Annotated in this window: 76 protein-coding genes, 2 tRNA genes and 2 other annotated features (2 of these 80 running past the window's edge); of the genes, 9 read left to right on the forward strand and 69 right to left on the reverse strand. The window is 49.0% G+C overall.

Going from position 1 to position 54,761, the window contains the following annotated elements; translation table 11 throughout:
* The 44 genes from CTH_RS13075 to rplJ all read right to left on the reverse strand — a co-directional run.
* A protein-coding gene (locus CTH_RS13075; protein WP_079906482.1) for a hypothetical protein crosses the window boundary here: on the reverse strand, positions 1–62 show its start. 667 nt of this gene lie to the left of the window's left edge; 62 of the gene's 729 nt are visible here — the first part of the coding sequence; it begins with the start codon at positions 60–62; its stop codon lies beyond the left edge, outside the window.
* 185 nt (positions 63–247) lie between these two features.
* On the reverse strand, positions 248–646 hold the full coding sequence (gene rpsI, locus CTH_RS13080) for a 30S ribosomal protein S9 (protein WP_078666706.1): 399 nt from the start codon (positions 644–646) through the stop codon (positions 248–250).
* A 21-nt stretch (positions 647–667) separates the two neighbouring features.
* A complete protein-coding gene (rplM, locus tag CTH_RS13085) occupies positions 668–1,102 on the reverse strand; it encodes a 50S ribosomal protein L13 (RefSeq protein WP_079906483.1) in 435 nt (144 codons plus the stop codon).
* Between the two features lie 114 nt (positions 1,103–1,216).
* Positions 1,217–1,960, reverse strand: coding sequence for a tRNA pseudouridine(38-40) synthase TruA (truA, locus tag CTH_RS13090; RefSeq protein WP_107754174.1), 744 nt, complete (start codon positions 1,958–1,960; stop codon positions 1,217–1,219).
* An 85-nt stretch (positions 1,961–2,045) separates the two neighbouring features.
* Positions 2,046–2,384: a 50S ribosomal protein L17 gene (gene rplQ / locus CTH_RS13095; RefSeq protein WP_078666504.1), complete on the reverse strand. Its 339-nt coding sequence runs from the start codon at positions 2,382–2,384 to the stop codon at positions 2,046–2,048.
* A gap of 19 nt (positions 2,385–2,403) precedes the next feature.
* Positions 2,404–3,348: a DNA-directed RNA polymerase subunit alpha gene (locus CTH_RS13100; protein ID WP_078666505.1), complete on the reverse strand. Its 945-nt coding sequence runs from the start codon at positions 3,346–3,348 to the stop codon at positions 2,404–2,406.
* Between the two features lie 56 nt (positions 3,349–3,404).
* Positions 3,405–4,031: a 30S ribosomal protein S4 gene (rpsD, locus tag CTH_RS13105; RefSeq protein ID WP_078666506.1), complete on the reverse strand. Its 627-nt coding sequence runs from the start codon at positions 4,029–4,031 to the stop codon at positions 3,405–3,407.
* A 16-nt stretch (positions 4,032–4,047) separates the two neighbouring features.
* Positions 4,048–4,437: a 30S ribosomal protein S11 gene (rpsK, locus tag CTH_RS13110; RefSeq protein WP_078666507.1), complete on the reverse strand. Its 390-nt coding sequence runs from the start codon at positions 4,435–4,437 to the stop codon at positions 4,048–4,050.
* 18 nt (positions 4,438–4,455) lie between these two features.
* Entirely contained in the window at positions 4,456–4,824 is a 369-nt protein-coding gene (gene rpsM, locus CTH_RS13115) for a 30S ribosomal protein S13 (protein WP_078666508.1), read from the reverse strand.
* 23 nt (positions 4,825–4,847) lie between these two features.
* Positions 4,848–4,961, reverse strand: a complete 114-nt coding sequence (gene rpmJ, locus CTH_RS13120) for a 50S ribosomal protein L36 (RefSeq protein WP_078666509.1) — start codon at positions 4,959–4,961, stop codon at positions 4,848–4,850.
* Positions 4,962–4,985: 24 nt separating this feature from the next.
* Positions 4,986–5,204: a translation initiation factor IF-1 gene (infA, locus tag CTH_RS13125; protein ID WP_078666510.1), complete on the reverse strand. Its 219-nt coding sequence runs from the start codon at positions 5,202–5,204 to the stop codon at positions 4,986–4,988.
* 29 nt (positions 5,205–5,233) lie between these two features.
* On the reverse strand, positions 5,234–5,518 hold the full coding sequence (locus tag CTH_RS13130; protein ID WP_078666511.1) for a KOW domain-containing RNA-binding protein: 285 nt from the start codon (positions 5,516–5,518) through the stop codon (positions 5,234–5,236).
* 27 nt (positions 5,519–5,545) lie between these two features.
* On the reverse strand, positions 5,546–6,256 hold the full coding sequence (map, locus tag CTH_RS13135) for a type I methionyl aminopeptidase (protein WP_078666534.1): 711 nt from the start codon (positions 6,254–6,256) through the stop codon (positions 5,546–5,548).
* Positions 6,257–6,333: 77 nt separating this feature from the next.
* A complete protein-coding gene (secY, locus tag CTH_RS13140) occupies positions 6,334–7,596 on the reverse strand; it encodes a preprotein translocase subunit SecY (RefSeq protein WP_078666512.1) in 1,263 nt (420 codons plus the stop codon).
* Position 7,597: 1 nt separating this feature from the next.
* The gene (rplO, locus tag CTH_RS13145) at positions 7,598–8,041 is read right to left on the reverse strand and encodes a 50S ribosomal protein L15 (RefSeq protein WP_079906486.1); all 444 of its coding nucleotides are present in this window, start codon (positions 8,039–8,041) and stop codon (positions 7,598–7,600) included.
* 18 nt (positions 8,042–8,059) lie between these two features.
* The gene (rpmD, locus tag CTH_RS13150) at positions 8,060–8,245 is read right to left on the reverse strand and encodes a 50S ribosomal protein L30 (protein WP_078666514.1); all 186 of its coding nucleotides are present in this window, start codon (positions 8,243–8,245) and stop codon (positions 8,060–8,062) included.
* Between the two features lie 11 nt (positions 8,246–8,256).
* Complete coding sequence (rpsE, locus tag CTH_RS13155) at positions 8,257–8,757, reverse strand: 30S ribosomal protein S5 (protein WP_278307655.1); 501 nt, start codon at positions 8,755–8,757, stop codon at positions 8,257–8,259.
* Between the two features lie 34 nt (positions 8,758–8,791).
* On the reverse strand, positions 8,792–9,160 hold the full coding sequence (gene rplR / locus CTH_RS13160) for a 50S ribosomal protein L18 (protein ID WP_078666516.1): 369 nt from the start codon (positions 9,158–9,160) through the stop codon (positions 8,792–8,794).
* Between the two features lie 43 nt (positions 9,161–9,203).
* Positions 9,204–9,755, reverse strand: a complete 552-nt coding sequence (rplF, locus tag CTH_RS13165) for a 50S ribosomal protein L6 (RefSeq protein WP_078666517.1) — start codon at positions 9,753–9,755, stop codon at positions 9,204–9,206.
* A gap of 18 nt (positions 9,756–9,773) precedes the next feature.
* The gene (gene rpsH, locus CTH_RS13170; protein WP_078666518.1) at positions 9,774–10,172 is read right to left on the reverse strand and encodes a 30S ribosomal protein S8; all 399 of its coding nucleotides are present in this window, start codon (positions 10,170–10,172) and stop codon (positions 9,774–9,776) included.
* 26 nt (positions 10,173–10,198) lie between these two features.
* The gene (locus CTH_RS13175) at positions 10,199–10,384 is read right to left on the reverse strand and encodes a type Z 30S ribosomal protein S14 (RefSeq protein WP_078666519.1); all 186 of its coding nucleotides are present in this window, start codon (positions 10,382–10,384) and stop codon (positions 10,199–10,201) included.
* Between the two features lie 12 nt (positions 10,385–10,396).
* A complete protein-coding gene (gene rplE / locus CTH_RS13180; RefSeq protein WP_078666520.1) occupies positions 10,397–10,942 on the reverse strand; it encodes a 50S ribosomal protein L5 in 546 nt (181 codons plus the stop codon).
* Between the two features lie 28 nt (positions 10,943–10,970).
* Positions 10,971–11,288, reverse strand: a complete 318-nt coding sequence (gene rplX / locus CTH_RS13185) for a 50S ribosomal protein L24 (RefSeq protein WP_078666521.1) — start codon at positions 11,286–11,288, stop codon at positions 10,971–10,973.
* Between the two features lie 12 nt (positions 11,289–11,300).
* Complete coding sequence (gene rplN / locus CTH_RS13190) at positions 11,301–11,669, reverse strand: 50S ribosomal protein L14 (protein WP_078666522.1); 369 nt, start codon at positions 11,667–11,669, stop codon at positions 11,301–11,303.
* A gap of 18 nt (positions 11,670–11,687) precedes the next feature.
* Positions 11,688–11,948: a 30S ribosomal protein S17 gene (rpsQ, locus tag CTH_RS13195; RefSeq protein ID WP_078666523.1), complete on the reverse strand. Its 261-nt coding sequence runs from the start codon at positions 11,946–11,948 to the stop codon at positions 11,688–11,690.
* Between the two features lie 18 nt (positions 11,949–11,966).
* Positions 11,967–12,170, reverse strand: coding sequence for a 50S ribosomal protein L29 (gene rpmC / locus CTH_RS13200; protein WP_078666524.1), 204 nt, complete (start codon positions 12,168–12,170; stop codon positions 11,967–11,969).
* The gene (rplP, locus tag CTH_RS13205; protein WP_078666525.1) at positions 12,160–12,594 is read right to left on the reverse strand and encodes a 50S ribosomal protein L16; all 435 of its coding nucleotides are present in this window, start codon (positions 12,592–12,594) and stop codon (positions 12,160–12,162) included. Before rplP ends, rpmC begins: the two co-directional genes overlap by 11 nt.
* Positions 12,594–13,271 (reverse strand): 30S ribosomal protein S3, encoded by a 678-nt coding sequence (rpsC, locus tag CTH_RS13210; RefSeq protein WP_078666526.1) that lies wholly within the window; start codon positions 13,269–13,271, stop codon positions 12,594–12,596. The genes rplP and rpsC overlap by 1 nt, the downstream gene beginning before the upstream one ends.
* A gap of 2 nt (positions 13,272–13,273) precedes the next feature.
* Entirely contained in the window at positions 13,274–13,615 is a 342-nt protein-coding gene (gene rplV / locus CTH_RS13215; protein WP_078666527.1) for a 50S ribosomal protein L22, read from the reverse strand.
* A gap of 21 nt (positions 13,616–13,636) precedes the next feature.
* On the reverse strand, positions 13,637–13,915 hold the full coding sequence (gene rpsS / locus CTH_RS13220) for a 30S ribosomal protein S19 (RefSeq protein ID WP_078666528.1): 279 nt from the start codon (positions 13,913–13,915) through the stop codon (positions 13,637–13,639).
* Positions 13,916–13,952: 37 nt separating this feature from the next.
* Positions 13,953–14,780: a 50S ribosomal protein L2 gene (gene rplB / locus CTH_RS13225; protein ID WP_078666529.1), complete on the reverse strand. Its 828-nt coding sequence runs from the start codon at positions 14,778–14,780 to the stop codon at positions 13,953–13,955.
* A gap of 26 nt (positions 14,781–14,806) precedes the next feature.
* Complete coding sequence (rplW, locus tag CTH_RS13230) at positions 14,807–15,094, reverse strand: 50S ribosomal protein L23 (RefSeq protein WP_079906489.1); 288 nt, start codon at positions 15,092–15,094, stop codon at positions 14,807–14,809.
* On the reverse strand, positions 15,094–15,714 hold the full coding sequence (gene rplD, locus CTH_RS13235) for a 50S ribosomal protein L4 (RefSeq protein WP_078666531.1): 621 nt from the start codon (positions 15,712–15,714) through the stop codon (positions 15,094–15,096). Before rplD ends, rplW begins: the two co-directional genes overlap by 1 nt.
* A gap of 30 nt (positions 15,715–15,744) precedes the next feature.
* Positions 15,745–16,371, reverse strand: a complete 627-nt coding sequence (gene rplC / locus CTH_RS13240; protein ID WP_078666532.1) for a 50S ribosomal protein L3 — start codon at positions 16,369–16,371, stop codon at positions 15,745–15,747.
* 56 nt (positions 16,372–16,427) lie between these two features.
* Complete coding sequence (rpsJ, locus tag CTH_RS13245) at positions 16,428–16,736, reverse strand: 30S ribosomal protein S10 (protein WP_078666533.1); 309 nt, start codon at positions 16,734–16,736, stop codon at positions 16,428–16,430.
* A gap of 240 nt (positions 16,737–16,976) precedes the next feature.
* Complete coding sequence (gene tuf, locus CTH_RS13250) at positions 16,977–18,179, reverse strand: elongation factor Tu (RefSeq protein WP_107754176.1); 1,203 nt, start codon at positions 18,177–18,179, stop codon at positions 16,977–16,979.
* Between the two features lie 94 nt (positions 18,180–18,273).
* Positions 18,274–20,349, reverse strand: a complete 2,076-nt coding sequence (gene fusA, locus CTH_RS13255) for an elongation factor G (RefSeq protein ID WP_078666624.1) — start codon at positions 20,347–20,349, stop codon at positions 18,274–18,276.
* A gap of 45 nt (positions 20,350–20,394) precedes the next feature.
* Positions 20,395–20,868 carry a 30S ribosomal protein S7 gene (rpsG, locus tag CTH_RS13260; RefSeq protein WP_078666623.1) on the reverse strand — a complete coding sequence of 158 codons (474 nt, stop codon included), beginning with the start codon at positions 20,866–20,868 and terminating at the stop codon, positions 20,395–20,397.
* Between the two features lie 56 nt (positions 20,869–20,924).
* Complete coding sequence (rpsL, locus tag CTH_RS13265; RefSeq protein WP_078666622.1) at positions 20,925–21,305, reverse strand: 30S ribosomal protein S12; 381 nt, start codon at positions 21,303–21,305, stop codon at positions 20,925–20,927.
* A gap of 98 nt (positions 21,306–21,403) precedes the next feature.
* The gene (locus tag CTH_RS13270; RefSeq protein ID WP_078666621.1) at positions 21,404–21,652 is read right to left on the reverse strand and encodes a L7Ae/L30e/S12e/Gadd45 family ribosomal protein; all 249 of its coding nucleotides are present in this window, start codon (positions 21,650–21,652) and stop codon (positions 21,404–21,406) included.
* A 48-nt stretch (positions 21,653–21,700) separates the two neighbouring features.
* Positions 21,701–25,147: a DNA-directed RNA polymerase subunit beta' gene (gene rpoC, locus CTH_RS13275; RefSeq protein ID WP_078666620.1), complete on the reverse strand. Its 3,447-nt coding sequence runs from the start codon at positions 25,145–25,147 to the stop codon at positions 21,701–21,703.
* Positions 25,148–25,164: 17 nt separating this feature from the next.
* Positions 25,165–28,563: a DNA-directed RNA polymerase subunit beta gene (gene rpoB, locus CTH_RS13280; RefSeq protein WP_078666619.1), complete on the reverse strand. Its 3,399-nt coding sequence runs from the start codon at positions 28,561–28,563 to the stop codon at positions 25,165–25,167.
* 138 nt (positions 28,564–28,701) lie between these two features.
* Entirely contained in the window at positions 28,702–29,082 is a 381-nt protein-coding gene (gene rplL / locus CTH_RS13285) for a 50S ribosomal protein L7/L12 (protein ID WP_078666686.1), read from the reverse strand.
* Positions 29,083–29,132: 50 nt separating this feature from the next.
* Positions 29,133–29,663 (reverse strand): 50S ribosomal protein L10, encoded by a 531-nt coding sequence (rplJ, locus tag CTH_RS13290; protein WP_107754178.1) that lies wholly within the window; start codon positions 29,661–29,663, stop codon positions 29,133–29,135.
* A gap of 43 nt (positions 29,664–29,706) precedes the next feature.
* Positions 29,707–29,858: a sequence feature (ribosomal protein L10 leader region), on the reverse strand.
* Positions 29,859–29,998: 140 nt separating this feature from the next.
* On the opposite strand from rplJ, the gene CTH_RS13295 reads away from it, so the two are divergent.
* Entirely contained in the window at positions 29,999–31,321 is a 1,323-nt protein-coding gene (locus CTH_RS13295; RefSeq protein WP_107752771.1) for an ISNCY family transposase, read from the forward strand.
* 241 nt (positions 31,322–31,562) lie between these two features.
* Here the strand turns inward: CTH_RS13295 and rplA are convergent, their stop codons facing one another.
* The 22 genes from rplA to CTH_RS13395 form a co-directional block, all read right to left on the reverse strand.
* On the reverse strand, positions 31,563–32,258 hold the full coding sequence (gene rplA / locus CTH_RS13300; RefSeq protein WP_078666688.1) for a 50S ribosomal protein L1: 696 nt from the start codon (positions 32,256–32,258) through the stop codon (positions 31,563–31,565).
* Between the two features lie 54 nt (positions 32,259–32,312).
* Entirely contained in the window at positions 32,313–32,741 is a 429-nt protein-coding gene (gene rplK, locus CTH_RS13305; protein ID WP_078666689.1) for a 50S ribosomal protein L11, read from the reverse strand.
* A gap of 31 nt (positions 32,742–32,772) precedes the next feature.
* Entirely contained in the window at positions 32,773–33,300 is a 528-nt protein-coding gene (gene nusG, locus CTH_RS13310) for a transcription termination/antitermination protein NusG (protein WP_078666690.1), read from the reverse strand.
* A 44-nt stretch (positions 33,301–33,344) separates the two neighbouring features.
* Entirely contained in the window at positions 33,345–33,590 is a 246-nt protein-coding gene (gene secE / locus CTH_RS13315; protein WP_078666691.1) for a preprotein translocase subunit SecE, read from the reverse strand.
* A gap of 40 nt (positions 33,591–33,630) precedes the next feature.
* Positions 33,631–33,780, reverse strand: coding sequence for a 50S ribosomal protein L33 (rpmG, locus tag CTH_RS13320; RefSeq protein WP_078666692.1), 150 nt, complete (start codon positions 33,778–33,780; stop codon positions 33,631–33,633).
* Positions 33,781–33,934: 154 nt separating this feature from the next.
* Positions 33,935–35,137: an elongation factor Tu gene (gene tuf, locus CTH_RS13325; RefSeq protein WP_107754181.1), complete on the reverse strand. Its 1,203-nt coding sequence runs from the start codon at positions 35,135–35,137 to the stop codon at positions 33,935–33,937.
* A 104-nt stretch (positions 35,138–35,241) separates the two neighbouring features.
* Positions 35,242–35,318: transfer RNA gene (locus CTH_RS13330), tRNA-Met, on the reverse strand.
* Positions 35,319–35,322: 4 nt separating this feature from the next.
* Positions 35,323–35,398: transfer RNA gene (locus tag CTH_RS13335), tRNA-Met, on the reverse strand.
* Positions 35,399–35,476: 78 nt separating this feature from the next.
* Positions 35,477–36,079 (reverse strand): RNA polymerase sporulation sigma factor SigH, encoded by a 603-nt coding sequence (gene sigH / locus CTH_RS13340; protein WP_432612293.1) that lies wholly within the window; start codon positions 36,077–36,079, stop codon positions 35,477–35,479.
* A gap of 125 nt (positions 36,080–36,204) precedes the next feature.
* Complete coding sequence (rlmB, locus tag CTH_RS13345; protein ID WP_078666710.1) at positions 36,205–36,945, reverse strand: 23S rRNA (guanosine(2251)-2'-O)-methyltransferase RlmB; 741 nt, start codon at positions 36,943–36,945, stop codon at positions 36,205–36,207.
* A gap of 255 nt (positions 36,946–37,200) precedes the next feature.
* Complete coding sequence (locus CTH_RS14460; protein ID WP_242979082.1) at positions 37,201–37,338, reverse strand: hypothetical protein; 138 nt, start codon at positions 37,336–37,338, stop codon at positions 37,201–37,203.
* On the reverse strand, positions 37,335–37,988 hold the full coding sequence (locus CTH_RS14465) for a hypothetical protein (RefSeq protein WP_242979083.1): 654 nt from the start codon (positions 37,986–37,988) through the stop codon (positions 37,335–37,337). The genes CTH_RS14460 and CTH_RS14465 overlap by 4 nt, the downstream gene beginning before the upstream one ends.
* Complete coding sequence (locus tag CTH_RS14470; protein WP_318262698.1) at positions 37,918–38,277, reverse strand: hypothetical protein; 360 nt, start codon at positions 38,275–38,277, stop codon at positions 37,918–37,920. The genes CTH_RS14465 and CTH_RS14470 overlap by 71 nt, the downstream gene beginning before the upstream one ends.
* A gap of 224 nt (positions 38,278–38,501) precedes the next feature.
* On the reverse strand, positions 38,502–39,254 hold the full coding sequence (gene thyX / locus CTH_RS13355; RefSeq protein ID WP_078666437.1) for an FAD-dependent thymidylate synthase: 753 nt from the start codon (positions 39,252–39,254) through the stop codon (positions 38,502–38,504).
* A 1-nt stretch (position 39,255) separates the two neighbouring features.
* Positions 39,256–39,633: a Mini-ribonuclease 3 gene (locus CTH_RS13360; RefSeq protein ID WP_242946656.1), complete on the reverse strand. Its 378-nt coding sequence runs from the start codon at positions 39,631–39,633 to the stop codon at positions 39,256–39,258.
* A gap of 2 nt (positions 39,634–39,635) precedes the next feature.
* Entirely contained in the window at positions 39,636–41,033 is a 1,398-nt protein-coding gene (gene cysS, locus CTH_RS13365; RefSeq protein WP_078666439.1) for a cysteine--tRNA ligase, read from the reverse strand.
* A complete protein-coding gene (gene cysE / locus CTH_RS13370) occupies positions 41,014–41,679 on the reverse strand; it encodes a serine O-acetyltransferase (protein ID WP_078666440.1) in 666 nt (221 codons plus the stop codon). Before cysE ends, cysS begins: the two co-directional genes overlap by 20 nt.
* A gap of 44 nt (positions 41,680–41,723) precedes the next feature.
* Positions 41,724–41,925: a binding site (T-box leader), on the reverse strand.
* Positions 41,926–41,957: 32 nt separating this feature from the next.
* Entirely contained in the window at positions 41,958–43,406 is a 1,449-nt protein-coding gene (gene gltX, locus CTH_RS13375; protein WP_078666441.1) for a glutamate--tRNA ligase, read from the reverse strand.
* Positions 43,407–43,443: 37 nt separating this feature from the next.
* The gene (ispF, locus tag CTH_RS13380; protein WP_078666456.1) at positions 43,444–43,911 is read right to left on the reverse strand and encodes a 2-C-methyl-D-erythritol 2,4-cyclodiphosphate synthase; all 468 of its coding nucleotides are present in this window, start codon (positions 43,909–43,911) and stop codon (positions 43,444–43,446) included.
* Positions 43,912–43,927: 16 nt separating this feature from the next.
* Positions 43,928–44,635, reverse strand: a complete 708-nt coding sequence (gene ispD, locus CTH_RS13385; RefSeq protein ID WP_107754183.1) for a 2-C-methyl-D-erythritol 4-phosphate cytidylyltransferase — start codon at positions 44,633–44,635, stop codon at positions 43,928–43,930.
* Positions 44,622–45,752 (reverse strand): PIN/TRAM domain-containing protein, encoded by a 1,131-nt coding sequence (locus CTH_RS13390; protein ID WP_078666443.1) that lies wholly within the window; start codon positions 45,750–45,752, stop codon positions 44,622–44,624. The genes ispD and CTH_RS13390 overlap by 14 nt, the downstream gene beginning before the upstream one ends.
* A gap of 66 nt (positions 45,753–45,818) precedes the next feature.
* A complete protein-coding gene (locus tag CTH_RS13395) occupies positions 45,819–46,295 on the reverse strand; it encodes a CarD family transcriptional regulator (protein WP_078666444.1) in 477 nt (158 codons plus the stop codon).
* Positions 46,296–46,502: 207 nt separating this feature from the next.
* On the opposite strand from CTH_RS13395, the gene CTH_RS13400 reads away from it, so the two are divergent.
* Positions 46,503–46,898 carry a nucleoside triphosphate pyrophosphohydrolase family protein gene (locus CTH_RS13400; protein ID WP_078666445.1) on the forward strand — a complete coding sequence of 132 codons (396 nt, stop codon included), beginning with the start codon at positions 46,503–46,505 and terminating at the stop codon, positions 46,896–46,898.
* Between the two features lie 42 nt (positions 46,899–46,940).
* Here CTH_RS13400 and disA read toward each other — a convergent pair whose 3' ends face one another.
* Both disA and radA read right to left on the reverse strand, forming a co-directional pair.
* Positions 46,941–48,002, reverse strand: a complete 1,062-nt coding sequence (gene disA, locus CTH_RS13405; RefSeq protein WP_078666446.1) for a DNA integrity scanning diadenylate cyclase DisA — start codon at positions 48,000–48,002, stop codon at positions 46,941–46,943.
* A complete protein-coding gene (gene radA, locus CTH_RS13410) occupies positions 47,999–49,357 on the reverse strand; it encodes a DNA repair protein RadA (RefSeq protein ID WP_078666447.1) in 1,359 nt (452 codons plus the stop codon). Before radA ends, disA begins: the two co-directional genes overlap by 4 nt.
* Positions 49,358–49,696: 339 nt before the next feature.
* On the opposite strand from radA, the gene CTH_RS13415 reads away from it, so the two are divergent.
* From CTH_RS13415 to CTH_RS13430, 4 genes are all read left to right on the forward strand, one after another.
* Positions 49,697–50,323, forward strand: a complete 627-nt coding sequence (locus CTH_RS13415; protein WP_107754185.1) for a SurA N-terminal domain-containing protein — start codon at positions 49,697–49,699, stop codon at positions 50,321–50,323.
* A gap of 133 nt (positions 50,324–50,456) precedes the next feature.
* Positions 50,457–50,726: a hypothetical protein gene (locus CTH_RS13420; RefSeq protein ID WP_078666449.1), complete on the forward strand. Its 270-nt coding sequence runs from the start codon at positions 50,457–50,459 to the stop codon at positions 50,724–50,726.
* A gap of 176 nt (positions 50,727–50,902) precedes the next feature.
* Positions 50,903–51,499, forward strand: coding sequence for a zinc metalloprotease (locus CTH_RS13425; protein ID WP_107754187.1), 597 nt, complete (start codon positions 50,903–50,905; stop codon positions 51,497–51,499).
* A 19-nt stretch (positions 51,500–51,518) separates the two neighbouring features.
* The gene (locus tag CTH_RS13430; RefSeq protein ID WP_107754189.1) at positions 51,519–52,055 is read left to right on the forward strand and encodes a hypothetical protein; all 537 of its coding nucleotides are present in this window, start codon (positions 51,519–51,521) and stop codon (positions 52,053–52,055) included.
* Between the two features lie 21 nt (positions 52,056–52,076).
* On the opposite strand, the gene CTH_RS13435 is transcribed toward CTH_RS13430, so the two are convergent.
* A complete protein-coding gene (locus tag CTH_RS13435) occupies positions 52,077–52,433 on the reverse strand; it encodes a hypothetical protein (RefSeq protein ID WP_318262699.1) in 357 nt (118 codons plus the stop codon).
* A gap of 392 nt (positions 52,434–52,825) precedes the next feature.
* Here CTH_RS13435 and CTH_RS13440 point away from each other — a divergent pair, with 392 nt between their 5' ends.
* The 3 genes from CTH_RS13440 to CTH_RS13450 form a co-directional block, all read left to right on the forward strand.
* Positions 52,826–53,422 carry a zinc metalloprotease gene (locus tag CTH_RS13440; RefSeq protein ID WP_107754193.1) on the forward strand — a complete coding sequence of 199 codons (597 nt, stop codon included), beginning with the start codon at positions 52,826–52,828 and terminating at the stop codon, positions 53,420–53,422.
* 19 nt (positions 53,423–53,441) lie between these two features.
* The gene (locus CTH_RS13445) at positions 53,442–53,978 is read left to right on the forward strand and encodes a hypothetical protein (RefSeq protein WP_079907460.1); all 537 of its coding nucleotides are present in this window, start codon (positions 53,442–53,444) and stop codon (positions 53,976–53,978) included.
* 372 nt (positions 53,979–54,350) lie between these two features.
* Positions 54,351–54,761: the 5' portion of a matrixin family metalloprotease gene (locus tag CTH_RS13450; RefSeq protein ID WP_107754195.1), read on the forward strand. 132 nt of this gene lie beyond the right edge of the window; only the first 411 of its 543 coding nucleotides appear in the window; it begins with the start codon at positions 54,351–54,353; the stop codon falls past the right edge of the window.

Below are 54,761 nucleotides of genomic sequence, written 5' to 3' on the forward strand. Positions count from 1 at the left end.
CGAATGTGGGCCTGACGGGGAAATACAACACTAAAACTCGTATTAATCAATTTATTTTTCACTTCACGGACCCCCAAAAATATTATTTTCCTCATGACACACATTTGCATTATACTCTTACAAGTATTATGTACAATCTTTTATTGCAATGCAATATCCTACGTAAACTTATGTACTTTCTAAAAAATCCCTGCGCCTAACCCGGAAAAACAGGTAGTCGCAGGGATTAGATTCAGACAATATGAAATTAACGCTTGGAGTATTGAGGAGCTTTGCGGGCCTTTTTCAAGCCATACTTGCGGCGCTCCTTCATGCGCGGGTCACGAGTGAGGAAACCAGCCCGCTTCAAAGCAGGCCGCAATTCTTCATCTGCTTTAGTCAGAGCACGAGCGATGCCATGACGCACAGCGCCAGCCTGGCCGGAAATCCCACCACCATGAACTTTAACCAGGACATCAAATTTGCCCAGAGTATTGGTGATTTCCAGAGGCTGCTTTACGATCATTTCCAGAGTCTTTTTCCCGAAATATTCACCCAGTTCCCGGTTATTAACCAGAATCCTGCCAGTGCCACCGGGAATCAGACGTACACGAGCAACGGCATTTTTCCGTCTTCCGGTACCCCAGTATTGAACTACTTGAGCCACTATTACTACCTCCTTCCTCTGTTACTCTTGACCTACCCACAGCTCAGGCTGTTGAGCCTGGTGGGGATGTTGACTGCCCCGATAGACGCGGAGCTTTTTCAACATTTTGTCACCCAGCCGGTTATGGGGCAGCATGCCTTTGACAGCCAGCTGCACAGCCAGTTCCGGTCTGGTCTGTAACAGAGTCCGGTAGTCAGTGGACTTAAATCCGCCCGGGTAACCGGAGTGACGCTGCCATTTTTTCTGATCCAGTTTTTTCCCGGTCAGGACTACCTTTTCGGCATTGATGATGATCACATGGTCACCGGTATCCACATGGGGAGTGTAAATGGGTTTATGCTTGCCCCGCAGCAACCTGGCAGCTTCAGAAGCCAGGCGGCCCAGGGGTTTTCCTGTCGCATCCAAGATGTACCACTTGCGCTGCACCTCTTGGGGTTTGGCCATATAGGTGGTCATGTTTTTCCCTCCTTGCATCCTGACAGAACTGCAAATCGTGGTATAAAAACCCTCCGGGGCAGGGGTATTCCATACCATGTCATAAAATCATTGTAATATGCAGAAGTTGTCATGTCAATAGTTAACTTCCAGTAAACACAGCCCCTGGGGGGGCGCCGTGGGCCCGGCCTGGTTACGGTCCCGGCTGGCAATGATTTGGGTAATAACCTCCGGGTTCAGTTTTCCTTTGCCAATTTCCACCAGAGTACCAGCAATGATGCGTACCATATTGTACAGAAAACCATTGCCGTTAATGGTGATAGTGAGTAAAGGACCATCCTGAGCCACTGCTACTTGATTAATCGTCCTAATCGTTGTCTTGCTGGTAGCTCCTGCTGCCCGAAAAGCGGCAAAATCATGGGTGCCGAGCAAAAGGCGAGCTGCCTCAGCCATCGCCTGGCTATCCAGCAAAACAGGAACATACCAGCTATAACGATGCCAGAAAGCTGAAGGTATCCGACTATTATAGATGGTATAACGGTAGGTTTTGTTTTTGGCCCAGAACTGGGCATGAAAAGCCGGTTCCACTTCCTCTGCCTGCTTGATAACAATATCAGGCGGCAACCCGCCAGAATTAAGAGCCAGAGGCACTTTATCCACGGGTATCGGCCAGCTGGTATGGAAGTTAACCACCTGGCCCCGGGCATGGACACCGGCATCAGTTCGGCTGGCGCCAATTACCGTGATGGCTTCACCAGTCCAGCGCTGTAATACTCTTTCCAGCTCACCCTGAATAGTAGGTAGCCCCACTGTTGCCTGACTTTGAAAGCCATGATAATTAGTGCCATCATATTCCAAGATCAATTTGAGGTTGCGCATAATTTAGCCCCTCAATTCATCAAAACAAGAAGTCAGGAGAGCAGCTGCCAGCGGCTGTTACCCATCCTGACCCTTGCTAACATACTTAGACCAGCTCGAGTATTACAACCTCAGCAGCATCACCGCGGCGATTGCCAACTTTTACAATGCGGGTATAGCCGCCCTGGCGCTCGGCATATTTGGGTCCAATTTCATCAAACAGCTTTTTTACTACGGTTTCATCCAGGATATATGCCAAAGCCTGACGGCGGGCTGCCAGGTCTCCCCGCTTGGCCAGGGTAACCATTTTTTCGGCAATGCTCCGTACTTCCTTGGCCTTAGGAGCAGTAGTCTCGATGCGCTCTTCCTTAAACAAGGAGGTTACCATGTTCCGTAACAGAGCACGCCGGTGGCCACTGTTCCGACCCAGCTTTCTGTATGCCATTTAAGTTTCCCTCCTCAGTCTACTCTTCGGATTTCTTCAAGGACAGGCCCAGTTCTTGCAACTTGTTAATGACCTCTTCCAAGGACTTTTTGCCCAGGTTGCGTACCTTCATCATATCTTCTTCGGTCCGGTTTACCAGTTCTTCAACGGTATTGATACCGGCCCGCTTCAGACAGTTATAGGAACGCACCGAAAGGTCCAGTTCCTCGATAGTCATTTCCAGAATCCGATCCTTGGCTTCTTCTTCCTTCTCGACCATGATCTTGACATCACCAATGGCATCTGTCAGACCAACGAAAAGGGAAAGATGCTCGGACAGAATTTTAGCGGCCCAGCTGAGGGCAGCATCGGGACGAATACTGCCATCAGTCCAAATTTCCATGGTCAGCTTATCATAGTCAGTAATCTGTCCGACCCGGGTGTTTTCAATCGCATATTTCACCCGCCGTACGGGAGTAAAGGCTGAGTCAACGGGAATAACCCCAATTTCATGGTCCGGCTTTTTGTTGCGGTCTGCAGAAACATAACCGCGGCCTTTAGCCACAGTGATTTCCATATAGATACGACCGTGATCTAAGGTAGCTATATGCAGATCGGGATTCAAAATCTCCACATCTGCATCAGCTTTGATGTCTCCGGCCTTGACTTCGCCCTCTCCTTCAGCTTCAAGGATCAGAACCTTTTCCTCATCGGTATGCATTTTTAAACTGAGGCCTTTTAAGTTGAGGATGATATCAGTAACATCCTCAACTACACCGGGAATAGTTGAAAACTCGTGCAGTACCCCTTCAATCCGGACCGAGGTTACCGCCGCCCCCGGTAAGGAAGACAACAGCACCCGCCGCAGGGAGTTGCCCAGGGTTACGCCATAACCCCGCTCCAGCGGCTCGACAACGAATTTGCCATAGGTGTTGTCCTCAGCCAGTTCCACACATTCAATGGTGGGTTTTTCGATTTCCAGCATCCTATTTGTACCCTCCTTCTCGAGAATTCAGACCACCAGAGGGTTAGAACCAACCATTATCTGGAGTACAACTCGACGATCAGGTGCTCTTGAACAGGTACGTCGATGTCTTCTCGAGCAGGAAGAGCAACCACTTTACCGCTTAAAGTATTGAGATCCCGCTCCAGCCATGCCGGTACACCCCGGTTAGGAGCCAGCTCGATTAATTCCTTGAACCGCGGGGACTCTGTACTCTTTTCATTGATGGCAATCACATCCCCGACTTTTACCTGGAAGGAGGGGATGTTTACCCGACGACCGTTAACAGTGAAATGTCCATGCCGTACCAACTGCCGGGCTTCGTTCCGGGAGGAAGCAAAACCCAGACGATAGACTACGTTGTCCAGGCGCCGCTCCAGCAGCCGCAGCAGGTTTTCACCGGTAATGCCAGGCATCCGGTCTGCCTTTTCGAAATAGTTGCGGAACTGGGTTTCCAGCAAACCATAAATCCGCTTGGCCCGCTGCTTTTCCCGCAACTGCACACCGTATTCAGACAACTTTTTCCGAGCCTGACCATGCTGACCAGGGGCATAGCTCCGGCGGTCAATTGCACACTTACCAGTATAGCAGCGTTCGCCTTTCAGGTAGAGCTTGATACCTTCCCGACGGCACAGACGACAGCTGGGACCAGTATATCTTGCCATGTTTCAACAGCACCTCCTAAACACGACGCCGCTTGGGCGGGCGGCAACCGTTGTGGGGAATGGGAGTTACATCCTTAATCAGGCTAACTTCCAGACCAGCAGCTTGCAGTGCCCGAATCGCTGCTTCCCGACCGGCTCCCGGTCCTTTAACATAAACTTCGATTTCCTTCATGCCATGTTCGATCGCTTCCCGGGCGGCATTTTCCGCAGCCAGCTGAGCGGCAAAGGGTGTGCTCTTGCGGGAGCCCTTAAAGCCACTGGTTCCGGCAGAAGCCCAGGAAATAGTGTTACCTTGCCGGTCTGTAATGGTAACGATGGTGTTATTGAAGGTAGACTGGATGTGGGCTACGCCCTTGTCTACATTTTTCCGTTCCCGCTTCTTGGTTCTTTGCGGTCTCCGAGCCATGCTTAAATTCCCCCCTTATTACTTCTTCTTGCCGGCTACCGTCTTCCGCGGACCTTTGCGGGTCCGGGCATTGGTCTTAGTCCGCTGACCACGGACAGGCAGCCCACGACGATGACGAATGCCCCGATAGCAGCCAATTTCAATCAGACGCTTGATGTTAAGAGCGATTTCCCGCCGCAGATCACCCTCAACTTTATAGTTCTTATCAATAACTTCCCGCAGACGAGCAACTTCATCTTCAGTCAGATCCCGCACCCTTGTGTCGGGGTTAATTCCGGTTTCGGCCAGAATCTTCTTGGAAGTGGGAAGACCAATACCAAAAATATAGGTCAGAGCCACTTCTACCCGCTTTTCCCGGGGCAGGTCTACACCAGCAATACGGGCCATAGTTCGCTACACCTCCTATGTCCTTAACCTTGCTTCTGTTTGTGTTTGGGATTTTCGCATATCACCATAACAGCGCCCTTGCGCTTGATAATTTTACATTTTTCGCAGATAGGTTTTACAGATGGTCTAACCTTCACGGCAATTCCTCCTTTTGTCCCGGGTTACTTATACCGATATACAATCCGGCCTCTGGTCAGGTCATAAGGAGATAATTCCACAGTGACCCGGTCCCCGGGCAGGATCCGGATGAAATTCATACGGATTTTGCCGGACACATGGGCCAGCACCCGGTGTCCATTATCCAGTTCCACGGTAAACATGGCATTAGGTAGGGGCTCAATTACAGTGCCCTCTACCTCGATGACATCTGATTTGGCCATAGGTCTTTACCCTCCTTGTGTCCCACAAATCATTGCTCAGGTATTGCTCCCAGGTCCTTCAAAGCCTTGCGGACTTCATGGTTGAAGATGCGCACGCCGGCCAGCTTTTTTCTGGCAATCTCCTCGGCAATAGCAGGCATGGCTTTCAAGTGTTTAATATTCTTTTTCTTTGGAGATTCCACTTTGCGCAGATCCCCATCTACCACCGCCACCATGGTATCAGACAGATAATCCCATACCAGGAAGGGGCGGCCTTGATCCCGGCCAGCCCTGGAGTAAACCAGCTGACCGATTTGCAATTCCTTCTCAGCCATGGATTGCACCTCCATGCCACAAGGCACCTAAACCTTAGTCAATATTTCCGGGCCATCGGCTGTGATGGCGATGGTGTGTTCGAAATGAGCCGACAGCGAACCATCCAGGGTCACCACTGTCCACCCATCCGCCAGTGTCTTGACATGATACTCACCCATATTGACCATCGGCTCAATCGCGAGAGTCATCCCTGGCAGCAACCTGTGGCCTCGCCCTGGCGGACCGAAATTGGGCACCTGGGGTTCTTCATGCATTGCAGTACCTATGCCATGGCCAACATAGTCCCGAACCACGGAAAATCCGTGGCTTTCTACATATTTTTGTACTGCGTGGGAAATATCTGAAATCCGGTTGCCGACTTTCGCCTGACTGATGCCCTGGTAGAGGGATTCTTCTGTAACTGCCAGCAGCCGCCTGGCATCAGCAGAAATGTCACCTACCGGAAAAGTCCTGGCACTGTCACCATAAAATCCATTAAGTACCGCACCCACATCAATACTAATAATATCACCATTTTCCAGTTTTCTTAAACCGGGAATGCCGTGGACAACTTCTTCATTGACTGAAGCGCAGATTGTGGCCGGATAGCCGTGATAACCTTTGAAAGCGGGTACTGCCCCCAGCTTTCGGATCACATTTTCAGCTATCCGGTCCAATTCCGCCGTGGTTATGCCCGGGCGAACTGCCTGTTCCAGCTCTGCCAGAGTTATAGCCACCACCCGACCGACTTCCCGCATCAATTGTAGTTCCTTCTCGGTTTTAAAGTGAATGGCCAACCCGTTCCCTCCTGTTCAGGACGACAGCCCACCGGCCATTACCCCCGCATGAATCCCTGGTAATGGCGCATCAGCATCTGCGCTTCCATTTGCTTCATAGTATCAAGGGCTACCCCGATCACGATAAGCAGGGCCGTACCTCCGAAATAGACGTTCTGGATTTTGGTTATTGCCATCATGAAGTTAGGCAGGATGGAAATCAAGGCCAGGAATACCCCACCTGCTAATGCCAGTCTCATCATAATCCGATTGAGAAACTCTGCGGTGGGACGGCCTGGTCGAATTCCCGGAATAAAGCCGCCATACTTCTTCATGTTGTCCGCTACATCTACCGGGTTAAAGGTAATGGCCGTATAGAAAAATGTAAATGCGATGATTAGTAGAGCAAAGAAGATCGTATTCAAAAAGCTGCCCCAGCCAAACCACTGGATAAACCACTGGGCAAAACGGTTAGTAGGGAAATACTGGGCAATCTGTACCGGGAACATCAGCAAAGAAGAGGCGAAAATCACCGGAATAACGCCAGCCTGATTAACCTTAATGGGAATATGGGTACTCTGCCCACCATAAACTTTCCGGCCAACCACCCGTTTGGCATACTGTACCGGGACCCGCCGCTGTCCTTCTTGAATGAATACAATCCCGGCGATTACCAGTGCACCGATTACGACTAGAAGCAGCACATTCAAAACATTGATACTGCCTGCTGCCAGCAATTTTTGAATATTGGCAAGAGCAGAAGGAATGCGGGAAACAATCCCTGCGAAAATAAGCAGGGAAATACCATTGCCAATGCCCTTTTCCGTGATCTGTTCACCCAGCCACATCAAAAAGGCTGTACCGGCTGTCAGACTGGTAACAAAGACGATATAGGTTACAATCCCTTTATTGGGAATAGCTGCACCCAGCCCGAAGTAGATACCAGTTGCCTGGATAAAAGCCAGCACAACCGTCAGATAGCGGGTGAATTCAACTATGCGCTTCCGCCCCTCAATACCTTCTTTAGCCCATTGCTCCAGAGTGGGAATAACCACTGTCAGCAATTGCATGATAATGGAGGCGTTAATATAGGGGGTGATACTCATAGCAAAGATGGAGAAGTTTTTAAAAGCACCCCCGGAAATCACATCGAAAAAGGCTACAAAGGCCTGGCTTTCCAGCAATTTTCTAATAGCTGCTACATCGATACCTGGCACAGGCACGTGTACACCCAGCCGAAAAACAAACAGCATCATTAAGGTATAAAGCAGCTTTTTCCGCAGCTCACCAATCCGCAGGGCATTGGACAGGGTTGACAGCATCTTAGATCACCTCAGCTTTTCCGCCTGCTGCCTGAATCTTTTCCACAGCAGACTTGCTAAAGCCGTTGACCTTAACTGTCAAAGCCTTTTCCAACTCCCCGTTACCTAGAATTTTGACGCCATCCTTTACGGACTTGATGACCCCGGCTTTGACCAGCAGTTCGGGGGTAACTTCCGTTCCGTTTTCGAAGATATTCAGAGCTGATACATTGATGGCCACGATTTCCTTGCGGAAGCGGGCATTGTTGAAACCACGCTTGGGTATGCGCTGTTGCAGCGGCATTTGACCGCCTTCGAAACCAGGACGCACGCCACCCCCACTCCGGGCCTTTTGCCCTTTGTGGCCGCGGCCGGCAGTCTTACCTAATCCCGATCCGATCCCCCGGCCTTTGCGGACAGGTTCGAACTTAGAGCCAGGAGCCGGTTGCAGCTCATGAAGCTTCATCACTTACACCTCCCTGTCCTATTCGCTAATTTCTTCAACCTTGAGCAGGTGTTGTACTTTTTTCACCATACCCCGAATCTGAGGGGTATCATTATGAATAACAGTCTGTTGCAGCTTTCTGAGTCCCAGGGTCCGCACAGTGACCTTCTGGTCTTCAGCATAGCCAATTGGGCTCTTCACCAGAGTGATTTTCAGTTGAGCCACTGTACTCCCTCCTAACCGAGAATTTCGTCCGGATTTTTGCCCCGCAGTCTGGCTACTTCCTCAACGGTCTTGAGGGCTTTCAGTCCTTCCATGGTAGCCCGTACCACGTTGTTGGGGTTGGAAGTGCCCAGAGACTTGGCCAGGATGTCATGTACGCCGGCCAGTTCCAGAATAGCGCGTACAGCACCTCCGGCAATAACACCGGTACCTTCGGAAGCGGGCTTGAGCAGGACTTTGCCAGCGCCAAACTTCCCGACAACTTCATGGGGAATGGTGGTGCCTTTAAGTGGCACGCGAATCATGTTTTTCTTGGCATCTTCAATTCCTTTGCGAATGGCATCAGGTACTTCCCCGGCTTTGCCGAGACCAGCACCGACATGGCCATTGCCGTCACCAACGACTACCAGGGCGCTAAAGCTGAAACGCCGACCGCCTTTAACAACCTTGGCTACCCGATTTATTGCCACAACCTTTTCGGTCAGTTCCAAGCTGTTGGGATCGATTTTCTCGATCTTGGCCATTACTTTCCCTCCTTACGCAGGTACTTTAGAATTCCAGTCCGGCTTCGCGAGCTGCATCAGCCAGGGCCTTTACCCTGCCATGATATAGATAGCCACCGCGGTCGAAAACAACCTTGGTGATACCTGCTGCTCTGGCCTTCTCAGCCACAGCCTTACCTACTACCCTGGCGGCTTCTACATTACCGCCATATTTTACCTGGCTGCGAATTGCCGGCTCAACGGTAGACGCGGCTACCAGAGTTGTACCGGTCTCATCATTGATGATTTGAGCATAGATATGATTCAAACTGCGGTAAACTGCCAGACGAGGTCTTTCGGCAGTCCCAACTACTTTTTTCCGAACCCGCAGATGTTTTTTGCGCCGAATCTCACGCCGATCTATGCGCTTATACACAGGTAAGTTCACTCCTTTCAGTTCAGGTGTTTAGGCCACCTGCTTACTTCTTCTTACCTTTACCACCGGTTTTACCGACTTTGCGGCGGATAACTTCCCCTTCATACTTAACACCCTTGCCCTTATACGGCTCAGGCTCACGGATGGAGCGAATTACAGCAGCCAGCTGTCCGACTTTTTCCTTATCGATACCGACTACAGAAATCTTGGTAGCTGCCGGAACTTCTATCTCAATCCCTGGTTCGGGTTCGATTTCAACCGGATGACTAAAGCCAAGGCTCAGCACCAGCTTACGCCCCTGCTTCTGAGCCCGGTAACCAACCCCTACCAGCTCCAGGTTTTTGCTGAAACCTTTGGTAACCCCTTCAACCATATTGGCGATCAGGGTTCTGGTCAGGCCATGCAGAGAGCGATGTTGTTTTTCATCAGAAGGTCTCTCGACGATAATTTGATTATCCACCAGGCTGATTTTCATGTCCTGGTGAAAGGTTTTGGTCAGCTGCCCTTTGGGGCCTTTGACAGTTACGACATTGCCGTCGATTTTGACTTCCACCCCATTGGGAACAGCCACCGGCTGTTTACCGATTCTGGACATGATGACACCTCCTACTTCTTACCATACGTAGCAGATTACTTCGCCGCCCAGTCCTTCTTTGCGAGCTTGCTTATCGGTCATCAAGCCTTTGGAAGTGGAGATAACGGCAATTCCGAGTCCACCGAGAACCCGGGGAATTTCATCTTTCTTGGCATAAACCCGAAGGCCGGGTTTGCTAATTCGCTTGAGGCCGGAGATGACTTTCTCCTTGTTGGCACCATACTTCAGATAGATGCGCAAAACCCCTTGCTTGCCATCTTCAATATATTCATAATCCTTGATGAAGCCTTCGTTTTTCAGAATCTCGGCCAGAGAGGTCTTCATCTTGGATGCAGGTACTTCCACTTTTTCGTGGTAGACCATATTCGCGTTTCTGATCCGGGTCAGAAAATCCGCAATGGGGTCGGTCATTACCATGGTTGAGCTACCTCCTTCCGTTTATCCTACCAGCTGGCTTTTTTCACGCCGGGAATTTCGCCTCGATATGCCAGCTCCCGGAAGCAGATCCGGCAAATGCCGAATTTCCGCATGTAGGCCCGGGGACGGCCACACAGTTTGCAGCGGTTATAACCCTGGACTTTAAATTTGGGCTTCCGCTGTTGTTTGGCAATCATCGATTTCTTAGCCACGTTCTTCCCTCCTTACTTGCTGGCCCGGAAGGGCATGCCCAACAAACGGAGCAGTTCACGGGCTTCTTCATCAGTTTTGGCGCTAGTAACGATGGTTACGTTCATTCCACGCAGTTTATCGACCTTGTCATACTCGATTTCAGGGAAGATCAGCTGTTCCTTCAGGCCCAGGTTATAATTGCCCCGGCCGTCGAAACCTGTAGGAGATACCCCGCGGAAGTCCCTTACCCGGGGCAGGGCTACATGGAACAGTTTGTCCAGGAAATGATACATCCGGTCGCCCCGCAGAGTAACTTTCACACCGATGGGCATGTTTTCCCGCAGCTTAAAGCCGGCGATGGATTTTTTGGCCCGGGTGACGATGGGCTTTTGACCGGTAATCATGGTCAGGTCATTAACAGCAGCCTCAATGGCCTTGGGATTTTGAATGGCTTCTCCCAGACCGATATTGATTACCACTTTTTCCAGTTTAGGAATTTGCATAACGTTTTTATAGCCAAACTTCTGCATCAATGCAGGAGCTACTTCGGCTTGGTATTTCTCTCTGAGTCGTGCCAAGGTTACTACCTCCTTTCCCGGTCAAGTTCTATTCGAGGTTAGTGCCACACTTTTTGCAAACCCGAACTTTTACTCCGTCTTTAATCAGTTTGCCATAACGAACGCCTTTACCACATTTGTCACACCAGAGCATGACATTGGAAGCATGGATGGGAGCTTCCTTGCTGATAATCCCACCCTGGGGATTTGCTTGATTGGGCTTGGTGTGGCGTTTTACAATATTCACACCTTCAACAACAACGCGGTTTTTGTCGGTGATTACCTGCAGCACTTTCCCTTTTTTACCGGCATCCTTCCCGGTAATAACTACTACAGTGTCGCCTTTTTTTACATGTACCCTGGACATTCTGCCACCTCCTTAGAGAACTTCCGGAGCCAGGGAGATGATTTTCATAAAGTCCCGATCCCGCAACTCCCGAGCTACAGGTCCAAAAATCCGGGTTCCCCGGGGGCTTTTGTCTTCCTTGATGATTACAGCGGCATTGTCATCAAACTTAATGTAGGAACCATCAGGACGACGTACTTCTTTATTGGTCCGCACCACAACGGCCTTGACCACATCACCTTTCTTGACCACGCCGCCAGGTGTTGCTTCTTTAACAGAACAGATGATGATATCACCAACCGAGGCATAACGGCGGTTGGAACCACCCATTACCCGGATGCACATCAGTTTCTTGGCCCCAGTATTGTCAGCCACATTCAGGATTGTCTGCACCTGAATCATATCTGGTGACCTCCTTTCCTACAGTTGTTCCTTCCGCTCCAGGATCTCGACAACCCGCCAGCGCTTATCCTTGCTCAGCGGCCGGGTTTCCATTATTTTGACTCTGTCGCCAATGCGGCAGGCGTTTTCTTCATCATGGGCCTTGAATTTCTTGGTCTGCTTAACAGTCTTACCGTACAACGGATGACGGAACATGGATTCAACAGCTACTACTACGGTTTTATCCATTTTGTCACTGACAACAGTCCCGATCCGAACCTTTCTGCTGTTTCTTTCCACAGGCGAAACCTCCTTTCCTTAAGCCTGGGTAGCTTTCAGTTCCCGCTCGCGAAGAATGGTCTTAACACGGGCGATGGTTTTGCGGACTTCCCGGATACGCATGGGATTGTCCAGCTGGCCTGTGGCCAATTGAAAGCGCAGCTTAAAGAGTTCATCTTTCAGGTCGCCCAGTTTCTGGGTCAACTCTTCATTGCTCAGGTTACGGATTTCGTTAGCTTTCATTTGCTTCACCACCCATTTCTTCGCGTTTTATGAACTTGGTTTTGATGGGAAGCTTGTGGGCAGCCAAACGCATGGCCTCCCGGGCAGTTTCCTCAGGAACGCCAGAGAGCTCAAACAGGATGCGACCGGGTTTTACGACTGCTACCCAGTACTCCGGTGAACCCTTACCGCTACCCATCCGAGTTTCAGCAGGCTTGGCGGTTATGGGCTTGTCAGGGAAAACTTTGATCCATACTTTACCGCCCCGGCGGATATAACGAGTCATAGCAACCCGGGCCGCTTCAATTTGCCGGCTGGTGATCCAGGCGGGCTCTAAAGCCTGTAACCCATACTGACCATATGCCAGCTCGGTACCGCCTTTAGCACGGCCTTTCATCCGGCCCCGGTGTACTCTTCTCCATTTTACTCTTTTTGGTACCAGCATTACTGCTCCCCTCCTTCAGCAGCCTCAGCAACAGCTACTGCCGGCTTGGCTTCAGGCAGAACTTCGCCTTTGTAAATCCAAACTTTGACACCGATTTTGCCATAAGTGGTGTTGGCTTCTGCAAAGCCATAATCGATGTCAGCCCGGAGAGTATGCAAGGGAACTTTCCCTTCGTTATACCATTCAGTCCGGGCAATTTCAGCACCTGCCAGACGACCAGAGCAAGCGATTTTAATACCGCCAGCACCCAGACGCAGCGCCCGGCTTACAGCTTGTTTCATTGCCCGACGGAAAGCAACCCGCTTTTCCAGCTGAGCGGCAACATTTTCTGCAACCAGTTGTGCATCCAGCTCCGGCACTTTGATTTCCTGCACATTTACATTGACCCGCTTACCAGTCATTTTTTCCAGGTCCTTGCGCAGGTTTTCAATTTCAGCACCGCCACGACCGATAACAATCCCCGGCTTGGCTGTGTGAATGGTAACCTTGACCCTGTTGGCACTGCGCTCAATTTCGACCTTGGAGACACCAGCACCATAGAGCCGATTCTTTACATAACGACGCAGTTTAACATCTTCCACCAGCAGTTTATCGAAATCCCGGGTTGCAAACCACTTGGCATCCCAGTCTTTAATGATCCCGATCCGCAGTCCTTTGGGATGTACCTTCTGACCCACCGTTATCCCTCCTTCTTCTCGCTGACCACCACGGTTATATGGCTAGTACGCTTCCGAATCAGATCGGCCCGACCCATAGCCCGCGGATTATACCGTTTCAAGGTTGGTCCCTGGTCAACGAAGATTTTGCTTATATAAAGGGATTGAGTGTCCATTTCATAGTTGTGTTCAGCATTAGCCACAGCAGATTTCAATACCTTTAGCACTTCCCGTGCAGCAGCTTTGGGCATGAATCGCAAGATAGCAAAAGCTTCTTGCACATCCTTGCCCCGCACAACATTAATAACCTGCCGAACTTTACGGGGCGAAATGCGTACATACTTCGCCACGGCTTTGGCTTCCATGGAATTACCCCCTCTCGTCCGTTATTTCCTGGAAGTTGTCTTTTCCCCGGCGTGCCCTTTGAAGGTCCGGGTAGGAGCAAACTCACCCAGCTTGTGTCCGACCATTTCTTCAGTAATATACACAGGCACGTGCTTTCTGCCATCATGCACAGCAATAGTATGCCCAACCATTTCCGGGAAAATGGTGGAACGACGGGACCAGGTCTTAATGACCCGCTTTTCCCCTTTTTCATTTAAAGCCCGCACTTTTTTCAGCAGGTGCTCATCACAAAACGGTCCTTTTTTCAGGCTTCTGCCCATCTTCGCATCTGCCTCCCTTCACGCTGTCTTTCGCAGGTTATTTATTGCGACGGCGCACAATAAACTTATCAGTAGGATGGTTCTTCTTCCGGGTTTTAGCACCCAGAGCCGGTTTACCCCAGGGTGTAACCGGGTTACGCCCGATAGGTGAACGACCTTCACCACCACCATGCGGGTGATCGACAGGGTTCATTACCACACCGCGGACGGTAGGTCTGATACCCAGCCAGCGAGCCCGACCAGCTTTACCGATAGTAATGTTTTCATGATCCAGGTTGCCTACCTGACCGATGGTAGCCCGGCACTCGGCCAGTACTTTCCGCAATTCACCGGAAGGCATGCGCAGCAAGGCATACTTGCCTTCCTTGGCCATCAGCTGAGCATAGGAACCAGCAGAACGTGCCAGCTGGCCACCACGGCCCGGCTTGAGCTCGATATTGTGGACAGTGGTACCTACCGGAATATTGCGCAACGGCAGAGCATTGCCCACTTTAATATCCGCTTCCGGCCCGGAGTAAATGACATCGCCAACTTTCAGACCAACAGGGGCGATGATATAGCGTTTTTCCCCGTCAGCATAGTTGATCAGGGCAATGCGAGCACTCCGGTTCGGATCGTACTCGATAGTAGCAACGCGGCCAGGAATGCCATCTTTGTTGCGTTTGAAATCAATGATCCGGTACATCCGCTTATGTCCGCCACCTTGATGGCGCACAGTCAACCGACCCTGATTGTTGCGGCCAGCCTTTTTCTTGAGAGGCTCCAGCAGGGATTTTTCCGGCTTATCAGTAGTAATCTCCTCAAAAGTGGAGACAGTTACAAAGCGGCGGCCCGGAGAGGTGGGTTTAAAGGACTTGATCGCCATTATGGTTCCCTCCCTTTCCTTGCGTCTTACACACCTTCGAACAATTCGATCTTGTGGCCTTCAGCCAGTTTAACTATCGCCTTTTTCTTGTCAGGGGTCTTGCCAACAGTACGGCCTACCCGCTTGGTTTTACCCTTGATGTTCATGGTCCAGACATCTACAACTTTTACACCAAAGGCTTTTTCCACAGCATGCTTGATTTCGATTTTGTTAGCTGCAGGATTGACCAGAAAAGTATATTTATTTTCGGCCAGCAAAGCCATGGACTTTTCCGATACTACGGGGCGAATCAGCACATCTTGATAGCTCCGCATTAGGCTAGCACCTCCTCGACCCGAGCCACTGCATCTTTGGTGATAACCAGACTGCCGTGTTTGAGCAGGTCATATACATTAATGCCAGAGGCAGTTACCGGTTTTACCCCAGGAATGTTGCGAGCAGATTTGAAGACGTTCTCATCCAGCTGAGCAGTTACCACCAGAGCATTTTGGGCTTTCAGGTTGTTCAGGACTTTCACCATTTCCTTGGTCTTAGGAGCCTCAAAGCTCAGATTGTCCAGTACAAAAATCTCATTAGCCAGAACCTTGGCGGAAAGCGCAGACTTCAGTGCCAGTCTTCTTACCTTCTTGGGCAACTTAAAGCCATACTTGCGCGGCTTGGGACCAAACACGATACCGCCCCCACGCCAGATAGGAGAACGAATGCTCCCGTGACGAGCCCGACCGGTACCTTTTTGCCGCCAGGGCTTCTTGCCACCGCCAGCGACCTCAGCCCTGGTCTTAGTGGAATGGGTGCCAGCCCGTTCAGCGGCCAGCTGAGCCACCACTGCTTGATGCAGCACATGCTTGTTGGGCTCAATGCCGAAGATCTCATCTTTCAGCTCAATTTCGCCCACCTGTTCACCGTTGATATTGTACAGTGCCACTTTAGGCATCACTTTTTCCTCCTTTCCTGCCGTTTATCTTTAAGCTTTGACGCTAGGTTTGATGATCAGCAGGCTGTTTTTGTTGCCGGGTACACTGCCTTTAATAACCAGCAGGTTGCGTTCCCGGTCAACTTTTACCACTTGCAGGTTTTGTACAGTAACCCTTTCTCCACCCATACGCCCCGGCAGAGGACGGCCTTTAAATACCCGAGCCGGGCCTTTAGCACCCAGAGAACCGACGCGACGGTGGTACTTAGAACCGTGAGCCATTGGGCCGCGGGCAAAACCGTGCCGTTTGATGGCACCGGCAAAACCTTTACCCTTGGAAATACCGGTTACATCCACTGCTTCTCCTTCAGCAAAAATATCAGCGAAAATTTCCTGACCTACCTGATATTCATCGACATTATCTACGCGGAATTCGCGAACGTAGCGCTTGGGCTGAACCCCCGCCTTGGCAAAATGCCCTTTCAGAGGCTTGTTCACCCGGGTTTCCTTCACATCACCAAAAGCAACCTGGATGGCATTGTAACCATCGGTTTCTACGGTTTTCTTTTGTACTACGACGCACGGGCCAGCCTCAATCACAGTTACGGGGATCAATTTGCCATCTTCAGTGAAAAGCTGAGTCATCCCCACTTTTCTACCCAAGATACCTTTCGCCATTTTTGCCACCTCCTATGCATTTCTCAGAACACGCCCCCAGGCGTGCCGTAATGTGTTTACAGTTTAATTTCAATATCAACGCCCGCAGGCAGATCCAGTCGCATCAAAGCATCGACTGTTTTGGGACCGGGTTCTACGATATCAATCAGCCGCTTGTGGGTCCGCATTTCAAATTGCTCCCGACTGTCCTTGTTGACATGCGGAGACCGCAAGATGGTGTAGATGGCTTTTTCCGTAGGCAACGGAATCGGCCCAGCTACCTTGGCCCCTGTCCGTTTGGCTGTTTCCACGATTTTAGCCGCAGACTGGTCCAAAATCTTGTGGTCATAGGCCTTCAAACGGATTCTGATTTTCTGTTTGCTCATTGATTTACCCCTCCTTTTTTCGCCCGATCGTTGCGGACATTCTCAGTGAAAATTCCCCTTGACGGGTAGGTGGCCCGACAAGGCAACCTTTCACCTCATCGCCTGTCGATTTGCCAACAATTATATATTATATTGATTTTACCCCAGAAATACAAGGGGTTTGCGAAAATTTCTATAGAGAAACAGATACTGCAGACTTTTTTGCCTGCAGTACCTGTCCCCAAAAGTATAACTTTAAGATTATTCGTTGATAGCTGATACCACGCCAGCGCCTACAGTCCGGCCACCTTCGCGGATAGCGAAGCGCAGACCTTCTTCAATAGCGATGGGGGTGATCAGTTCTACTTCGATCTTAACGTTGTCACCAGGCATAACCATTTCTACACCTTCGGGCAGCTTGATTACACCGGTAACGTCAGTGGTCCGGAAGTAGAACTGGGGGCGGTAACCGTTGAAGAAAGGAGTATGACGGCCACCTTCTTCTTTGGTCAGCACGTATACTTCAGCGAAGAACTTGGTGTGGGGCTTGATGGAACCAGGCTTGGCCAGAACCTGACCGCGCTCGATTTCCTTCCGATCTACACCCCGCAGCAGGGTACCGATGTTGTCACCAGCCTGGGCCTGATCCAGCAGCTTGCGGAACATTTCCACACCGGTTACAACGGTCTTCTTGGTTTCTTCTCTCAGACCGACGATTTCTACTTCGTCACCAACCTTAATAGTACCGCGTTCAACCCGACCGGTAGCAACAGTACCCCGACCGGTAATGGTGAACACGTCTTCAACCGGCATCAGGAAGGGCTTGTCGATATCCCGCTCAGGAGTGGGGATGTAGCTGTCAACAGCATCCATCAGTTCCCAGATCTTGCCGCACCACTGGCAATCCCGGGAGCCGCAGCCGCACTCCAGCGCCTTGAGGCCGGAACCGACAACAACAGGAATGTCATCGCCAGGGAACTCGTATTCATTCAGCAGCTTCCGCACTTCCATTTCAACCAGTTCCAGCAGCTCGGGATCATCTACCATGTCAGCCTTGTTCAGCCAGACTACGATGTGAGGCACACCTACCTGACGGGCCAGCAGGATGTGTTCCCGGGTCTGAGGCATAGGACCATCTGCAGCGGATACAACCAGGATAGCACCGTCCATCTGGGCAGCACCGGTGATCATGTTCTTAACATAGTCAGCGTGACCAGGACAGTCCACGTGAGCATAGTGACGCTGGTCAGTTTCATATTCAACGTGGGCAGTATTGATGGTAATACCTCTTTCCCTTTCTTCAGGAGCAGCGTCGATTTCATCGTATTTCTTAACTTCAGCTTTACCCTGGGTAGCCAGTACTACAGTGATAGCAGCAGTAGTAGTGGTCTTACCATGGTCTACGTGGCCGATAGTACCAACGTTTACGTGGGGCTTTGTCCGTTCGAATTTAGCTTTAGCCATTTAATCTTTCCTCCTATCTACTATGTATTTCCTCAAATATAAGCAAGGGGGGCCATCTGGCCCCCACAAGCTGTCACCACAACTATAAGGAACCTTAGCCTTGCCGTTTGGCAATGATCTGTTCGGCGATGTTGCGTGGTACTTCCTCGTAGTGCGAGAATTGCATTACGTAGGTTCCGCGCCCTTGTGTTCTGGACCGCAGGTCGGTAGCATAACCAAACATTTCGGCCAGCGGTACAAAGCCCCGGATAACCTGAGCATTCCCTCTGGGTTCCATGCCTTCAATCCGACCACGACGGCTGTTTATGTCACCGATTACATCACCCATATATTCTTCTGGAACGACTACCTCTACCTTCATGATGGGCTCCAGGATCACCGGATCTGCCTTGGGAGCTCCGGCCTTAAAGGCCATGGAACCAGCAATCTTAAAGGCCATTTCTGAAGAGTCCACATCATGATAAGAACCGTCGTAGACAGTAGCACGAATGTCGATAGCGGGATAGCCGGCTAAAATACCGTTTTCCATGGCTTCTCGGATACCAGCATCAATGGCCGGGATATATTCCTTGGGAATGACACCACCGACAATCTTGTTAACGAATTCGTAACCTTTACCCGGCTCGAGAGGCTCAAACTCAACCCAGCAGTGACCGTATTGACCGCGACCACCGGATTGCCGGACAAACTTACCTTCAGCCTTAACAGACTTGCGAATGGTTTCCTTGTAAGCAACCTGAGGACGACCAACATTGGCCTCTACCTTGAACTCCCGCACCAGACGGTCAACGATGATCTCCAGATGCAATTCACCCATACCCGAGATAATAGTCTGACCGGTTTCCGGGTCAGTATGCATCCGGAAGGTCGGATCCTCTTCAGCCAGACGCTGCAGAGCGGTGCCCATCTTTTCCTGGTCTGCCTTGGTTTTGGGCTCAATCGCTACGGAGATAACCGGATCCGGGAATTGCATGGATTCCAGGACTATCGGCTTTTTCTCGTCACAGAGAGTGTCACCGGTAGTGGTATCCTTTAAACCAACAGCAGCAGCGATATCACCGGTCCAGACTTCAGAGATTTCCTCCCGGTGGTTGGCATGCATCTGCAAAATTCGGCCTATCCGTTCCTTTTTGCCCTTGGTGGAGTTCAGAACATAGGAACCGGCGGGCAGATGACCGGAATAAACCCGGAAGAAGGCCAGCTTACCCACATAAGGGTCAGCCATAATCTTGAAGGCCAGAGCGGAGAAGGACTCATTGTCATCTACGCGGCGAATATCTTCTTCACCGGTATCAGGGTTGATCCCTTTCACAGCTGCGATATCCAGCGGAGACGGCAGGTAGTCCACTACTGCATCCAGCATGGGCTGTACACCCTTGTTTTTGAAAGCAGAACCGCACAGAACAGGAATCAGTTTAACGCTACAACAAGCAGCCCGCAGAGCCTTTTTGATTTCCTCTACAGTCAATTCTTCCCCGTCCAGGTACTTCATCATCAACTCTTCATCGGTTTCGGCCACGGCTTCAATCAGCTTTTCCCGGTATTCTGCCACCAGGTCAACCATATCAGCAGGAACATCGGTTACAGCCGACTGAGTACCCAGGTCATCAGTGTAGATGATAGCCTTACCGGTTACCAGGTCAACTACGCCCTGGAATTGATCTTCGGCACCGATGGGGACCTGGATGGGCACAGGGTTAGCTCCCAGACGATCCTTGATTTGCTTGACTACATTAAAGAAGTCAGCCCCAATCCGGTCCATTTTGTTAACAAATGCGATCCGGGGAACACCGTATTTATCAGCCTGACGCCACACTGTTTCTGACTGAGGTTCAACACCGCCAACGGAACAGAAAACAGCTACAGCACCATCCAGAACACGCAGGGAGCGTTCAACCTCTACGGTAAAATCCACGTGCCCAGGCGTGTCGATAATGTTAATTCTATGCCCTTTCCATTCGCAGGTGGTAGCAGCAGAGGTAATGGTAATACCCCGCTCCTGTTCCTGCACCATCCAGTCCATAGTGGCAGCACCATCATGGACCTCACCTATCTTGTGCACCCGACCGGTATAGAACAAAATCCGCTCGGTGGTGGTGGTTTTACCCGCGTCAATGTGGGCCATAATCCCGATGTTTCGGGTTTTATCCAAAGGAAACTTACGCGGCACTGTTTTTCCCCCTTTCCACCAAAGATGGAGCTCCTACCGGGGTAATTACCACCGGTAGTGAGCAAAGGCCCGGTTGGCTTCTGCCATCTTGTGAGTGTCTTCTTTTTTCTTGACTGCACCGCCGACATTATTGGCCGCATCCATGATTTCGGCAGCCAGTTTTTCCACCATAGTGCGCTTATCACCGCGCTTCCGAGCAAAATCGACCAGCCAGCGCAGGCCCAGAGTCTGACGCCGCTCCGGACGCACCTCAACCGGTACCTGATAGTTAGCACCACCAACCCGGCGGGCCTTAACTTCCAGCACCGGCATCACATTTTTCATGGCTTGATCAAAGACTTCCAGCGGATCCTTGCCGGTTTTGGCTCTGATTATATCAAAAGCGCCATAGGCGATTTTTTCAGCCACGCCTTTCTTGCCATCCAGCATGATTTTATTGATCAACTTGGTTACAACCTTGCTGTGGTAAACGGGATCTGGCAACACATCCCTTTTGGGCACACTGCCTCTTCTTGGCATGTATTCCCCTCCTTTCCACTAGTATTGGTAATTTATCGTCAGCTTAAACCTGATTACTACTTCTTGGCCTTAGGCCGTTTTGTACCATACTTGGAGCGACCTTGCAAACGGTTCTGCACACCAGCGCAGTCCAAGGCACCCCGCACAATGTGATATCTGACACCGGGCAGGTCTTTAACCCGGCCACCGCGTACCAGCACCACAGAGTGTTCCTGCAGGTTATGGCCGATACCGCCGATATAGGAGGTTACCTCTACACCGTTGGTCAGGCGTACCCGAGCTACTTTCCGCAGGGCGGAGTTGGGCTTTTTCGGAGTGGTAGTGTAAACCCTGGTGCAGACCCCTCTTTTTTGCGGACACTCTTTCAGAGCAGGTGCTGAAGACTTTTCAGCTACTGCTTTCCGCCCTTTGCGAATCAACTGGCTAATTGTCGGCATGTGTACACCTCCTTCCCGGAAAACATCTAACAGAAAAATGGAAGGCCCTCAACTCTTTCGAGCAAAGGGCCTTGTGATCAAGTTAGCCCTTCTCCCGATTAAAGTAGAATCGCAGCAGAAGCACTGCCTACTTCAATACCGCAAGCTTTACCCAATTCGCGCATACTCGGCACATTCACCACAGTTATACCTTTAGCCTGGCACAACTGCAGCAGGGGAGCTATCACATGGTTTTCCGCATCCTGGGCCACAAAGACTTTCGTCGCCTGGCCCCGCTCCACCGCCTTGATAGTCTGCTTGGTGCCGATGGCCTTGCGCCTGGCAGTTTGCAACTCTCCCAATGGCATAAGCAGGCTCCTCCTTATAAATCCAGACACTTTAATAATATATCACGCTCATGAATTACTGTCAACCTCTTTAATCTTTATATTCCTGTATCTGGACATGCCTGTACCAGCCGGCACCAGCTTACCTATAATTACGTTTTCCTTCAAGCCCAGCAGCGGGTCAGTCTTACCCTTGATTGCTGCCTCTGTCAGCACCCGGGTGGTTTCCTGGAAGGATGCTGCTGACAGGAAGGACTCGGTAGCCAGCGATGCTTTGGTGATACCCAGCAATACCGGTTTGGCGGTAGCAGGGGTGCCGCCAGCTGCCAGTACTCTTGCATTTTCATCTTCAAAATCAAAGATATCTACTGCTGCACCCGGCAAGAGTTCGGTATCGCCCGGGTCTTCAATTTTCACTTTCCGCAGCATCTGCCGTACCATTACTTCGATGTGCTTGTCATTAATATCCACACCCTGCATCCGGTAAACCCGCTGTACCTCGCTGACCAGGTAGGTTTGTACTCCCTCTAAACCAACAACCCTCAGGATATCATGCGGATTGATGGAACCTTCAGTCAGCGGCTGCCCGGGCTCAACCCGATCGCCGTTCCGCACCTTTAGGCGGGCCCCAAAAGGCACGGAATAGACGCGACTGTCCACCGGATTATCGGCCAGGATCTCGATCTCCCGGCGATTGGCCTTGGGTTCAGTGATTTTTACTATCCCTGCTACTTCGGCAATTATCGCTTGCCCTTTAGGTCTACGAGCTTCAAACAATTCTTCTACCCGGGGCAAACCCTGGGTAATGTCCTCACCTGCAACACCACCGGTGTGGAAGGTCCGCATCGTCAGCTGGGTACCAGGTTCGCCGATGGACTGGGCAGCAATAATACCCACCGCTTCCCCGATGTCCACCATATGACCGGTCGCCAGGTTGCGGCCATAACATTTTTTACATACACCATAACGGGTTTTACAGGTCAGTATTGAACGAATCTTGACTTTGGTAATTCCTGCCTCGATGATCCGATCGGCGGTATCGTCATCAATTTCTTCGTTAGCCCGGACCAGAACTTCCCCAGTCTCGGGATGAACTATATCTGTCGCTGCAATGCGGCCAGCAATCCGGTCCTTCAAGTTCTCAATGACTTCCCGCCCGTCGGTAATTGCTTCCACGGTAATCCCGGCGGTTGTACCGCAATCTTCTTCCCGTACTATCACGTCCTGAGCCACATCCACCAGACGGCGGGTGAGGTAACCGGAGTCAGCCGTTCTCAATGCCGTGTCAGCCAGACCTTTCCGGGCCCCGTGAGTAGAGATGAAGAACTCCAGCACTGACAGACCTTCCCGGAAGTTAGCCTTAATTGGCAAGTCGATAATTCGCCCGGAAGGGTCAGCCATCAAGCCCCGCATACCGGCCAGCTGCCGGATCTGCTGGATATTACCCCGAGCACCTGAGGTAGCCATCATGTAAACGGGATTGAAGCGGTCCAGGTGTTCCATCAAGGCATTGGTTACCTCTTTGGTAACCTTATCCCAGATAGCGATTACCTGATTGTAGCGCTCCTCTTCGGAAATCAATCCGCGTCTGAACTGGGTCTCAATTTTTTCTACCTGTTTATCCGCCTCTTCCAGCAAGATTTTTTTCTTAGGCGGAACTGTGATATCAGCAATACCAATGGTTATCCCCGCCTGGTTGGCGTAACGATAACCCAGTTTTTTCATACCATCCAGCAGCTCGGCAGTCTTACTGTAACCCAGTTTACGATAACAACGGTCTACCAGCTGGGCCAGGGCCTTTTTATCCATCAGCTTGTTGTAATACCCCAGCTCATCAGGAATAACTTCATTGAAAATCAGACGACCAATAGTGGTTTCCAGCATTTCGCCTTTGTAACGCACCTTGATTTTAGCCTGTAATTCGCACCGACCGGTTTCATAGGCCATAATGGCTTCATTGGGATCGCGGAAATAGCGGCCTTCCCCATAAGCCCCTTCTTTTTCAATGGTCAGGTAATAGGCCCCTAATACCATGTCCTGGGTGGGAGCTGCTACCGGCCGTCCATCCTTGGGGTTGAGGATATTATGGGCAGACAGCATCAGCAAACGAGCTTCTGCCTGGGCCTCTGCCGAGAGGGGAACGTGAACAGCCATCTGGTCCCCATCAAAGTCAGCATTGTAGGCAGTACAGACCATAGGATGGATCTTGATGGCCCGCCCTTCAACCAGAACCGGCTCAAAAGCCTGAATTCCCAGACGGTGCAAGGTAGGAGCCCGGTTAAGCAGGACGGGATGCTCCTTGATCACCTCTTCCAGGACATCCCAAACCTGCGGGTTAACCCGTTCTACCATCCTTTTGGCACTTTTGATATTATGGGCCAGCCCTTTGGCGACCAGTTCCTTCATCACAAAGGGCTTAAAGAGCTCTAGAGCCATTTCTTTCGGCAACCCACACTGGTGCAACTTCAATTCCGGGCCGACAACGATAACAGAACGGCCGGAATAGTCTACCCGTTTACCCAACAGGTTCTGGCGGAAGCGCCCCTGTTTCCCCTTCAGCATATCACTGAGGGATTTCAGCGGCCGGTTGCCCGGGCCAGTAACCGGTCGGCCCCGACGGCCATTATCGATTAGAGCATCTACTGCCTCCTGCAACATGCGTTTTTCATTGCGTACAATTATATCCGGAGCCCCCAGCTCCAGCAGGCGCTTGAGCCGGTTATTGCGGTTAATTACCCGGCGATAGAGATCATTCAGGTCTGATGTGGCAAAACGACCACCATCCAGCTGGACCATCGGACGCAGTTCCGGCGGAATAACCGGCAGTACATCCAGAATCATCCATTCCGGTCTGTTCCCGGACTTGCGGAAAGCCTCCACTACTTCCAAACGGCGAATGGCCCGCACTCGCCGCTGTCCGGTGCTTTCCTGAATTTCCCGTCTTAGTTCAGCTGCCAGCTCATCCAGGTCCAATTCCATCAACAATTCTTTGATGGCCTCTGCCCCCATACCGGCTTTAAAGTCATCACCATATTTTTCTTTGTATTCCCGATACTCTCCCTCTGTAAGCAGTTGTTTTTTCATCAGCGGAGTATCACCGGGGTCGATGACTACATAATTGGCAAAGTAGAGGACTTTCTCCAGGGAACGGGGCGACATATCGAGTATCAGCCCCATACGGCTGGGGATGCCCTTAAAATACCAGATATGGGAAACGGGAGCCGCCAGTTCAATATGGCCCATCCGTTCCCGGCGCACTTTGGCTCTGGTAACTTCCACGCCACAGCGCTCGCAAACTACACCTTTATAACGCACCCTTTTGTACCGGCCACAATGGCACTCCCAGTCCCGGGTAGGACCAAAAATCCGCTCACAAAACAGCCCATCCCGTTCCGGTTTCAAGGTGCGGTAGTTGATGGTCTCGGGCTTCTTTACTTCACCGCTGGACCAGGCCCGAATCTGATCGGGCGAAGCCAGCCCAATGCGCATGCGGTCGAAGTTATTGACGTCCAACAAGGGCCTCGCTCCCTTCCCTATTCTTCATCAAAGTAATCGCCATCATCCAGGACAGTATCCATATCTGCTATTTTTTCCAGTTCTTCCAGGCTCTCAAAGTCGATGCTGTCTTCATCCATATCCTCGCTATAATTATCTTCCTCATTGTATTCATCATCACCTGGTTTTACAGGTGCCTCGGGCAGGACAGCACTCAGACCCAGTTCCTTGGCCTGGTCGGTAGTATCATCTTCAAATTCACCGATTTCAATTTCCTCATCGTTTTCTGACAGGACCTTCACATCCAGACCCAGGCTCTGCAGTTCCTTAATCAATACTTTGAAGGACTCTGGTACACCGGGTTCTGGCACATTTTCGCCTTTGACAATGGCTTCATAGGTCTTTACCCGACCCACCACATCGTCAGACTTAACGGTGAGGATTTCCTGCAGTGTATAGGCAGCACCATAAGCCTCCAGGGCCCATACCTCCATCTCACCAAAACGCTGTCCACCAAATTGAGCCTTACCACCCAGAGGCTGCTGGGTAACCAGAGAGTAAGGGCCGGTAGAACGCGCGTGGATCTTGTCATCAACCAGGTGCGCCAGTTTTAGCATGTACATGTAACCCACAGTTACCGGGTTATCAAAAGGCTCACCGGTACGACCATCATAAAGGATAGTCTTGCCATTAGCCGGCAGACCAGCGGCCTCCAGGGTCTTGAAAACATCATTCTCTTTGGCCCCATCAAATACAGGGGTAGCAACCCGGATGCCCAGGGTTTTGGCAGCCCAACCCAGGTGAGTCTCCAGCACCTGACCGATATTCATCCGGCTCGGCACACCCAGAGGGTTGAGCACGATTTCCACCGGTGTACCGTCCGGTAAAAAGGGCATATCTTCTTCGGGCAGGATTTTGGAAATAACCCCTTTGTTCCCGTGGCGACCGGCCATCTTGTCACCAACGGAAATTTTCCGCTTCTGGGCGATAAAAACCCGCACCAGCATGTTTACACCAGGAGGCAGTTCATCCCCTTTATCGCGAGAGAACACCTTTACATCCACGATTTTGCCGGCCTCACCATGGGGTACACGTAGAGAAGTATCCCTTACTTCCCGGGCCTTTTCACCGAAGATAGCGCGCAACAACCTTTCTTCCGCAGTCAGCTCCGTTTCACCTTTCGGGGTAACCTTACCCACCAGGATATCGCCGGGCCGAACCTCAGCACCCACCCGGATAATTCCGTTTTCATCCAGGTCTTTCAGAACATCATCCCCGACATTGGGGATATCACGGGTGATTTCTTCCGGACCCAGCTTGGTATCCCGGGCTTCACATTCGTATTCCTCGATATGGATAGATGTAAAGTAATCTTCCTTGACCAGTTTCTCGCTGATCAAAATGGCGTCCTCGTAGTTATAACCCTCCCAGGGCATAAAGGCAACTAGCACATTGCGCCCCAGTGCCAGTTCGCCCTGGTCGGTCGAAGGCCCATCAGCGATGATTTCCCCTTTTTCAACCCGTTGCCCTTTTTTGACAATGGGCTTCTGGTTAATACAGGTCCCCTGGTTGGAACGGGTAAACTTGGTCAGTTTATATACATCTACAGTACCCTCATCAGACTTAACGATGATTTCATTGGCTGTTACCCGTTGTACCACCCCGCTATTGCGGGCAACGATAACCACTCCACTATCCAGAGCCGCCTTGTATTCCATACCGGTACCCACATAGGGTGCATCAGTGCGCAGCAATGGCACTGCCTGCCGCTGCATGTTGGAACCCATTAGAGCCCGGTTAGCATCATCGTTCTCCAGGAAGGGAATCAACGCCGTAGCAATAGAAACAACCTGTTTGGGTGAAACATCCATCAAATCGATTTTTTCCACCGGAACCATGATAATATCATGACCATGCCGGACATTGGCCTTATTGACCAGAATCTTCCCATTTTCATCCACCGGCAGATTGGCCTGGGCGATATAATATTTATCCTCTTCATCAGCCGTTAGGTATACGATTTCATCGGTAACAACGCCCCGCTCCTTATCCACCTTGCGATAAGGAGTTTCAATAAAGCCATATTCGTTGATACGGGCATAAGTGGATAGTGACCCGATCAAACCGATGTTGGGACCTTCAGGGGTCTCAATCGGACACATCCGCCCATAGTGAGAATGGTGAACGTCCCGGACTTCGAAACCGGCTCGTTCCCGGCTCAAGCCACCAGGTCCTAGAGCTGACAAGCGCCGTTTGTGGGTTAGCTCAGCCAGCGGATTGGTCTGATCCATAAACTGGGACAGCTGGCTGCTGCCAAAAAATTCTTTAATGGCAGCTGAAACCGGACGGGTATTGATCAGGATTTGAGGTGTTACCCCCTCCACATCCTGAATAGTCATGCGCTCCCGTATAACCCGCTCCATACGGGCCAAACCAATCCTGAACTGGTTTTGCAACAACTCACCAACCGAGCGCAAACGCCTGTTGCCCAGATGGTCGATATCGTCACCTTCACCTTCTCCATCCATCATTTTCAGCAACCGTTTCATGGTAGCTATAATATCTTCTTTGGTCAGGTGACGGACATCTTTGGCAATATCCAGTCCCAGTTTTTTATTGAGTTTATAACGGCCTACATGGGCCAGATCATAGCGTTTGGGGTCAAAAAACAAAGAGTTGAGTAAGGTTCTGGCACTTTCTACCGTCGGCGGTTCACCGGGTCGCAACCGTTTATAAATTTCAATCAGGGCCTCATCTTCCGAATCAGCATTATCCCGCTCCAAAGTCATTCTGATGCGAGCGTCATCATCAAACAGCTCCAGGACCCTGGCATTGGTCCCCCAGCCCAGCGCCCGTACCAGAACAGTCGCTGGCAGTTTGCGGGTCCGGTCTATCCGCACAAACAGGTTGTCATTTAGATCTGTTTCAAATTCCAGCCAGGCACCTCGGTTTGGAATAATGGTTGCCCCAAAGACATCCTTGCCGCTGGGGTCCATTTGTTTGGAAAAATAAACCCCGGGAGAACGAACCAGCTGGCTGACGATTACCCGCTCTGCCCCATTGATAATAAATGTTCCCTTTTCTGTCATCAGCGGGAACTCAGCCATAAATACTTCCTGTTCCTTAATTTCCCCGGTTTCCTTGTTGATCAACCGTACCTTTACTTTCAGAGGCGCCGAGTATGTAACATCCCGTTCCTTACTCTCTTCCACCGAGTACTTGGGCTCCCCCAGATTATAGTCAACAAACTCCAGGGAGAGGTTGCCGGTAAAATCCTCGATGGGCGAAATATCGCGGAACAGTTCACGCAGGCCCTCGTCCAGGAACCATTTATAGGAGTTCTGCTGGATTTCAATCAGGTTGGGCATGTCCAACACCTCTTGAATCCGCGCATAACTCCAGCGTTCCCGTTTTCCGACCTTGACCGGATAGAACATGCAGAACCTCACCTCTCGCTATTTTTTCGCATACTTATAGCATGGCATTTTTTAATTATAGCATTCATCCTTTCCTTCGTCAAGAAAATAATTACAAAAAAAGACACCTCATATCGAGGTGCCTTTTTTTTATCCAAGTTACTTAATTTCAACGGTAGCGCCAGCTTCAACCAGCTTGGCCTTGATGGATTCAGCTTCTTCCTTGGAAACTTTTTCTTTAACAGGCTTGGGAGCGCCATCCACCAGGTCCTTGGCTTCTTTCAGGCCCAGACCGGTTATTTCGCGTACAACTTTGATAACGTTAACTTTCTTGTCGCCAGCGGCGGCCAGAATTACATCGAATTCAGTTTTTTCTTCTGCAGCAGGAGCAGCGGCAGCGCCAGCTACAGGAGCAGCAGCTACAGCTACAGGAGCAGCAGCAGATACACCGAATTCTTCTTCAAAAGCCTTTACCAGCTCAGCCAGTTCCAGAACAGTTAAACCTTTAACAGCTTCCAAAATTTCATTTACCTTGGACATTATAATCTTCCTCCTTCAGCAAAATCTAAGATTTTTAAGCGATCAGGCACTTAAGCAGCGCCTTCCTCTTTCTTCTTGCGGATAGATTCCAGGACGTAAACCAGATTGCGCAGATTGCCCTGGAGAACATTGGCAAACCCATAAAGAGGAGCTTGCAGACCACCCAGCACTTTGGCCAGCAGCACTTCCCGCGGCGGCAAGTCGGCCAGAGCCTTAACCCCGGCAACATCGATTACCTTGCCATCCACGATACCGGCCTTGATTTCCAGCTGCTTGTTGTCCTTGGCGAATTCACTCAGAATCTTCGCCGGAGCAACAGGATCTGTTAAGCCAAAAGCCAGTGCGTTGGGACCTTCCAGATAGGGTTCCAGATCAGACAGGCCAACTTCACGGCAAGCCAGGCGTGCCAGAGTATTCTTAACGACCTTGTATTCCACTCCAGCTTCCCGCAGGCGTTTCCGCAGCTCAGTAGCCTGAGCCACATTCAAACCCCGGTAGTCAACCAGCACTACCCCGACGGCCTGCTCCAGTTTTTCTTTCAGCTCCTGTACAACCGGCTGTTTCTCGGCAATTTTAGCCACAATTCCACCTCCTTGCACCTGTATCGGTACATCCCAAGCCGCGAAGTCAAACAAAAAAGGGTCTCCGTAGACAAGCCAGGAGACCCTCTGATGGACATACTTAGCCAACAGAGTTGACTTCCAAAGCCTCGGTAGGCGGATTTCTCCTTTAAGCCAGCAGGCACCGACTGTCTACAGCTTGGTTCACCTATATCAAATTGTCAACAGGTTAATTATAGCCTGGCCAGAGGCTATTGTCAACAGTACAGGAAAGATTTTGTGATTATCTTGTGATAATGTCACCTTGTAAAGTATTTTGATAAAATGTCACTATGAGAAACGAGGTGCGTTATCTAATGACACAAAAACAACTAAATAGGTACAAGGTAATTTCTTCCTTAATTGATGGGAAACTATCAATCAGTGAAGCAGCTATGAGCTTAGGTCTAAGTGAACGCCAGATTAAGCGCCTTAAAAAAGGAGTGATGGAACAAGGGCCGGCGTTCCTTATCCATAAAAATACAGGTCGTAAGCCGCAGCATGCGCTCACTGACGAGCTTAAAAGCAAGATTATCTTATTGAAACAGTCCGATAAGTACAAGAACGCCAATTTCAAGCACTTTATGGAGCTTCTGGAGGTGCACGAGGAAATAGCCATAAGTTATTCCTGTCTCCACACTATTTTGACCAAAGCAGGCATTAACAGTCCTAAGAAACGAAGGAGATTTAAACCTCATCGCCGCAGAAAGAGAAGGCCTCAGGAAGGCCTCCTTATACAAATGGATGCCACTCCTTTTGAATGGTTTGGCACTAATGAAAAGTTTGCTCTCCATGGTGCAATTGACGATGCCACCGGGAAAATAGTAGGACTCTACCTGGCCAAGAATGAATGCTTGCAAGGATATTTTGAGGTAACCTGGCAAATCGTTAACAAACACGGTATTCCAGCAAGTATCTATGCAGACAGACACTCAATTTTTCTCTCCCAAAACGCTTCAAGGCTTACGATTGAGGAGCAATTGCAAGGCAAAGTTGTTAACGACACCCAGTTTGGCAGAGCTATGAAAGAGCTAGGTATAACCCTTATTCCAGCACGTTCACCCCAGGCCAAAGGTAGAGTAGAGCGACTATGGGAAACGCTTCAAAGCAGGCTCCCCGTTGAATTCAAAATAGCCGGTATTACCACTATTGATGAAGCTAATGAGTTCCTATCTCAATATATAGAGAAATTTAACAGTCAGTTTGCAGTGAAAGCTTTAGAGCCAGAAACTGCTTATAGGGCGCTTGACCAAAACATTGATATTGGCCATATACTATGTGTTAAACAAAAAAGAACTATCGATAATGGGGGCGTATTTTCTTTCTATAACAGGCATTTTAAGGTTATCTATAAAGAAACCAATCCTATTCCGCCACGTACGAAGATAGATGTATTAATAAGTCCGGTTTTTGGTGTAAAAGTGCAATACAAAAACACTGTATTTGAAACGATCCCCTATGTTAAGCCACAAAAGACGCAAAAGCCAAAAACTGAAGCTACTGAAAGAAAGCCCTATATACCTCCAGATACGCATTACTTTAAGTATGGACACAATCTGGTTAAAAGACTTACCTACGAAGACAGTGACAGGGATATATTAAAAATGCTTGAAGAGATATTTCTCCGAAAGTATGCTTAGCTTTGCCTGGATCTAATTTTTAGGAACCTTAACCGGGCTTGATTTGCCAAAAGTTATGAAGTGAGGTTAAGTCAAGGGCGGGCGAAGCCCGTTCACTTTACCCTTGACTTAACCGAACGTAATAACTACAATTGCCAAAGCCCGGTTAGGTTCTTAGCAGGGTGTGACATTTTGTGACGATAATTAACCCTATTTTGGGGTGACATTTTCACAAGTTATTGACACAGTACAGGAAAGATTTTTAACGAGTAACCTTTAACGGATTGACCTTAATGCCAGGGCCCATAGTGGAGGAAACAGCCACTCCCTTGATATATGTTCCCTTGGCAGCTGCCGGCTTAGCCTTGAGCAAAGCATCCAGCAGAGTATAGAAGTTGTCCAGCAGCTTCTCGGTACCAAAGGAGACCTTACCAATGGGCGCATGAATGTTAGCACCCTTGTCAACCCGGTATTCCACTTTACCAGCCTTAATATCTTTAACAGCCTTGGCTACATCAAAAGTAACAGTTCCGGTTTTGGGGTTAGGCATCAGGCCTTTAGGACCTAAGATCCGACCCAATTTACCTACAGCACCCATCATATCCGGAGTAGCTACGGCTGTATCGAAATCCAGCCAACCGCCCTCAATCCTGGCAATCAGGTCTTCAGCGCCCACTACGTCAGCGCCAGCAGCTTCTGCTTCCTTGGCTTTCTCGCCTTTAGCGAAAACAACTACACGGGCAGTTTTCCCTGTGCCATGGGGCAGTACTACTGCACCCCGAACTTGCTGATCCGCATGCCGGGGGTCCACACCTAGTTTAACTGCAACCTCAACGGACTCATCAAACCTGGCAGAAGCCAGTTTCTGTACCAGTTCCAGAGCTTCCTGAGGATCATACAGTTTGGTTTTGTCTACCTGTTTGGCAGCTTCCAGATATTTTTTACCGTGTTTAGCCATTTTGTTTACCTCCTTTGTGGTAGTAACGGATTATATCCTCCCACTTGTGGACCATTAAGCTTCTACTACTTCAATACCCATGCTGCGCGCTGTGCCTTCAATCATCCGCATTGCCGCTTCCAGGCTGGCAGCATTCAGGTCCCGCATTTTCAGCTCTGCAATTTCCCGGACTTTGTCACGGGTTACCTTGCCGACCTTCTTCTTGTTGGGTTCACCAGAACCACTCTCAATCCCAGCTGCTCTTTTCAGCAAAACTGCAGCCGGAGGAGTCTTCAACACAAAAGTGAAGGACCGGTCTTCATAAACGCTAATTTCCACCGGGATAATCAACCCGGCCTGGTTAGCGGTTTTTTCGTTAAATTCCTTGGTGAAAGCCATAATATTTACACCATGCTGACCCAAAGCCGGACCAACCGGGGGAGCAGGGGTGGCTTTACCAGCAGGACATTGCAGCTTGATTACTGCTACTACCTTTTTTGCCATTATTTCCACCTCCTTAATCTGTCTACTGTCATCATTCTACTTCAGCCACCTGTCCGAAATCCAACTCCAGAGGAGTCTCTCTTCCGAACATTGACACCAGGACTTTCAGCTTACCCTTTTCAGGGTAGATTTCTTCCACACTACCCACGAAGTTCTGGAAGGGGCCGGCTATCACGCGGACTTCATCGCCAACCTTAAAGCGCAGTTTGACCTTGGGTTCTTCCATCCCCATCTGTTTCAAGATGGCGGCTGCTTCTTCATCCCTGAGTGGAATCGGCTTGTTGCCGCTGCCAACAAATCCGGTTACACCGGTTGTATTGCGAACCACATACCAGGAGTCATCGGTCATGATCATTTCCACCAGCACATACCCCGGAAACACTTTGCGCTTACTGACCTTGCGCTTGCCATCCTTGATTTCCACTTCATCTTCCATGGGTACCAGAATGCGAAAGATCTTGTCTCCCATGTTCATGGACTCAATGCGCTTTTCCAGATTGGCTTTTACCTTATTTTCATAACCGGAGTATGTGTGAATGACATACCACTTTTTCTCCATACCCAGAAGGGACCCAGTTAGGTCCCTCACCTCCTAGCATAAATTTATCGTTCCACAATCAGCGTCAGCAACCGACCCAAACCCAGATCGATTACCCAGATCAAGACTGCCATGATAGCTACCGCCGTCAGCACAACACCGGTATAGGTCAACACCTGTTTGCGGTCAGGCCAGTTAACTTTGCGCAATTCGGCTTTAGTTCCGGAAAGAAAGTTAACCAGTTCGGACCAGGCCTTATTTTTTTCCGCCTTCTTGGCACCTTCTTTTTTGGTGGTTTCTTTATTTACCATAAGAAACTCCACATCCTTAAAACAGTATCGGTGTTAGCCCTTACCGGGTTTCCTTATGGACGGTTTGCGTGCCGCACCATTTACAGAACTTCTTCAGCTCGATTCTGTCCGGGTCATTCTTTTTGTTTTTAGTGGTTGTATAATTTCTTCTCTTGCACTGAGTGCAAGCGAGGGTAATGCCCACGCGCATTGTGCCACCTCCCTAAAAAGTGTCCTGTGCCGACAAGTGGTCCAGAATAGTCCGTTACCCTATACAATTTATCATAATTCCCATAGAGTGTCAATAGCAAAAGAGACAGGCATAAAGAAAGCGCTTCCGTTTCCGGAAGCGCTTTTCCGCCTTTTTATTCAACGATAGCGGATACAACCCCTGCGCCTACAGTTCGGCCACCTTCGCGGATAGCGAAGCGCAGACCTTCTTCAATAGCGATGGGAGTGATCAGTTCTACTTCGATCTTAACGTTGTCACCAGGCATAACCATTTCTACACCTTCGGGCAGCTTGATTACACCGGTAACGTCAGTGGTCCGGAAGTAGAACTGGGGCCGGTAACCGTTGAAGAAAGGAGTATGACGGCCACCTTCTTCTTTGGTCAGCACGTATACTTCAGCGAAGAACTTGGTGTGGGGCTTGATGGAACCAGGCTTGGCCAGAACCTGACCACGTTCTACCTCTTTCCGGTCTACACCCCGCAGCAGAGTACCAATGTTGTCACCAGCCTGGGCCTGATCCAGCATCTTACGGAACATTTCCACACCGGTTACAACGGTCTTCTTGGTTTCTTCTCTCAGACCGACGATTTCTACTTCGTCTCCAACCTTAACAGTACCGCGCTCAACCCGACCGGTAGCAACAGTACCACGACCGGTAATGGTGAACACGTCTTCAACCGGCATCAGGAAGGGCTTATCGATATCCCGCTCAGGAGTGGGGATGTAGCTGTCAACAGCATCCATCAGTTCCCAGATCTTGCCGCACCACTGGCAATCCCGGGAGCCGCAGCCGCACTCCAGCGCCTTGAGGCCGGAACCGACAACAACAGGAATGTCATCACCGGGGAAATCATACTGATTCAACAGCTCCCGCACTTCCATTTCAACCAGTTCCAGCAGCTCGGGATCATCCACCATGTCAGCCTTGTTCAGCCAGACTACGATATGAGGCACACCTACCTGACGGGCCAGCAGGATGTGTTCCCGGGTCTGAGGCATAGGACCATCTGCAGCGGATACAACCAGAATAGCGCCGTCCATCTGGGCAGCACCGGTGATCATGTTCTTAACATAGTCAGCGTGACCAGGGCAGTCTACGTGAGCATAATGACGCTTGTCGGTTTCATACTCAACGTGAGCAGTATTGATGGTAATGCCTCTTTCCCTTTCCTCCGGAGCGGCATCGATCTCATCATAACGCTTGACTTCAGCCTTACCTTGAGTTGCCAGAACTACAGTAATCGCAGCAGTGGTAGTTGTTTTACCATGGTCAACGTGACCGATGGTGCCCACGTTTACGTGAGGCTTAGTTCTTTCAAATTTTGCCTTTGCCATCTCTTCAAACCTCCTACATATATTTTTTGTAGTATTTTGGGCTAAATAAGATTGATTATATGTAAAAAGAAAAACCAGCCATAGGCTGGTTTACCTGACCTTAGTGGTAGCGGCGGAGGGATTCGAACCCCCGACACTGCGGGTATGAACCGCATGCTCTAGCCAACTGAGCTACGCCGCCTTATTGGTTGCGGGGGGAGGACTTGAACCTCCGACCTTCGGGTTATGAGCCCGACGAGCTACCAACTGCTCTACCCCGCGACGAAGAACTGTTACGTCATTGACAAAATCTATTATAGCCTTCCTTGCACCAATGGTCAAGAAGTAAACCCTGCCAATTTAGCCACAGTCCCGTTTTTCCAGATATCTTTCTATTTTTCTTTTTACCCGTTGCAAAGCATTATCAATGGACTTAACATGCCTCTTAAGGTCAACTGCTATTTCCTGATAGGACTTGCCGTCTAGATAGGACATTAACACTTTCCATTCCAGCGAACTGAGCAACTCCCCCATTTTCTCCTCAATGTCATCGAATTCTTCCCTGCTGATAATCAATTCTTCCGGATCTGTAATCTTAGTACCCGAAATCACATCCAGCAAAGTACGATCAGAATCTTCGTCATAAATAGGCTTATTCAGGGAGACATAGGAGTTTAATGGGATATGCTTCTGTCTAGTTGCTGTCTTAATAGCAGTGATGATCTGCCGGGTAATGCACAATTCGGCGAAGGCCCGGAAAGATGATAGCTTATCAGGGCGAAAATCCCTGATGGCTTTATAGAGGCCAATCATCCCCTCTTGTACAATATCCTCCCGGTCGGCGCCGATCAGGAAATAGGATCTCGCCTTAGCCCGCACAAAGTTTTTGTACTTATTGATGAGGTACTCAGCGGCTGCATTGTCTCCGGCCTTGGCCAGTTCTACCACATCCTCATCAATCATTTCCTCAAAACGTTCGCAGGCATCCGGTTGGGCACTCAGACTCAAGGTCATCGCCTCCGCTCTATTTGGTATTACCCGGGGTCGCAGTGATACATAAACTATTATACTCACAGGCTTGGACATAGTCAAGCCTTGCGCTGGCGTTGCCGCAAAACTTCATAAACACAGATGGCTGTAGCAACGGAGGCGTTCAGGGAGTTAATCTTGCCTGACATTGGTATTTTAATCAGAAAATCACAGTTTTCTTTTACCAGCCTGCTCAAACCCTTGCCTTCTCCTCCCACCACCAGAGCCAGCGGCCCGGTAAGGTCTTGTTCCCAAAGGCTTTTTTCTGCCTCTCCGTCCAGACCGGCTACCCAAACCCCTTTTTCTTTCAGTTCCCTGATTATCTGTACCAGATTGGACACCCGGGCCACCGGTACATACTCTACCGCACCCGCAGCAGCTTTCGCCACCGTTCCTGTCAACCCCACATTTCGACGTTTGGGTATAATCACCCCGTGAACTCCGGCCCCTTCGGCAGTACGCAGGATCGCCCCCAGATTGTGAGGATCTTCCAGTTCATCCAGCAAAATCAGCAAGGGCTGTTCTCCCCTGGCTTCCGCCTGGGCCAGTATCTCTTCCCAATCAACATAGGAGGCGGCCGCTACCTGAACCGCTACCCCCTGGTGAGCGGAAGTACCACAGATGCTGTCCAAACGCTCTCTGGTCACTTCCTGGAAAGGTACCCGACTCTCCCGCAAGACTGCCATAAGATTAGGGGGAAGTTTGGTGCCTTTGGCGACCAGGATTTTGTTCAGCTCTCTACCTGCTTTAATCGCTTCCAGTACAGGATTACGGCCATAAACCCATTCCAGTTCACCCATCCTGGCCTGTCCCTGGTTCAAAAAACTTGACTATTTTTATTTTCAGTCAAGTCGGCCCCCAGACCAGGCTTTCGCCTCCTTTCCGAATACTTGATTTGCCCCCGCGGGGCAGGGCGACAGGGGACCTCGGCCCGGGAGTTCCACCCGGACGGGAGTACTGCACCGGTTTATGCTGACCTCCCGGTGGGAGTATAACTCCGCCTCCCGCGTCCTGTTAGGACGCCTACCGGTTTCTCCGACACCGGCTAAACGGGGTCACCGTACGGACAGGGCCAATAACTTCAGGTCAGGCCAGACGGAGTTATACGCCTCCTGTTCACACGGAGCAAGCCCGTTATGCACAGGAAGCCTCTCCTCCAGCCGCCTCAAGCAGGCCCTGACCCCACGGGTCATCCCTTTTTTCCTTCCCCAGGTCTATCAGGATTAACCTTCCGGGTCAGGTTTTGCTTGATTTGCGATACCAGTTGCCTGAGTTCTATAGTCACCCGTTCCCTGAGGCCCAGCGCCCGGCGTCCTGTAACCAGTGCCGCCGCGCAATGCACCGGAACGGCATAACGTTTCATATACTTCCAGTAACCTATAGTTGAAGTATGCCGGGGTGATACTAACTTGAAAGGCACCCCTTCTTTTACCGCTCTCCGATACATTGACCCTACCATTTTTGCAAATGGAAAATTGGAGGCCATGCGGTTAAACTTTTTATTAGCTAAAACGCCTATCAGGTAGCTACGCCGGAAGCTGGAAGCATGGGCTAAGTCTGGTATTCTGATATAAAGAAAGCCGTTCGGGTAAGGGATAACCTGAAACTCTCCTTCGTACTTGCCCAGGTTGCCGGGATAAGGAATATTAAAACCCTCCGGCCACGGCTCCGGCTGGCCGGAAGCACTAACGTTACACAGGGCTACCCCATCAGGGTTTGTGTCTATAGCCAGACAACCTTTAGCAAAGTCCGGTTCCATCACCCTGACCACTTCAAATGTCAAATGTACCAAGTAGCGTCCTTCCAGGGTGCGGATCAGTTCTACCGCATAGGGTAACTTCATGGCCAGCCATATCTGAAGCAGCCCCCTTTTCCTCTGCCTTCGCCAGTTTCCTCATAGCCAGGCTGAGCTTCTTCCTGGCCCGGCCCAGTTTCTTTTCTGTTTCTTCATTTTCTAACTTCAGCAGTTCTGTTTGGGAGTCCAGCAGGGCCTGTGCTTTAAGTCTGGCGTCATCGACAAAGCGGGAGTTCAGCCCGAAAAGTTCTTGTCCTGACTTCTTGATTTCATGGCGGGAAGTACCTTCCAGGAGCCGGTTAAAGGCCCACCGCATACAGGCACAGAAGAGACGCATCTCCGTAGTCAGCGGGTCTTCTTCGCCCCGGCTCTACTTCGAAGACCGGTGAGTCGGGTAAATCTCCGGAAAAAACTCCCCGCACACAGTTATGCTAAATTTGTTCTTCTCGTGTTTCTTTGGCATTCCTGATCAGCTCCCCGAAACCCTGCCGGACTTTGCTGCTTCACCAATGGATAATAGTTCCATACTTTTAATGTAGCAAAACAGTTAAATACAATCAATTATAGTCTAGTTTTCTGAAGCTGCTGCATACCTCCTTTGCCCAGATAGCTAGCCCGAACCCGGGCCGCCTGACCACAGGTCATAGCCCCTTCCGGACAAGGCCCCCTTAAACAACCAGGCCCAGCCTGGGCAAATAAGACCGGGGCTACCTCTTTGACCAGAGCCAGCATGCGCTCTGCCAAAGCACGGATCTCCCACTGGGCCCGATTGCAACAACGCAAACTAAAGAAATGCAATAATTCCCGCGCATTCATGGTCACCACAAACTTGGTCTCTGCCGCATTGGGCAGGACAAAGCGGGCATCCTCATTGCTGGCTTCCTTGTTACCTCCCAGCCTTTCCTGCCAGTATCTGTACCACTGGTTGATCTGGGCCATCTGCCGCTCAAATTCCGCTACTGCCTCCGGCCCCAGTTCCTGAATGCGAGGAGGAATAATGTAGCAAAAATCCGCCTCTCCCACATAACGCTGGGATTTAACAGAAAAGCTGGCAATACGATGTCGGGTAATCTGAGCCAGTAGCGCCCGGGATACTCCTTCTACTCCAAAGGTGAACACTGCATGCTCAATCGGAGATAAATGTTCAAGCTCCATAAGTTTTTGCAGAAAAGGCTGCTGATCCCTTTCTGCAATCCCCTGGGCCAGTTCAGTCATATCCGCAGCCGAATAACATAACTTAGCCGCCAGAGCAATAATTTCTTCCGGTACAGGGGTGTAACGCAACAGATAAACTTTCATTTCCGCTTGCGGCATTTTATAAATCCTCCTCAGCCAGGCGTACGATCTCACGGAAAAGCTCCTCTATCCGTTCTTCTTCACCTTTTAGATGTAAATAGCCAAACAAACACTCCAGAGCTGTAGCATGACGATAAGCCACCACATCCACATGGCGGGGTGGCTGAGAACTGGTATTCCGACCACGCCGGACAATAGCTTTTTCCTCCTCGGTCAAGAGAGGGTCCAGCCCGCGCAAAAAGCGGGACTGGGCTTCCGCTTTCACAAAATCTACCGCTGCTTTATGCAGCCAATTCACCTTAGCCAGGCCCTTTTCTTTTACCAGATACCGTCGTACCAGTAATTCGTAAACAGCATCCCCAAGATAGGCTAAAACCAGTGATGATGGCAGCTCCATACTCATTTCCTCTTCCAGCGCGGACCGTTGGGAGTATCTTCAACAATAATCCCCAGATCCCCTAGTTTGTTGCGAATAGCATCCGCGGTAGTCCAGTCTTTGCGGGCCCGGGCCTCCTGACGCAATAACAACAGGAAGTCCACCAGCTCCTTCAAGAGACCGGCATCCGCCTCAGCTTTTTCCCCTGCCTTCAATTCCAGTCCCAGTACCTGGGCCAGTTCAGCCAGCACCCCGGTAAGGCCGGCGATTTTCTCCTTTTCTTCCCCGGCCGCAACCCCGGCATTGATCTGCCGGGCCAGTTCAAAGAGCACACTCAAAGCCAGAGCGGTATTAAAATCATCATCCATTGCCTGGATAAATTCTTCCCTGGCCGCAGCAGCTTCCTCAGACATTATCCCATTCACACCATTACTGTATTCCTGCCCATTAGCCAGGGCATTGCTCAAGCGCTCCAGGCCCTTTTTCGCTTCTTCCAGTTTTTCCGGACTGTAATCCAACGGGTTGCGGTAGTGGCTGGAAAGCATGAAGAAACGGACGACCTGGCCGGAAAAATGCTGTAATATCTCCCGGACAGTAAAGAAATTGCCCAGAGATTTGGACATTTTTTCTTCCTTTACAGTAATAAAACCATTATGCATCCAGTAACGAGCAAAAGGCTGTCCCAGATAAGCCTCGGACTGAGCAATCTCATTTTCATGATGGGGGAAGATCAGGTCAAAACCACCGCCATGAATATCGAACTCTGCTCCCAGATATTTCAAGGACATCACCGAGCATTCAATATGCCAGCCCGGCCTTCCCTCACCCCAGGGACTGGGCCAGGAAGGTTCTCCCGGTTTGGCTTTTTTCCAGAGAGCAAAATCCATGGGGTGGCGCTTGCGCTCATCCACCTCTACCCTGGCCCCTGCCTGCATATCCTCCAAGCTGCGGCCGGAAAGTTTACCATAGGAGGCAAACTTTTCAACAGCATAATATACATCCCCATCTACCTCATAGGCAAAGCCTTTTTCAATCAACCCGGCAATCATTTCAATGATTTCCGGAATGTGCTCCGTTACTTTGGGATGATGGGTAGCAGGCTTGACTCCTAGTGCCTGGGCATCTTTAAAAAATTCATTGATATAACGAGCAGAAAGCTGCAGGGCATCCTCCCCTGTTTCCTGGGCCCTTTTAATGATTTTGTCATCGATATCAGTAAAGTTCTGTACAAATATTACTTCATAGCCCCGATATTCCAGATAGCGACGCACCGCATCAAAGACTATCAAAGGCCGGGCATTACCCAGATGGATAAAATTATAAGTGGTAGGTCCGCAAACATACATACGTACCTTCCCCGGTGACCGGGGTTGAAAATCCTCTTTCTGTCTGGTCATGGTATTATAGATTTTGATGGTCACGACCTTGTTCTCTCCCTTCCAGCTGCGCAATCCTGTTTTCCAGCATCTCAATCTTGCGCTGCAAGCATTGCAACATTTCCGCTACCGGGTCAGGAATCTGGTCATGGAGCAAGTCATCCACCCGTTGTCCTTCCCGGATTACTACCCGTCCTGGGACCCCGACTACTGTACAGTTAGGCGGTACAGGTTTCACTACTACTGCTCCTGCCCCGATTTTGGAATTATCACCGACAGTAAAGGAACCCAGCACTTTGGCCCCAGCGCTGATTACCACATTATTGCCAATGGTGGGGTGACGCTTGCCTTTTTCCTTACCGGTGCCACCCAAGGTTACCCCTTGATATATGGTAACATTATCGCCTATTTCCGCTGTCTCACCAATCACTACCCCCATACCATGGTCGATAAACAATCCCTGGCCGATTTTGGCCCCTGGATGGATCTCAATCCCGGTAAGAAAACGGGAAAGCTGGGAGATAAAGCGGGCCAGTACCACCCAGTTTTTCTTATACAGCCAGTGGGCAACCCGGTGAAACTGAATGGCATGGAATCCGGGATAACAGAGGATAACCTCCCACACAGATTTTGCTGCCGGATCCCGTTCGAATACTGCTTCAATGTCGCGCTTCAACTGTTGAAAGAACACAGCCTATCCCCCCTCACAAACATTATAAAAACCTTCGTCTCCTATCCAGAGACGAAGGTTTCCCTCCGCGGTTCCACTCTGGTTGGCAAGGAAAAACCCTCGCCCACCTCTTTCGGTCAGCTAACGGTGACCAGCCGGAAAGCTCCAAGGCGCACTTCAACAGGAGGAATTCAGGATGCTTCCAGCCTTGACATCCCTCTCTGGCGAATCCCTTTCCTGCCTACTCTTCCTCTTCATCGCTCATTTTTTAGTTGATACAAATAATTATAAAAGTCTGCCTAGCCAACGTCAACCCTTAAACTATCCAGTCGCTTTTTCACTCCACTATAGCCCAGAATAGCCAGCAGGAAATATAGTTCCGGGCCATGGGCCTGACCAGTAAGCGCGATCCGAATCGGCATGTAAACCTGTTTGCCGCCTAGTTTCAGCTCTTTGGTCAAGGTTTTCAGTACCCCTTTGGCCTCTTCCGGAGTAGGAGCCGGGTTTTCTTCCAGCTTATGCAGCAATGCTGCCAGTACCGCCGGAACCTGTTCCTGTTTCAGGACCTCCCTGGCTGCCTCATCTTCAAACTTTACTTCATCCTGGTAAAATACCTGTACTGCCTCTACCACTTCGGCCAGACAATTGATGCGCTCCTGTACGGCCTGTATGAGCCAGAGATATTTTTCACCTTCCGGTGGATTTAACCCGGCTTCGACCAGGAAAGGTCGTGCCAGCTCAGCAATCCGTTCCGGGGCGCTGTGGCGGATATAATAGCCATTGAGATAATTTAACTTGTCCATATCAAAGACCGCCGGGCTTTTGGCCACTCGATCCAGCGAAAACTCCTGAATAAGCTCTTCCAGGGAGAAAATTTCATTCTCACCCTGGGGAGCCCAGCCCAATAAAACCAGGAAATTGACCAGAGCTTCCGGTAAATAGCCCATTTTCTTATATTGCTCAACTGCCGTCGAACCATGGCGTTTGGACATTTTGGTCCGGTCCTTGCCCAGAATCAGGGAAACATGGGCAAACTGAGGGGACTTAAGCCCCAGGGCCTGATAAAGCAGAATCTGACGGGGTGTATTGGAAAGATGTTCTTCCCCCCGAATGACATGGGTAATCTCCATGGTAGAGTCATCAATTACCACCGCAAAATTATAGGTGGGAATGCCATCGGATTTAACGATAACAAAATCGCCAATTCCATCGGTTTCAAATACCACCTGGCCCCGAACCAGATCATCGATGACCACCTTTTCCCCTTCCGGAACCCGGAAGCGGATCACAGGCTTGACACCCTCAGCCTCTTTGGCCGCCCGCTCTGCCGGAGTCAGGTGACGGCATTTACCCAGATAACGGGGCAACTCCCCTTTAGCCAGCAGCTGTTCCCGTTCGGCTTCTAGCTCCTCTTCCGAGCAATAGCAATAGTAGGCCTGCCCCTGGGCCAGAAGCTTTTCCGCTGCTTCCCGATACAAATCCAATCTCTCTGTTTGCCGGTACGGACCATGGGGACCACCTACCTCAATCCCCTCATCCCAGTTTAATCCTAACCAGCGTAAGGAGGCAAGGATATTTTGTTCTGATTCCCGGCTAGACCGCTCCAGGTCTGTATCTTCAATCCGAACAATAAACTGGCCCCCGGTTTTTCTGGCCATCAGCCAGTTAAACAAAGCAGAACGGGCGCCGCCAATATGTAAAGGCCCCGTAGGACTGGGGGCAAATCTTACCCGCATCGGTGTGGTCATGTGCAGTTACCTCCTCATTTCTGCCTGATTCGCTTTATTATACCATTCTTTTTGCGACTGTGACAACGGCATAAGCCGCAATCCCTTCCCCCGTTCCAGTAAAGCCCAGCCCTTCAGTTGTGGTGGCCTTGATATTCACCTGCTCTGCCTCTATTCCCAGGATAGTAGCAACCTTTTCCCGCATAGCCGGGATATAAGGGGCCATTTTAGGCTTCTGAGCAACAATGGTTCCATCCACATTGTTGACCTGGTAGCCTCTTTCCTCAACAATTTCCCTCACTCTGGCCAGCAGGCGACCACTATCAGCCCCCCTCCACTTAACATCACTATCAGGAAAGTGTTTGCCGATATCTCCTGCCGCTACTGCCCCCAGCAGAGCATCCATAATAGCGTGTAACAGGACGTCCGCATCAGAGTGGCCCAGCAACCCTTTCTCATAGGGTATCTTTATTCCGCCAATAATCAGTTCCCTATCTACCACCAGCCGGTGAACATCATAACCCATACCTACCCTGAACAAACTACATACCTCCCCTTGCCTGCAATAAAGCCTCGGCCAGAATTAAGTCTTCCGGAGTGGTAATTTTCAGATTGGCATAGTCCCCTTGCAGCATTCGCACCGGATAGCCTGCTCGTTCCACTAAAGCAGCATCATCGGTCCCCAGAAAACCTTCTTGCCAGGCCTGTTGATAAGCAGCCAGTAACCAGTCCCGGCGAAAAACCTGGGGAGTCTGTACTGCCCACAGCCTTTTCCGTTCTGGAGTTCCGATAATTAGGCCCTGTTCATCCACTGTTTTGATCGTATCTTTTACCGGCACGCCTACAACTACCGCTCCTGTCTCCTGTGCCATCTGCAGGGCTGAGCGGACAATCTCCGGGGTGACCAACGGCCTGGCTCCATCATGGACAGCTACCAGGGCAAGCTCTGGAGGAACTTGTTGCAGGCCATTCCAGACAGAATGCTGCCTTTCCTCCCCGCCACTGACAATCAGCCAGCGTTCGCGCTCCTTCCGAATGAGAGGAGATAATACCCTCGCAATTTCCTCTTCCTCTCCCGGTCGCGCAACTACAATCATTTGCTCTAGTTCCAGCACCTGAGCCAGAGCTGTACAAGTATGCAATAAAAGGGGCAACCCGCCCAAGCTAAGAAACTGCTTGTTCAGCTGGTTGCCCATTCTTTTGCCCTGGCCCGCGGCTGGAATAATCGCCGCAGCTTTAACCAATGGCATTCACCTCGTTGAGCTTGGTTCGATTAGCATCATCTTCTTTTATCTCCAGTTTGGGACGGGCAAAAATCATTCTCCCCGCTGCTGTCTGCAAGACACTGGTTACTACTACAATAACGTTTTGCCCAATGTGGCGTTTCCCACCATCGACAACAATCATAGTCCCATCTTCCAGATAACCTACGCCCTGCCCGGTTTCTTTGCCATCCTTAACAATTTGCACATTCATTTCCTCTCCAGGCAAGACCATAGGCTTAACCGCATTGGCCAGTTCATTGATATTTAAAACCAGAACTCCCTGCAATTCAGCCACTTTGTTGAGATTAAAGTCATTGGTAATGATTTTGCCATTAAGCTGCTGGGCCAGACGGACCAGCTTGGAATCCACTTCCGCAATATCATCAAAATCCTTTTCAACGACTTCTACTTTAACCTTCAGATCCTTCCGGATCTTGTTCAATATATCCAGCCCTCGCCTGCCCCGATTGCGTTTTAACACATCAGAGGAATCAGCGATATGGCGCAATTCTTCCAGAACAAAGCCAGGAACTACCACTGGCCCTTCCAGAAAACCGGTTTCTATAATATCGGCAATGCGGCCGTCGATAATTACACTGGTGTCCAGGATTTTAGGAATAGCTCCTTCTGAAACCACCTGGCTCTGGCTTTCTTTTTTCTTTCTACCCAGACTGATAATCATGGTAAACAATTCGTCTTTCTTTTTTGCCCCAATATTCATACCCAGATAACCCAGAAGAGTGGCTCCTATTATCTTCACCACTGTTGCCAGAGGCTGAAACCAGGAAAAGGCCGAACCCAGCAATATACCAATAAGTAAGCCAATAATAAGTCCTAGAGCGCCGCCGAAAATTTCAGATAAAGGTATTTTTTGCAAGCGCTGCTCCAGCCAGGTTGTCGTCCTCACCACCCAGTTAGCCAGCCAGGGTGCCAGAAAGATGCCTACCAGAAGGCCCAACAACATGCCAATGATTACCGACATTAGAGGCCCGGATAAAAACTGTACCGGCTCCAGCCGGTCCAGGGGCAAATACTGCCCGCTTAAGCCGCCGATTCCGATAAAAATCAGCATCCAGACAGCCCGCAGTATCTTCATCATCATAATATCACCTCCTTCGCTGACTATTTTACCCCGGGCCCCGGTATTATTATACAGTTTTTACCTTTATCAGGCAAAAACTTCTTCCAAGCGTTCTGTTATTTTTTCCTTTTCTTCCTCCCAGACCAGGGCTAATTCGCTTAACAGAATTTGTCGAGCGGTATCCAGCATTTTGCGTTCCCCTGTAGATAGCCCCCGTTGCCGGTCCCGCCAGCCCAGGCTGCGCACTACTTCTGCTACTGCCCTGGCATCCCCGCTTTTGATTTTTTCCATGTTCTGCCGGTAGCGTAAATTCCAGTTCCCTATCGGTTCTCTTTCCTCTTCCTGTAATAAATCCATGATTTCAGCAGCTGTTTGCCGGGAGACTACTTCTCTGAGTCCTAAGGCCCGGCCCTTTTCTACCGGAACCATTACCCGCATATTGCCTACCGGTACATGCATTACATAATAGCTGATTTTTTTGCCACCAATTTCTTTTTCTTCGATGGACTCAATGATGCCTGCTCCATGCATGGGGTATACCACCTTATCTCCTACTTTAAACATCTTTCCTTCCCCCTTCAAACAGGCCTATTGCTAACTATTATAACACGGATTTTATAGGGCGTCAAAAAATGTGATTATATCATAGCCATTTTTCTCTTGTCAATAACCAGGCTCTTCCTTCTGTCAGATTGACAAGACAAGCCTCTCCCCGTTATAATAACCGTAGAAAGCCAGCCACCGGTGGCTGTTTTGAAAGGGGATTGCAGAATGAAGGACTTGCTATGTGATGAGTTCCAGGAAACTGTCGGCGAATTGCTAATCCGCCACCAGAGCATTCTGGATGTCATCACCAAATACCAGGAGAGTTGTGCCCGCACCAATCGGGCTGTTGTCAAAGCAGTCACCAACTGCGGCTGTCTCAAAGTAGAAGCAGAAAAGCACCCTCTCCCGCCTGATGCATCCCTGGAAGATTTGCGCAAGCTGCGGGATTCCCATTTGCGCGGCAAAATCTGTGATCAGTGCCGGGAAATTGTAGAAGATGAAATTGGTCGTTCCCTTTTCTATCTTGCTGCTCTCTGTAATATACTGGACATAAACCTGTATGATTGCTTTATCAAAGAACATAAAAAGCTCAATACCCTTAGTATTTTTAATATGCGCTAATAAACAAAGAGGAGGGGAATTTCCCCTCCTCCTTGCATTATGTTAAAAGGCGACCTGCTCCCTGTAACGTTTTAAGCCTTCCTGAATGGTACGTGCCCGCACCTCGCCAATCCCTTCTACTTCATCCAGTTCTTCAATGCTTGCTTTCAAAATCGCCGGTAAATGCCCAAACGTTGCCACCAGATTTTCTATAACCGGCCAGGGTAAGCGGGGTACCTTATCAAGGATACGATAACCCCTGGCAGTAACCGGTTGCTCCAGAGCCGCCACCGTGCCAGGATAACCCAGGGCCCGGGTCAACAAAGCCAAATCCAGCAGGTCTTCTGACGCCCAGTTGCGAATTGTATGCAGCACTTCCTCCGGAGTTTTGTCCGGAGTATTTAGATAATCCCTGACTATTAACAATCCTTCATTTTCAATATCCGCCACCAGTTCCTCCAGCTGCATCTTAACCAGACGCCCTTCAGTACCCAGCTCACTTATGTACCGTTCAATTTCCGCCACTACCCGTAGTACCATTTCCGTCCTCTGCAGAGCTTTGACCACATCATGCAGAGTCACCATGTCCTTGAATTCCAGCTCACTCAAGCTGTTTAAAGCTCTTTGCAAAACATCCTTATATTTCTCCAGCGTCTGCAGGGCCTGGTTGGCTTTGGCCAGAATCACGCTAATATCCCGTAGAACATATTTAAGGTTACCTTTATAAATAGTTATTACACTACGACGCTGGGAAATGGAAATTACCATTTCTCCCGTCTGCCGGGCTACCCTTTCTGCCGTCCGGTGTCTAATCCCGGTTTCATTGGAGGGAATAGCTGAATCCGGCACCAGCTGGGTATTGGCCGCTAGAATTCGCCGGGCATCAGAGCTGAGGATAATAGCCCCATCCATTTTGGCCAGTTCGTAAAGACTGGCTGGACTGAATTCAGAGTTGATTTCAAAACCACCCTCTACGATTTCCATCACTTTAGGCGAATCGCCCACGACAATCAAGGCGCCCGTTTTAGCCCGCAGAATATTTTCCAGCCCTTCGCGCAACGGCGTGCCCGGAGCCACTATTTTCAGTGCCTGTACCAGTTCGCGGTCCACCCGCTCCTCTTTCATCTGCCCATTCCCCCTAAAGACCAGTCTAATGCTTCTGCTACCGTCCCTACTTCTATTATTTCCAACTCGGCCGGGCCTTCCGGTTTTTGCCCCGAAGGCACCACTGCCCGTTTAAATCCGATCCTGGCGGCTTCCTGCAAGCGTTTTTCCATCTGGTTTACCCGCCGCACCTCACCTGTCAAGCCCACTTCCCCGATAATTACCATCTCGGGGTCTACCGACCGCTCTCGCCAGCTGGAGGCCAGCGCTACCGCTACCCCCAGATCCACCGCCGGTTCCGTCAGCTTCAAACCACCAGCCACATTAACAAAGGCATCCATGTGGCTCAACTGCATGCCCAGGCGCTTTTCCAGCACCGCCAGCAGCAACGCCACCCGCTGATAGTCCAGCCCCGAGGTCATGCGGCGAGGGTTGGCCAGATTGCCTGGCGATATCAGAGCCTGGATTTCCACCAGAATAGGACGGCTGCCCTCCATAGCCACCACTACCACAGAACCCGGTTCGCCAACAGGGCGCTGGGCCAGCAATAGCCCCGAGGGGTTACTGACATCAATCAGTCCACTGCCGGTCATTTCGAACAGGCCCAGCTCATTGGTGGAGCCAAAGCGGTTTTTCACTGCCCGCAACAGGCGGTAATTCTGGTGACGTTCTCCCTCAAAATACAGGACAGTATCCACCATATGCTCAAGTACCCGCGGTCCCGCCAGAGCTCCTTCTTTTGTGACATGACCTACAATCAGAGTGGCAATCTCCCTGCCCTTGGCCAGATCCAGCAAGAGTCCGGTACAATGCCGCACCTGACTGACACTGCCCGGAGCGGAGGTAATTTCCCGGCTGTGCACGGTCTGGATGGAATCTATAATCACCGCCTGCCAATCCTGGCCGGCATCTACTGCCGTCAGGATATCCTCCAGGCAGTTTTCCGCCGCTGCCAGCACCTGCGGCCCCTCCACTCCCAGCCGTTCCGCCCGCATCCGCAACTGGCTCAGCGACTCTTCCGCAGAAATATACAACACCGGGCCCTTTTGGGCCAGATATCCAGCTGCCTGCAGAAGCAAAGTGGATTTACCGATACCGGGGTCACCTCCTACCAGCACCAGGGAACCCCGCACCAGTCCACCTCCTAACACCCGGTCCAGCTCAGCCAGACCGGTAGCAGCCCGTTCCTGCTTCTCTGTTTTGATCTGGGGCAGCGGCACCGGAATGATCTTTTTTCCACTTGTTGCTGTTCTGGTTTCCTGACGCACTTCCTCCACCAGGCTATTCCACTCACCGCAACCAGGACAGCGTCCCAGCCAGCGCAGTTCCACCTGACCGCAATTCTGGCAAACATACCGCGTTTTTTCCCGTTTCAAGGCCCGGCCTCCCTGTTTCCTGATACCATAATATTATACCATTGTTTTACTCTTGCTAACAAGAAGGATGAGCGGTAAAAATTGTCTCTGGTTTTGTCAAATTGAACGGGGATTTGTCGAATTTTTGTGGTAAATTTTGGTTGTTTTTTGTTTGTGATATGATTTGTTTAAGGCGATATATCAAAGATTATGCTAAATATGGAGCCAATAATATTTGGCCTTCTGTTAACTGATGGGGAATGGACTATTATTCCTCATCCAGTTTAGTGCTATCCCTTTCCAAATCAGACTTGTCAGGGCCTGCACCTGATCAACTCATTCCTTCAGGGGCAAGCCCTTATGGTGGAAGTAATTAATTTAAAGAAAGGAGAAGGCCAAATGAAAAAGAGAGCTTATTTTATAGCTCTGAGTTTAGGTTTACTTGTGGTTTCAGTTTCTTTCACGGGCATTTTTGCTGATGAAAACAAACAAGTAACTTCTCTGGTAAAAATGGTCAATGACAATAAACTAATTAAAGATCCTGATAAAGTTGTATTTAAAGTAAATGGAAAACCTGTTTTAGCTAGAGAATTTGTTAAGGAGAAAAATTTACTTATTTATCTTGCTAAAATAAACGGGAGCGCATTTCCCTCTGAACATGATGTCATAAATTCACTAGCAAAACGTGAAGCATTGTATCAAAAAGCAGTTGAATTAGGTTTGGAAGCTACTGATAACGAGGTTAGAGAATTTGTAAAGCAACAAAGGTCAAAATTTGAAGAATATGACCCAAATGCCACTGGCAAAGAATTAATTGAAGCTGAGATAAAGGCTACCGGTTTAACGGCAGATGAATATTGGGAACGTACAATTCCTGAGTACAAAAAAATCTTAACTCTAAGCAAATTATCCGATTATTATCTTAAACAATTAGGATCACTAAATTTAGAAAACCCTAATAATGTAGAGAAAATTAAATATTTTTAGATCAAGAATTTGATAAAATAGCTAGAGAAACAACTATTAAAATTGTAAAATAGCGCTCCTTGAGGTAGGAATTTTTCCAACCTCTTTATGTCTTTATACCTGAGAGAACAAATTACCAGGAGGTCTGTTAATAATGCCAATAAAAGGTGATTATAAACAATATACTGACCCTGAGGAGCAAGCAAAAATGATGGGAAATTTTTTGGGTAGTTTTCTCAATAGTTCTAAGATCCCTATTGGACTTAAATGGTTAGGCTGGTTTTTGCTCCTCTGCTCCAGTATATTTTTTCCCTTCGTTATCATCAAAGATCTTCTTAGTGGAGGTCTGGAGATATTTTTATTAGTACCGGTATTGTTTCAATGGGTATTGGTTTATTATATTTTAAAGAAACTATTAAGATAGCAAGTAACAGTTACAGCCGGTGGAGAGTTTCACCGGCTGTAAAAGTTTATACTTTGGCTTTGTCGAATCAAAGCTGAAATTGGCGAATTTTTGTGGAAAAAAATGGTTGATCTTTTTTTTTTATATATTATAATTTGTTCAGGGCGCCCAGATATAAAATTTGGGAGGTGTGTCTATTGAAAAAGATTGTTCTTTATAAAAATCTTCTAGTAGTAATAATGCTTGTGCTTGTACTTGGAATGAATATACAATCTGCATCTGCTTATTTCACTCTACCTTATCGTTGGCCAGATAATATTTTTTATTATAAGATTGATAGCAGTGCTAACGATCTCACTAGCCTTATTTCGAATGCTGCCAATTCTTGGAACACAACGACACCTGTTTCTATTTCTAATTCCTCAACTGGAGAAATCCTTATTAAAAAGGTTAATGATTCAACCGTAACCTGGTCGGGTAAAACAAACCTATATGTTGGTTCTATCGGGGGAAAATATTATTATAATCAAGGTATTGTTCAGATTAACCAAGCTAAAATAGGGAGTTATACTTCACTACAAAAACAAGGTGTAATAGCACATGAATTTGGCCATGTTATTGCCCTTGCCGATGATAATGGCTATCTGTTATACGGCGATCCAAAAGTTCTTATGCTTGGTTATGACTCCGAAAGACATAAATTAGGTATCTATACACCACAATCTGTTAATAAATATGTGCCAGGTGTAGGTTATGTTTATGGCGATATTGAAGGAGCAAACTATCTGTATTAACTTTAAGGAGGTGTGAAAGATGAAGGCTAAACCATTATTATTTATTGGGTTGCTGAGCTTACTAATAGTATCAGGCATTATTAATTCTGAGAATTCAAAAAAACCTATGATTATATCTCATGCTAGCTGGGTTAAATATTATCCTGACGTAAAATCCCTGGTAGAAGATGCCGATGTAATTGTCGAAGGAGAGGCTGAGTCAATAAAATCCTACCCGCGTTTTGATGAGCTTGATATTGCTACAGATGTCTATTTCAATGTCTCAAAGTGGTACAAAGGTTCAGAGCCTAAATCAAGAAATAAGATAATCATTGAACAGGACGGAGGAGTATATAAGGGAGTCACCAGTAAACTGGACAAAGTTGAAATAATGGAACCTGGCAAAAAATATCTGCTCTTTTTGCATTACTCTCCGGAAGAAGATAAGTATGCTGTCTTAACTGGTTGGCAAGGTCAATTTAAACTTGGCTTTTTTAAGGCAGAAAATCCAGAACCAGCCCGCTCCATGGATAAAGATAAACTATATGACGAAATAGCAAGACACAGCCGGCGGTAATTAACCACCGGCTGTAATTCTTTAAGCCTTTTTTCTGAAGGTCAGCCTGCCGTCTTCCGCATCTACGATAACGGTATCCCCTAAGGCAAAGGTCCCTTTCAGCAGTTCTTCTGACAACTGGTCTTCCACCATACGCTGGATAGCCCGGCGCAAGGGCCTTGCCCCAAAGGCAGGATCATAGCCCTTCTTCACCAGCACTTCTTTGGCTGCCGGTGTCACTTCAACCTGTACGCCGAAGTCCTGCAAGCGCTTGTTCAAGGCAGCCAGCATCAAATCTACGATTTGCTGGATATGTTCTTCCTCCAGCGGGTGGAAAACGATAATTTCATCAATTCGGTTCAGGAACTCCGGCCGGAAAGTGTGCTTCAACTGGTCCATCAGCTTATCCTTCATTTTCTCATAAGCATCTCGCTTATCTTCCGCTTGGACTTAAATGGTTAGGCTGGTTTTTGCTCCTCTGCTCCAGTATATTTTTTCCCTTCGTTATCATCAAAGGTCTTCTTAGTGGAGGTCTGGAGATATTTTTATTAGTACCGGTATTGTTTCAATGGGTATTGGTTTATTATATTTTAAAGAAACTATTAAGATAGCAAGTAACAGTTACAGCCGGTGGAGAGTTTCACCGGCTGTAAAAGTTTATACTTTGGCTTTGTCGAATCAAAGCTGAAATTGGCGAATTTTTGTGAAAAAAAATGGTTGATCTTTTTTTTTTTTTTATATATTATAATTTGTTCAGGGCGCCCAGATATAAAATTTGGGAGGTGTGTCTATTGAAAAAGATTGTTCTTTATAAAAATCTTCTAGTAGTAATAATGCTTGTGCTTGTACTTGGAATGAATATACAACCTGCATCGGCTTATTTTTTATTACCTTATCGTTGGCCAGATAATGTTTTTTATTATAAGATTGATAGCAGTGCTAACGATCTCACTAGCCTTATTTCGAACGCTGCTAATTCTTGGAACACAACGACACCTGTTTCTATTTCAAATTCGTCAAACGGAGAAGTTCTTATCAAAAAGGTTAATGAGCCAAATGTAAAATGGTCAGGAATCACAGACCATTATATTGGAGCGATTGGAAACACATATTTTTATACAAGCTGTATCGTCCGGATTAACCAATCTAAAATAGGGAATTATACTTCACTACAAAAACAAGGTGTAATAGCACATGAATTTGGCCATGTTATTGCCCTTGCCGATGATAATGGCTATCTGTTATACGGCGATCCAAAAGTTCTTATGCTTGGTTATGACTCCGAAAGACATAAATTAGGCATCTATACACCACAATCTGTTAATAAATATGTGCCAGGTGTAGGTTATGTTTATGGTGATATTGAAGGTGCAAACTATCTGTATTAACTATAAGGAGATGTGAAAGATGAAGGCTAAACCATTATTATTTATTGGGTTGCTGAGCTTACTAATAGTATCAGGCATTATTAATTCTGAGAATTCAAAAAAACCTATGATTATATCTCATGCTAGCTGGGTTAAATATTATCCTGACGTAAAATCCCTGGTAGAAGATGCCGATGTAATTGTCGAAGGAGAGGCTGAGTCAATAAAATCCTACCCGCGTTTTGATGAGCTTGATATTGCTACAGATGTCTATTTCAATGTCTCAAAGTGGTATAAAGGTTCAGAGCCTAAATCAAGAAATAAGATAATCATTGAACAGGACGGGGGTGTATATAATGGTGTTACCCGAAAACTGGACAAAGTTGAAATAATGGAACCTGGTAAAAAATATCTGCTCTTTCTGGATTACTCTCCGGAAGAAGATAAGTATGCTGTCTTAACTGGCTGGCAAGGTCAATTTAAACTTGGCTTTTTTAAGGCAGAAAATCCAGAACCTTCCCGCTCCATGGATAAAGATAAACTATATGACGAAATAGCAAGACACAACCAGCGGTAATTATTCGCCGGCTGTAACTCTTTAAGCCTTTTTCCTGAAGGTCAGCCTGCCTTAACTTCTACCTGTATGTCAAAGTCCTGCAAGCGCTTGTTCAAAACGGCCGCATCAAATCTACGATTTGCTGGATATCACTTCCTCCAACGGGTGGAAAACGATAATTTCATCGATCCGGTTCAGGAATTTCGGCCGTAAAGTGTGGTTCTATAACCTACGTATCGAGTCTGGTTAATAGAAGGAATTATTAACTTTCAGTCAATTGTTGTCAAATAATGGCGATAAAAATTAGAGAAATAAAATATAAAATTTGGTTGTTTTTTTAATCTACAATATGTTCGGGGCGTCCTAAAACCTTTATATAAAGGAGTTGAAAAAATGAGAAAAATTGCAATTTTAATTTTAATGTTTATGCTTATTTTTACTACTTCCATACCTGCCTTTGCTTACAAACTAGCTGGTTGGAAATGGCGTGATCCAAAATCAATAACTTATTCCTTTCATTCCAGCGCAACAAACAACATGCGTACTGCTGCCAATAATGCCGCGAATGAGTGGATAAAAGCCTCTACTAAAATTAGTATGACTTATGACAGTTCCGGTAATGGTAAAGTTATAATAATGGGTGCAAATGATGGCCCTACTACTGTCGATGGTTATTTTAAGCCGACTTATGAATTCCTTAGCACCACTTATATTAAAGGTGGCACAATAAGAATAAACACTTATTATAGTGAAAAATACTCGTCCACAACTTATCAAGCACTATTAGGTCACGAACAAGGACAT

Source organism: Carboxydocella thermautotrophica (genome assembly GCA_003054495.1).
GTDB lineage: Bacteria > Bacillota.

Bases quoted from the DNA above. Each gene is read 5' to 3' on its own strand.
- CTH_RS13270 (WP_078666621.1), bottom strand. From the start codon at position 21,652: ATGCCATTGGGAGAGTTGCAAACTGCCAGGCGCAAGGCCATCGGCACC.
- rplC (WP_078666532.1), bottom strand. From the start codon at position 16,371: ATGGCGAAAGGTATCTTGGGTAGAAAAGTGGGGATGACTCAGCTTTTC.
- sigH (WP_432612293.1), bottom strand. From the start codon at position 36,079: ATGATTGATGAGGATGTGGTAGAACTGGCCAAGGCCGGAGACAATGCA.
- ispD (WP_107754183.1), bottom strand. From the start codon at position 44,635: ATGCCATTGGTTAAAGCTGCGGCGATTATTCCAGCCGCGGGCCAGGGC.
- rplQ (WP_078666504.1), bottom strand. From the start codon at position 2,384: ATGGCATACAGAAAGCTGGGTCGGAACAGTGGCCACCGGCGTGCTCTG.
- rlmB (WP_078666710.1), bottom strand. From the start codon at position 36,945: ATGGGTGAACTGGAATGGGTTTATGGCCGTAATCCTGTACTGGAAGCG.
- rplF (WP_078666517.1), bottom strand. From the start codon at position 9,755: ATGTCCAGAATCGGTAAACAGCCGGTGGCTGTTCCCAATGGGGTGGAA.
- secY (WP_078666512.1), bottom strand. From the start codon at position 7,596: ATGCTGTCAACCCTGTCCAATGCCCTGCGGATTGGTGAGCTGCGGAAA.
- rplL (WP_078666686.1), bottom strand. From the start codon at position 29,082: ATGTCCAAGGTAAATGAAATTTTGGAAGCTGTTAAAGGTTTAACTGTT.
- CTH_RS13400 (WP_078666445.1), top strand. From the start codon at position 46,503: ATGAAGGACTTGCTATGTGATGAGTTCCAGGAAACTGTCGGCGAATTG.
- CTH_RS13130 (WP_078666511.1), bottom strand. From the start codon at position 5,518: ATGGCTGAGAAGGAATTGCAAATCGGTCAGCTGGTTTACTCCAGGGCT.
- rpsS (WP_078666528.1), bottom strand. From the start codon at position 13,915: ATGGGCAGAAGCCTGAAAAAAGGACCGTTTTGTGATGAGCACCTGCTG.
- rplP (WP_078666525.1), bottom strand. From the start codon at position 12,594: ATGCTGGTACCAAAAAGAGTAAAATGGAGAAGAGTACACCGGGGCCGG.
- CTH_RS13100 (WP_078666505.1), bottom strand. From the start codon at position 3,348: ATGCTGGAAATCGAAAAACCCACCATTGAATGTGTGGAACTGGCTGAG.
- CTH_RS13395 (WP_078666444.1), bottom strand. From the start codon at position 46,295: ATGTTTAAAGTAGGAGATAAGGTGGTATACCCCATGCATGGAGCAGGC.
- rplM (WP_079906483.1), bottom strand. From the start codon at position 1,102: ATGACCACCTATATGGCCAAACCCCAAGAGGTGCAGCGCAAGTGGTAC.
- rplD (WP_078666531.1), bottom strand. From the start codon at position 15,714: ATGCCTAAAGTGGCACTGTACAATATCAACGGTGAACAGGTGGGCGAA.
- CTH_RS13445 (WP_079907460.1), top strand. From the start codon at position 53,442: ATGAAGGCTAAACCATTATTATTTATTGGGTTGCTGAGCTTACTAATA.
- tuf (WP_107754176.1), bottom strand. From the start codon at position 18,179: ATGGCTAAAGCTAAATTCGAACGGACAAAGCCCCACGTAAACGTTGGT.
- CTH_RS14470 (WP_318262698.1), bottom strand. From the start codon at position 38,277: ATGCGTCTCTTCTGTGCCTGTATGCGGTGGGCCTTTAACCGGCTCCTG.
- rpoB (WP_078666619.1), bottom strand. From the start codon at position 28,563: ATGTTCTATCCGGTCAAGGTCGGAAAACGGGAACGCTGGAGTTATGCG.
- rplK (WP_078666689.1), bottom strand. From the start codon at position 32,741: ATGGCAAAAAAGGTAGTAGCAGTAATCAAGCTGCAATGTCCTGCTGGT.
- rplX (WP_078666521.1), bottom strand. From the start codon at position 11,288: ATGTCCAGGGTACATGTAAAAAAAGGCGACACTGTAGTAGTTATTACC.
- secE (WP_078666691.1), bottom strand. From the start codon at position 33,590: ATGGTAAATAAAGAAACCACCAAAAAAGAAGGTGCCAAGAAGGCGGAA.
- CTH_RS13415 (WP_107754185.1), top strand. From the start codon at position 49,697: ATGGTGGAAGTAATTAATTTAAAGAAAGGAGAAGGCCAAATGAAAAAG.
- rplO (WP_079906486.1), bottom strand. From the start codon at position 8,041: ATGAAGCTTCATGAGCTGCAACCGGCTCCTGGCTCTAAGTTCGAACCT.
- truA (WP_107754174.1), bottom strand. From the start codon at position 1,960: ATGCGCAACCTCAAATTGATCTTGGAATATGATGGCACTAATTATCAT.
- thyX (WP_078666437.1), bottom strand. From the start codon at position 39,254: ATGCCGCAAGCGGAAATGAAAGTTTATCTGTTGCGTTACACCCCTGTA.
- disA (WP_078666446.1), bottom strand. From the start codon at position 48,002: ATGAAAGAGGAGCGGGTGGACCGCGAACTGGTACAGGCACTGAAAATA.
- CTH_RS14465 (WP_242979083.1), bottom strand. From the start codon at position 37,988: ATGAAGTTACCCTATGCGGTAGAACTGATCCGCACCCTGGAAGGACGC.
- CTH_RS13295 (WP_107752771.1), top strand. From the start codon at position 29,999: ATGACACAAAAACAACTAAATAGGTACAAGGTAATTTCTTCCTTAATT.
- rpsJ (WP_078666533.1), bottom strand. From the start codon at position 16,736: ATGAGCAAACAGAAAATCAGAATCCGTTTGAAGGCCTATGACCACAAG.
- rpsK (WP_078666507.1), bottom strand. From the start codon at position 4,437: ATGGCTCGGAGACCGCAAAGAACCAAGAAGCGGGAACGGAAAAATGTA.
- CTH_RS13360 (WP_242946656.1), bottom strand. From the start codon at position 39,633: ATGGAGCTGCCATCATCACTGGTTTTAGCCTATCTTGGGGATGCTGTT.
- CTH_RS13435 (WP_318262699.1), bottom strand. From the start codon at position 52,433: ATGGACCAGTTGAAGCACACTTTCCGGCCGGAGTTCCTGAACCGAATT.
- rplB (WP_078666529.1), bottom strand. From the start codon at position 14,780: ATGGCGATCAAGTCCTTTAAACCCACCTCTCCGGGCCGCCGCTTTGTA.
- infA (WP_078666510.1), bottom strand. From the start codon at position 5,204: ATGGCCAAATCAGATGTCATCGAGGTAGAGGGCACTGTAATTGAGCCC.
- rpsM (WP_078666508.1), bottom strand. From the start codon at position 4,824: ATGGCCCGTATTGCTGGTGTAGACCTGCCCCGGGAAAAGCGGGTAGAA.
- nusG (WP_078666690.1), bottom strand. From the start codon at position 33,300: ATGGAGAAAAAGTGGTATGTCATTCACACATACTCCGGTTATGAAAAT.
- rplA (WP_078666688.1), bottom strand. From the start codon at position 32,258: ATGGCTAAACACGGTAAAAAATATCTGGAAGCTGCCAAACAGGTAGAC.
- tuf (WP_107754181.1), bottom strand. From the start codon at position 35,137: ATGGCAAAGGCAAAATTTGAAAGAACTAAGCCTCACGTAAACGTGGGC.
- CTH_RS14460 (WP_242979082.1), bottom strand. From the start codon at position 37,338: ATGACCCGTGGGGTCAGGGCCTGCTTGAGGCGGCTGGAGGAGAGGCTT.
- map (WP_078666534.1), bottom strand. From the start codon at position 6,256: ATGCGGGAAGTCGGTCGGGTGGTGGCTATAACTCTGGCAGAGCTGGAA.
- CTH_RS13390 (WP_078666443.1), bottom strand. From the start codon at position 45,752: ATGATGATGAAGATACTGCGGGCTGTCTGGATGCTGATTTTTATCGGA.
- rplN (WP_078666522.1), bottom strand. From the start codon at position 11,669: ATGATTCAGGTGCAGACAATCCTGAATGTGGCTGACAATACTGGGGCC.
- rplV (WP_078666527.1), bottom strand. From the start codon at position 13,615: ATGGAAGCCAAAGCCGTGGCGAAGTATGTACGCATTTCGCCCCGTAAA.
- rpmC (WP_078666524.1), bottom strand. From the start codon at position 12,170: ATGAAAGCTAACGAAATCCGTAACCTGAGCAATGAAGAGTTGACCCAG.
- rpsH (WP_078666518.1), bottom strand. From the start codon at position 10,172: ATGGTAATGACCGACCCCATTGCGGATTTTCTGACCCGGATCAGAAAC.
- rpsD (WP_078666506.1), bottom strand. From the start codon at position 4,031: ATGGCAAGATATACTGGTCCCAGCTGTCGTCTGTGCCGTCGGGAAGGT.
- rpmG (WP_078666692.1), bottom strand. From the start codon at position 33,780: ATGCGCGTGGGCATTACCCTCGCTTGCACTCAGTGCAAGAGAAGAAAT.
- gltX (WP_078666441.1), bottom strand. From the start codon at position 43,406: ATGACCACACCGATGCGGGTAAGATTTGCCCCCAGTCCTACGGGGCCT.
- rplW (WP_079906489.1), bottom strand. From the start codon at position 15,094: ATGCGGAGCTATCAAGATGTGCTGATTCGCCCCGTAGTATCGGAAAAG.
- CTH_RS13430 (WP_107754189.1), top strand. From the start codon at position 51,519: ATGAAGGCTAAACCATTATTATTTATTGGGTTGCTGAGCTTACTAATA.
- rpsG (WP_078666623.1), bottom strand. From the start codon at position 20,868: ATGCCAAGAAGAGGCAGTGTGCCCAAAAGGGATGTGTTGCCAGATCCC.
- ispF (WP_078666456.1), bottom strand. From the start codon at position 43,911: ATGGGTTATGATGTTCACCGGCTGGTGGTAGATAGGGAACTGATTATT.
- rpsL (WP_078666622.1), bottom strand. From the start codon at position 21,305: ATGCCGACAATTAGCCAGTTGATTCGCAAAGGGCGGAAAGCAGTAGCT.
- CTH_RS13420 (WP_078666449.1), top strand. From the start codon at position 50,457: ATGCCAATAAAAGGTGATTATAAACAATATACTGACCCTGAGGAGCAA.